Genomic DNA, 55850 nt, shown 5'->3' on the forward strand with positions numbered 1-55850 from the left:
CTAGCCAGGCGGAGATGGCGTTGCCGAGGTTGAAGGCGCCGATGTTGACGGCGGAGGCCAAAGTTGGTGCGCCTGAGGCCTGATCGAGCACGCGCTTCTGGAGCGGCGGCACGGTGGCGAAGCCGAGCGCGCCGATCAGCACGACGGTGATGGCGGCGGCGATCTTGTTGTGCGCGGTGAGGGTGAACAGCGCGAGCACCACGGCCAGACCGCCGAGGGACAGGTAGAGCATCGGCATCAGGTGCCGATCGGCGAACTTGCCGCCGATCAGGTTGCCCGCGAAGAAGCCGACGCCGAACAGCACGAGCAGCCAGGTGACCGAGCTGTCCGCGAAGCCGGTGACCTCGGTCATCATCGGCGCGAGATAGGTGATCGCCGCGAACACGCCGCCGAAGCCGAGCACGGTCATGGCCATCGCGAGCAGCACCTGCGGGTTGCGGAACACGGCGAGCTCGGTGCGCAGCCGCGCGTCCTGCGGGGCGGGCTGCTCCGGGACCAGCAGGGCGATGCCGACCAGGCCGATCAGGCCGACCAGCGCGACGATCAAAAACGTGAGCCGCCAGCCGAATTGCTGGCCGAGCAGGGTGCCGAACGGGACGCCGACCATGGTGGCGACGGTCAGTCCGGTGAACATGATCGCGATCGCGCCGGCGCGTTTGTCCGGGCGAACCACGGCGCCCGCGACGACCGCGCCGATGCCGAAGAACGCGCCGTGCGCCAGCGAGGCGACGATCCGTCCGGTCAGCATCAGGCCGAAAGTCGGTGCGACAGCGGACAATACGTTGCCCGCGACCAGGAGCAGCAGCATGCCGAGCAGCATGCGCTTGCGCGAGACCCGCGTGCCGAGCCCGGTCATCAGCGGTGCGCCGACCACCACACCGAGCGCGTACCCGGTGACCAGCAGTCCCGCGGTGGGGATGGACACCGCGTAGGTACTGGCGATGTCGGGGAGTAACCCGACGACGACGAATTCGGTGGTGCCGATTCCGAATGCCCCGAGCGTCAGGGCGAGGAGTGCGAGCGGCATGAGCGAGAGCCTCCACGATAAGTTGCGCCTGATCCTTACAGGCGTAAACAATAATTGCAGGCGCGTGATAATTGCAAGCGCGGGCTATTGCGAAGCTCATCTATCCTGGAGGGACACCCTCTACGCGGAAGGAACGCGATGACCGCGGATGCCGCCCTGACCGGCCTGGCCGATGGCTGGTACGCACTGTCGCTGCTGCACGATCGGATCGAGGCGCACATCGAACGGGCGCTACAGACCGGGCACGACCTGAGCGTCCGCGAGTACTCGCTGCTGGTCGTGCTCAGCCGTCAGCACGACGGACCGGGCGGGCATCTGCGGATGAACCAGGTGGCCGAGGCGGTGGTGTTGAGCCAGAGCGCGACGACCCGGCTGGTCACCCGGCTGGAGGACCGCGGCCTGCTTCAGCGCTACCTGTGCCCCGACGATCGTCGTGGCATCTACACCGACGTCACCCCGCCGGGCTTGGCCCTGCTGGCCCAGGCCCGCCCCACCCACGACGACGCCCTGTCCAGCGCGCTCGGCCAAGCAGCTGCCGACCCCGAACTGGCCCCGCTCGTGGCGGCCGTGGAAGCCCTCAACACCAGCTCCGCCCGCAGTCCTCGAGCCCGCCAGTACCGTCCGGTCTGACCAACGGCGTCATCGAACGGGACCTGATGCCGCGCCTCCTCGTCTGTTGGCACGGCCATGTCCCGTTCGGTGCGTGAATGGGTCTGCTCGCCGTGGCCGGCGGGACGTGGCGGAGGCACCTCGCGACATATGGTGCTGTGATGTCCCGGTTGCGGCGACTACTGCACGGTGATGGTGCCGCGCATTTCCGGGTGCAGGGAGCAGAGGTAGCGGTAGGTGCCGGGGACGGTGAAGGTGTAGCTCCAGTCGCCCTTGTCGATGATCGGGCTGTTGAGGCCCATGGCCTTGTCGCCGATGCCCTGCACGGTGTGCGGGGCCTTGTCCTTGAAGTGCCAGGTGACGGTGTCGCCGGCCTTGACCGTGAGCTCGGCCGGGGCGAACTTCATGTTGCTCACCTCGACGGTGGCGTCGGCGGGTTTCGCGTCGCCGGTGGGCTGGGCCGTCGTGGTGGTCGGGTGCGGCCGCTTCGTGCTGGTCGCGGCGGCGCCGGAGTCGCTGCCCCCGCACCCGGCGACCAGCAGCGCCGCTGCCACCGCGAACCCGGTGACAACCTGCGTGGACCTTGCACGGGGCTTGACCATTGACATGATGGCCAAGCGTAGTCTGCGAACGAGTAGTGCCGAAGTGGAGGATTCATTCATGTCCACGCAGCGGGGTTATTACACCGCCGACGAAGTACGCGCGGCCGAGGCCGAGCTGTTCACCCGGGTCCCGGACGGCGTTCCCATGCAGCGCGCGGCCTACGGTCTGGCCACCGTCGTCGCGGGTGAGCTGCGGGCGCGCACCGGCGGGGTCGCCGGACGTTCGGTGACCTTGCTGGTCGGTTCGGGCGACAACGGCGGTGACGCGCTGTGGGCCGGATCGATGCTGCGGCGGCGGGGCGTCGCCGTGACCGCGGTGCTGTTGAATCCGGCGCGCGCCCATGCGAAAGGTCTTGCGGCGCTGGGCAAGGCGGGCGGTCGATTATCCACGGAGGTCGGCGACCCCGACCTGGTCATCGACGGCATCGTGGGCATTTCCGGGCGTGGCGCGCTGCGGCCGGATGCCGCGGAACTCGTTGCGTCGCTGCGGGTCCCGATCATTGCCGCGGATTTGCCGAGCGGCGTGGATCCGGATACCGGCGCGATCGCCGGGCCCGCCGTGCAGGCCGATGTCACGGTCGCGTTCGGCGCGTACAAGCCGGTGCACGTGCTCGCCGCGCCGCACTGCGGGCGAATCGAACTGGTGCCCATCGGGTTACGCCTGCCGGAGCCGAATCTGGCGGCGCTGGAACCCGCTTCGATCGGCGCGAGCTGGCCGGTGCCGAATGCCACCGACGACAAGTACTCCCAGGGTGTCACCGGTGTGTGCGCGGGCAGCGCGGAATACCCGGGCGCGGCGGTGTTGTGCACCGGCGCTGCCGTCGCGGCGACGTCGGGCCTGGTCCGGTACGCCGGAACCGGCGCCGACGAGGTCCTCGCGCATTTCCCCGAAGTCATTGCCACCGAGCAGGTCTCGGCGGTCGGGCGGGTCCAGGCCTGGGTGTTCGGTCCCGGTGCGGGCACCGACGCGGACGCGCACAAGCGGCTCGTCGAGATCCTCGCCACCGACCTGCCCGTCGTGGTGGACGCCGACGGCCTCACCTTGCTTGCCGCCGAACCCGAGCTGGTTCGTGGCCGCACCGCACCGACCGTATTGACCCCGCACGCAGGCGAATTCGCGCGACTCACCGGGGCAGAGGTCGGCGATGACCGAGTGGCCGCGGTTCGCGCGCTCGCCGACGACTGGCAACTCACCGTCCTGCTGAAGGGCCGCGCCACCCTCGTCGCGGCACCTGGTGCACCGGTCCTGGTCAACGAGGCGGGCGCGTCCTGGGCCGCCACCGCCGGCGCGGGCGACGTCCTCTCCGGCATCATCGGCGCGCTGCTCGCCGCGGGCCACACCCCCGCCTGGTCCGCCGCGGCCGCCGCCAGGGCGCACTCCCTCGCCGCCAATCTCGCCGCGCATGCCGGGCAGCCCGAAGCCGCGCCGATTTCGGCGACCCCGCTGCTCGAGCACCTCCGTCCGGCCATCCGAACCCTGCGTGCAGTCGGATTCAGTCATAGGCACGCCCTATGATCTGTGCCGCAGGACACGGCCGCGGCAACTCACTTCGATCAGACCTGGCCGCCCCAATAGACTTCAGCAGAACGTGACGACTTACTCCGACGGCACGTGGGTAACTCGTCGGGTACGGGCTGAGCACAGCCCGCCGCGTCACCGCCAGCCGCCGAGGCCACTGCCGTGGCGTCGGCAGCTGGCCTGATTCCCGGAGAGGCGGGCATGTACACGCAAGTGGAGACGGTCGTCGATCTGGATGCCATTGCCCAGAACGTGCGCATTCTGCGGGAATTCGCGGGCGATGCCGCGGTGATGGCGGTGGTCAAGGCCGACGGCTACAACCACGGCGCGGTCGAAGTCGCGAAGGCGGCGTTGGCCGCGGGTGCCGCGGAACTCGGCGTCACCGCGATCGCCGAAGGCGTGGAACTGCGCGCGGCGGGGATCACCGCGCCGATCCTGAGCTGGCTCAACGACTCCGGCGCGGACTATGCCGCCGCGATCGATGCCGACCTCGAGATCGGCGTCTCCTCGCTCAGTCAGCTGCGCGCGGTGGAAGCGGCGGCCAGGGAAACCGGCCGCACCGCGACGGTCACCTTCAAGGTGGACACCGGCCTCAACCGCAACGGCCTGTCGGCGGTCGAATATCCACAGGCGCTCACCGAACTGCGATCCCTGGTCGACGAGCAGGCGGTGCGCTTCCGGGCGATCTTCTCCCACCTCGCCCGCGGCGACGAGCCCGAGCATCCGACCAACAACCTGCAACGCGACCGCCTGCTGGACGCCATCGCCACCGCCAAAGAGCACGGCCTGGAACCGGAATTGGTGCACCTGGCCAACTCGCCCGCCACGCTGACCCGCCCCGACCTCGCCTTCGACCTGGTCCGCGCGGGCATCGCGATGTACGGCCTGTCCCCGGTTCCCGAACTCGGTGACTTCGGCCTGCGCCCGGCGATGACCTTTCAGGCCCGCGTCGTTCAGGTCAAACGGATCGCGGCCGGGGAGGGGGTCTCCTACGGGCACACCTGGGTCGCCCCGCGCGACACCACGATCGCGCTCATCCCCGCGGGCTACGCCGACGGCGTATTCCGGCCGCTGAGTGGACGTTTCGAGGTGTGGCTCGGCGGCGCACGGCAGCCGAGCGTCGGCCGGGTCTGTATGGACCAGTTCGTCGTCGACCTCGGCGACAACGCCGCGAACGTCCAGGAGGGCGATGTCGCGGTGCTGTTCGGCGGCGCGGACGGCGCGCCGCGCGCCGAGGACTGGGCGGCCCGGCTCGACACGATCAACTACGAGGTCGTCTGCTCGCCGCGCGGCCGCGCGACGCGCCGCTACGTGGGCGGTTCCCGGTGAGCCGCCGGATCACCATGCTGCGCGGCGGCCTCGCCACCGCGGGTGTGGTCGGTGCGCTGGCCGGGGTGCACGCGCTGCGCCGCGCGGGCGCCCGCGTGCTGTGGCCGGCCCGGCGCGACGAATACCGCGACGAGAACTTCGATCTCATCGATGAGGACCGCTCGGGCGCGGTACTGACCGAGGACGGCGTGCGCCTGGCCACCCGCGAATGCGGTCCCGCGGACGCGCCGGTCACCGTGATCTTCGTGCACGGCTTCTGCAACACCATGGAGTCCTTCCACTTTCAGCGCCGCGACCTCGAAAAGCGGTGGGGCGCAAGCGCGCGCCTCGTGCTGTTCGACCTGCGCGGGCACGGCCGCTCGGGCACGCCGGAGACGGAGAGCTGCACCGTCGCCCAGCTCGGCCGCGACCTCGCCGCGGTGATCACGGCGAGCGCGCCGACGGGTCAGGTGGTGCTGGTCGGGCATTCGCTGGGCGGGATGGCGGTGCTCGCGGCCGCGGCGCAGTTCCCGGAGCTGTTCGCGGCCAGGGTGATCGGGGTCGCGCTGCTGTCCACCGCGGCCGCCGAGGTCACCGCGGCGGGCATCACCCAGCTGCTGCGCAGCCCGGCGATCGACGGGTTCCGGATGGCGGTGCACACCGCGCCCGCGCTGGTGCAGGCCGGCCGGTCCACGGCCCGGCATGTGATCACGCCGATCCTGCACGTCAGCTCGTATCACGGCCCGGTGAGTCCCACCCTGTCCCGGTTCACCACCATGATGATCGATCGGACGCCGGTCGAGACCATAGTCAAATTCCTGAAAGCCATCGAGCTGCACGATGAATCGGCCGCGCTGCCGACCCTCGCGCACCTGCCGGTGCTGGTGCTCGGCGGCACCAACGATCTGGTGATCCCGTTCCGCAACTCTCGCGCGCTGTCGCACGAGCTGCCGAGCAGCGAACTGATCCGGCTCATCGGCGCCGCGCACATGGCGCACCTGCAATACCCGGATATCGTCAACGACGCGCTGGATCGATTGCTGGTCCGCGCCGGCGTGCGTGAACCGACCCAGGCCTCGGAGGTGACCAGTGGCTGACCGGCAGCAGCGGACTCTGCCCACCGTCGCCGACACCGAGGCGCTCGGCCGGGAACTCGCGGCGGGGCTCGGCGCGGGCGACCTGGTGGTGCTCGACGGCCCGCTCGGCGCGGGCAAGACCGCGCTGACCCGGGGCATCGCGGCGGGGCTCGGCGTGCAGGGGCGGGTCAGCTCGCCGACGTTCATCATCGCCCGCCAGCACCGGGCCGGCACCGACGAGGGCGCGGTGCCGCTGGTGCACGTGGACGCCTATCGACTCGGCGGCGATCTGGACGAGCTGGATGCCCTGGACCTCGACACCGATCTGCATCAGGCGGTGGTCGTGGTGGAGTGGGGCCGCGGGGTCGTGGAACACCTCAGCGATCGGCACCTGCGGGTGCTGCTGTCACGCGAACCGGATTCCGACGTGCGCACCGCCGAATGGGAATGGGTGGATTAACTACTCGGTAGCTCCGCACCGACGGCAGCTACCAACCGGTATCGTTGGATCAATCATGCTGGTATTAAGTGTCGACACCGCGACACCCGCCGTGACAGCGGGATTGGTGGAACTGGAGCAGGCCGCACAGGGCGCGGACACGCGCACCCTCGCCTCCCGGGTTCGGGTCGATCCGCGCGCGCATGCCGAGGTGCTCACCCCGCAGATTCTCGAATGCCTCACGGAGGCGCGACGTTCCAGGGCCGACCTCGACGCGGTCGTGGTCGGCATCGGGCCGGGCCCGTTCACCGGGCTGCGCGTCGGCATGGCGACGGCCGCCGCCTTCGGTGACGCGCTGGGCATTCCGGTGTACGGCGTGTGCAGCCTGGACGCGATCGCCGCGGACACGGTGTCGGACCTCACACCCGGCAGCGAGCTGCTGGTGGTCACCGACGCGCGCCGCCGGGAGGTGTACTGGGCGCGCTACCGCGACGGCGCGCGCGTGGCCGGGCCGGACGTGGCCAAGCCGAGCGAGGTGGATATGGCGCAGGCCACGGTGATCGCCGGATCCGCCTCGCATGTCGACTTCTTCGACCTGCCGGTGCTGCCGGTGGAGACGCCGTCGCCGGCCGGGCTGGTGCGGGTGGCCGCGGCCGAGCTGCTTGCGCGTACCGTGCCGGACGCGTTGGTGCCGCTGTATCTGCGCAGGCCCGACGCCGTGGAGAAGAGCTATCGCGCGCTGGACCGGACAGGAGCGTGAGGCGGATGACGATCCGAATCGAGCCGATGGTCACCGCGGACATCGACCGCTGCGTCGAACTCGAGCAGCTGCTGTTCCCGGAGGATGATCCCTGGCACGCGGTGGCCTTCCAATCGGAGCTGGCCGCGCCGCACAATCGCTACATCACCGCCCGCGACGACGACGGGCGAATGGTCGGCTACGCCGGCGTCGCGCTGCTCGGTGATGACGAACACCCCGAGGCCGAGGTGCACACCATCGGTGTCGACCCGACCTGCCTGCGGGCGGGCATCGGCACGCTGCTGCTGGAGGCGCTGCTGGACGTGGCGGGCAACCGCGGCGGGCCGGTGTTCCTCGAGGTGCGCACCGACAACACGCCCGCGATCGCGCTGTACGCCAAGCACGGTTTCCACATCATCGGGTTGCGGAAGAACTACTACCACCCCAGCGGCGCCGACGCCTACACCATGCGCAGGCCCGCGCTGAGCGCGCTGCCCCTCCCGGACGAGGTTCTTTCGTGATCATCATGGGCATCGAAAGTTCCTGCGACGAAACCGGAGTCGGCATCGTGCGCAGGCACGACGACGGCAGCTGCGAGCTGCTCGCCGACGAGGTCGCCTCCAGCGTCGATCAGCACGCGCGGTTCGGCGGCGTGGTGCCGGAGATCGCGTCGCGCGCGCATCTGGAGGCGATCGTGCCCGCCATGCGGCGGGCGCTCGCCGCGGCGGGGATCGCGAAGCCGGACGCGCTGTGCGTGACCATCGGACCCGGCCTGGCCGGTGCGCTGCTGGTCGGCGCCGCGGCCGCGAAAGCCTATGCGGCGGCGTGGGATGTGCCGTTCTACGCGTTGAACCATCTCGGCGGGCATGTCGCGGTGGACACGCTGGAGCACGGACCGATGCCGCCGTGCGTCGCGCTGCTGGTCTCCGGCGGTCACACGCATCTGCTGCACGTCACCGATCTGGCCGAGCCGATCATCGAGCTCGGCAGCACCATCGATGACGCGGCGGGCGAGGCGTTCGACAAGGTGGCCCGGCTGCTCGGGCTCGGGTTTCCGGGCGGTCCGGCGCTGGATGCCGCTGCACGGCAGGGCGATCCGCGGGCGATCGCGTTCCCGCGCGGAATGACCGGGCCGCGGGACGCGCGCTACGACTTCTCGTTCTCCGGGTTGAAGACCTCGGTGGCGCGTTATGTCGAGTCGGCGCAGCGCAGTGGGCTGACCGCCGAGGATCTGCCGATCCCGGACATCGCGGCGTCGTTCCAGGAGGCGGTCGCGGACGTGCTCACCATGAAGGCGGTGCGGGCGGCCCAGGACGTCGGCGTGGACACGCTGGTGCTCGGCGGCGGCGCGACGGCCAACTCCCGGATCCGGTCGATGGCCGAAGAGCGTTGCACGGCGGCCGGATTGACGCTGCGGGTGCCGAAGCCGCGGCTGTGCACGGACAACGGGGTGATGATCGCGGCGCTCGGCGCGCATGTGATCGCGGGTGGCGCGAAGCCTTCGCCGTTGACGGTGGCGACCGATCCGGGGCTGCCGGTTTCGATCAGCCGGGTGGTCTGAGAGTCCTAGCCGACTCACGATCTCCGGGTAGTGGCCGCCCGGTCTCCGTACAGGTCAGTCGTTTTCGCCGAACTGCCAGGGGTTTCCCGCGCCCGGATTCGCCGAACCCGAATTCTGCCGAGGCGGCAGCGGCAGGTGTGACTGCGCGGGCGCCTGCGTCGGCGCGGATCGCTGATTCGGGGTGGTGGGCCGGTTCTTGTCCTGGCCGGACGAACCACCCTGCGGGCCCGCGGAATTGCCGAACAACGGACCGAGCAGCTCCGGGAACGGGATCACCGGCAGGTTCGGGTCGGGGCGCAGCGTCGGCTGGGTCGGCGGGGTGGCCGGGGTTGGGGTCGCGGTGCTCGACGGCTGGCCGCGGTCCTGGGTGATCGGCGGAATGTTGCCGGTCGGTGGACGATTGGTGCTTTCCTGATTCCGGCCGCTGGTCGAGGTGCCCGCGCCGGTCGGCGCGACGATGCTGCCCGGCGACGGCGGCAGCTGCGAGACGCTGCTGGTGGTGCCGGCGGGGGAGACCTCGTCGTCGGAGGTGGGCGCGAAGGTCTTCACGCCGTAGCCGATGATCAGGCCGACCACCACGATCGCGCCGGCCAGCGTGCCGACCACCTTGGTGAACGTGCCGACCGGCGCGTCGGCGCCGAGCGCGGCCACCGGGAACACCGACGGCTGCACCGAATCGGCCACCAGCGCGGCGCCTTTGGCGATCACGGCGTCGGGATCTTCGACGGTGAACACCGGGACGTCCAGCTTCGCGCCGAGCGTGTCGACCACGGCGGGAATGTTGGCTCCGCCGCCGATCACCGTCACCGCCTGCGGGAACTTGGGCGCCCGGGCGAACACCGCGGCGGCGAAGACGGCGGTCTCGCGCAGCAGGTCGGCGATGAGCTCCTCGAAGTCGGCGCGGGTCAGCTTGAGCGGCTGGCCGGCCACGTGGTCGATGGTGACGGCGGGCGCGATGGACAGATGTTCCTTGGCCGCGCGGCCGCGATTGGTCAGCATGCCGCGGTTGGGGCGGGTGCCGCGCCGGGCGTAGTGCAGGTCGACCAGGTGGTGGTAGATGAGATCGTCGATGGCGTTGCCGCTGACCGTGATCGTGCGCTCGGACCGGAGCACGGTGCCGTCGGCCTGGTCGGCCACGGTCACGGTGAGTCCGGTCGCGCCGAGGTCGACGATGGCGACGGTGTCGTAGCGGTCCAGCAGGCCGGTGTGCCGCAGGTAGGTGAGCGCCGCGGTGCCCTCCGGGACGAGCCGGAGGTCGCGCTGCTTGCCGGTGGCCGAGCGGATCGCCTGCGCCTGTTCCTTGCTGCGGTAGGCGACGGCGACGCTGGTCGGCGGGCGACTGGTCGGCGATTCCAGGTTGCGCGGCTGCGCGCCGGCGAAGCGCGCGCCGACCGGATAGCCGGCGTCGTGCAGCTGCGTGGTGGGTAGCTGGGTGGTCATCAGCTCGATCGAGGACGCGACGAGGTCACCGAGGTCGGAGTGGGCCGCGTCGGCGGAGACGACGCGGTAGTCGAAGCTCTGCGCGCCGTTCGACGCGGTGGCGACGAGCGCGGAGCACACGACCTCGGACCCGGCCGAGATACCGAGGGATGTTCGCATGTTCATTCACCTCCCTTCGAGCGGATGATCAAGTGCCGCTGACCATCTCGATTGGACTGCCGAACCGCCTGTGGTCGACGGACGATCCGGCTTCGAAACCCGTGCGGTCCCGTTATCCGGATGGGTCGCGGGGACCGGCGATGGATCACGTGTGGCTAGCTCTCTGATGCAGCTCGATTGGCGCTGGTTCTTCTCTGACGCTGGGTGTTCGATGACGCCGGAACTTCGGATCACGCTGAGGTATTCGGTGACGCCGAGCGGTGTAGCGACGTACGTTCTGTGACAACCCCTGGTCTCCGACGGCACTGGTTCGTGACGAACACAGCGGTCGGACAGCGACCGTCGTCAATACTGTCACAATCCGTTATCCGAACGTTACAGTTTTCCGGATCTCTTGAAAACCCCTCCGGGCGTGCGTTGGGCGTGTCGGCGACCACGGGCGTGCGCCGGAGCGCTCGGCAGCGCGACGGTCCGGGGGTCGCGCGATCCGAAATTGGCACATCCCGGCCTTGAGCGCTGGCACTCTCATGTATAGAGTGCTAGTCGGTACTGCTGATGTGCGCGGCCGGAGTTTTCTCCGTTCTACGCACTGGGCGTGTGCCAGGCATTTTGACTACTGAGCAGGGGTCCCGGCACCCGCGACGACGGGGCTATGCGACAGGGTCAGCATCAAAACCTGATACCGATGGTCCGGAACAACAGTTGCGGACGACATCCCCTGAAAGTGGAGGGCTCAACGTGGCGAGCGTGAACATCAAGCCGCTCGAGGACAAGATCCTCGTCCAGGCCAACGAGGCCGAGACGACGACGGCCTCCGGCCTGGTCATCCCCGACACGGCGAAGGAAAAGCCGCAGGAGGGCACCGTCATCGCCGTCGGCGAAGGACGCGTCACCGACAAGGGTGACCGCATCCCGGTCGACGTCAAGGAGGGTGACACCGTCATCTACAGCAAGTACGGCGGCACCGAGATCAAGTACCAGGGCGAGGAATACCTCATCCTGTCGGCGCGCGACGTGCTGGCCGTCGTCACCAAGTGACCCGCGCTCCGCGCGGTCGTTGCGGCGCGAGCCGCAATCGAGTGATGAACGCTCACCCGACCGCCGGGATCGAGTCGTCATGACACTGCCCCGGTTCCCCTGAGCGGGGACCGGGGCAGTCTCGTCTCAATCCAAGGAATAGGACTTATGCCAAAGCAGATCGAGTTCGACGAGAAGGCTCGCCGGGCTCTGGAACGCGGCGTCGACAAGCTCGCCGACGCCGTCAAGGTCACCCTCGGCCCGCGCGGCCGGCACGTGGTGCTCGCGAAGGCCTTCGGCGGGCCGACCGTGACCAACGACGGTGTCACCATCGCGCGCGAGATCGACCTGGAAGATCCGTTCGAGAACCTGGGCGCGCAGCTGGTCAAGAGCGTCGCCACCAAGACCAACGACGTCGCGGGCGACGGCACCACCACCGCCACCGTGCTGGCCCAGGCGCTGGTTCGGGCCGGCCTGAAGAACGTTGCGGCCGGCGCGAATCCGATCTCGCTCGGCCTCGGCATCGCCAAGGCCGCCGACGCGGTCGCCGCGGCGCTGCTCGCCGCGGCCACCCCGGTGTCCGGCGAGAAGGCGATCGCCCAGGTCGCCACCGTGTCCTCGCGGGACGAGGAAATCGGCGAGATGGTCGGCAAGGCCCTGACCGTGGTCGGCAAGGACGGCGTCGTGACGGTCGAGGAGTCCTCGACCACGCAGACCGAACTCGTCGTCACCGAGGGTGTTCAGTTCGACAAGGGCTACCTCTCGCCCTACTTCGTCACCGACACCGACAGCCAGCAGGCCGTGCTGGAGGATGCGCTCATCCTGCTGCACCGCGAGAAGATCAGCTCGCTGCCGGACTTCCTGCCGCTGCTGGAGAAGATCGCCGAATCCGGCAAGCCGGTGCTGATCATCGCCGAGGACGTCGAGGGCGAGGCGCTGTCCACCCTGGTGGTCAACTCGATCCGCAAGACGATCAAGGCCGTCGCGGTCAAGGCGCCGTTCTTCGGTGACCGGCGCAAGGCGTTCCTGGACGACCTGGCCGTGGTCACCGCGGGCACCGTGATCAACCCGGACCTCGGCATCAACCTGCGCGAGGCCGGCCTGGACGTGCTGGGCCAGGCGCGGCGCATCGTCGTCACCAAGGACGACACCACCATCGTCGACGGCGTCGGCATCAAGGAAGACATCGCGGCCCGCGGCGCGCAGCTGCGGCGCGAGATCGAGGCCACCGATTCCGACTGGGATCGGGAGAAGCTCGAGGAGCGCCTGGCGAAGCTGTCCGGCGGCGTCGCGGTGATCAAGGTCGGCGCGGCCACCGAGACCGCGCTCAAGGAGCGCAAGTACCGGGTCGAGGACGCGGTCAGCGCGGCCAAGGCCGCCGTCGAGGAGGGCATTGTGCCCGGTGGCGGCTCCGCGCTGGTGCAGGCGGCCGCGACGCTGATCGAGCTGCGCGACTCGCTGTCCGGCGACGAGGCGGTCGGCGTCGAGGTGGTGCGGTCCGCACTGTCGGCGCCGCTGTTCTGGATCGCCACCAACGCGGGCGTGGACGGCTCCGTGGTGGTCAGCAAGGTCGCCGACGGCAAGGATGGCTTCAACGCGGCCACCCTCACCTACGGAGACCTGCTGGCCGACGGTGTCGTCGACCCGGTGAAGGTGACCCGCTCGGCCGTCGTGAACGCGGCGTCGGTGGCGCGGATGATCCTGACCACCGAGAGCGCGATTGTGGAGAAGCCCGCCGAAGAGGCGCACGACCACAGCCACCACGGTCACAGCCACTGAGCTGGAAACCAGAGAAGGCCCTCGGACGACTGTCCGGGGGCCTTCGGTTTGCCTAGGTCAAGAAGCGACGGGCGGCTGTTCGGCGGCGATGGCCGCGAGCAATTGGCTGCGCAGCGTGGCTGGCGGCGGGGTCGCCGTCGCACTGGCGAGCGTGGCGAGTGCTTCTCTCGTCTGCCTTATCTCCCTCATGAACTCCGCACGTAGGGCGGGGTCTTCGGTATCGAGCAGGTCCTGCACCTCATGGTGATCTACGTCGTCGATCGATCCGAGCGCGACGGTGTGCGCGAGATCGACCTGGCGTTCGTTCATCTCACGTCACCCCCAAACTTCTTTTGAGTCGTGTCAATCCGTCCCGAATTCGGGACTTAACGGTCGGTAACCCTACTCCGAGGTACAGCGCGACCTCCGCGTAGGTTCGCCCGCCGTAGTAGGCGAGCGAGATGGCCTCACGCTGGGTCTCGGTCAAAGTGGCGAGCCCGTCGAGGACGGCCTGCTGTTCGAGCCTTCGCTCTACTTCTTCGGTCACTTCATCGAATTCGTTACCGAGAACCCGGATTCCGTATGCGACCTCGCGTTGGGTGTGCGCCTGCTCGGCACGAACCCGGTCGACCGCCCGCCGGTGCGCGAGCGTCATCAGCCAGGTCACGGCCGATCCCTTGTCGGCGTCGAAACTGGCTGCGGTACGCCAGATTTGCAGGTACACCTCCTGCGTTGTCTCCTCGGCGTAGCCGGGGTCGTGCAGGACGCGCAGCACCAGACCGAAGACGCGCGCGGACGTCCGGTCGTATAGCTCGGCAAAGGCTTCCTGGTCGGACTCGCCGCACCGATGTAGCAGGTCGGCGAGTTCGATGCTCTCGGCGGCGCGGGCCGTAACCGCAGAATCCACACCGGGTGGGAAGGCATCTCTTCGGAACGAGTCGCCCTCTGCGGCCGGCTGCCGCGTTGTCACAACGCTCCATTCTGTGTCATCGGTCACCACCGTAGCGGGTCGCTATGACCTCCCTTCGGCTGGGGTGTCGGCAAACCACCTGTGGCCCAGCGACTTTGCGGAAAACTTCGACACGCCAGGTGGCTCTAATCAGAGACACGCCGTGACACGCCGATAGCTAACCGCGAAACGCAGGGCTCGACAGGGTGTGCGGCTTCGGGTGGTCGCCGCTGCAGGCGTGGCGGAGGTGACCGCTTGTTGCCTGCCGGTTGTTTGCTAGGGATTCGGCGCGCCGCCCCCCGCGGATGGGAACAAATTTCAACTAAACCGCCATGCGCCGCCGATTGCGTCTGGCGTGCATCTCGCGCTCGGTCTCGGACATGCCGCCCCAGATGCCGTAAGGCTCGCTGACTTTGAGGGCGTGGCTGCGGCACTGCATCAGCACCGGGCAGGCCCGGCAGATCTCTTTGGCGCGCATCTCGCGCGCGGTACGGGCTCGGCCACGTTCGCCGTCGGGATGGAAGAACACGGCGGAGTCCTGCCCGCGGCAGGACCCTCGCATCTGCCAATCCCAGACATCGGCGTTCGGCCCGGGGAGGTGGGTCGGCATGGGCATTGTGTGAACTCCTCGTGGTGCGAGCTCGTCAGCGTTGTCGAGCAGTTGTTCTGCAAAGTGTGGTAGGCCACGGCGCTGTGTCGGCGGGTGCCCCTGTGTTCGCCCGTTGCGGTCGCTGCAATTTCGCGCGGCGCCGTCCGTGGCGATGAGCTACGTTAGGTCCAGCCGCGAAATTCCGTCAATAGTTCGACGCAGCAGTTTCCCAAATCTTAGGCCGCGAAATTTAACCTTTGAGCTGTTTACTTTTCGCATTGGTTCCAGGGATACTGATCGGTTGACCAGTGGCAGCTGGGTACTCGCTGCTCTGGATCAGGAAGCATTTCCGCTGGTAGACCCCATTTTTAGGGGCAGGGCCGCGATCAGAGCCCAACGGGGGTCGGGTGGGGGCGGTCACAGCGCCGCTCGGCGGCGGGTCCGGCGAGCAGATCCGAGATGGCGGAAACGGGGCATCGAGGTTAATTGCGCGAAACGCATGTGAATTCCGATCGCGGGCGCCCGGTGATTGCCGGTACGAGATTTACCTGATGGAAACATCGGATAGAGATCAGAAATGCTGAGTAGTTGCCGGTTGGTCGGGCCAGGTCTTTCTCCCGGCCATCTCGGACCGGGCCGGGATACAGTTTCGGCCGTGTTCGCACCTGCTCCGCTCGGAGATACCCGATTCGAGATACTCGCCGAGAGCGCCTTCGGCCCGCGCCCCGGCCGTGCCGCTGCCGAGTTGCCGACCGCGCCCGACGCGCTGGGTTCCTGGTATCGAGCGGTGATTCTGGGCGGTCAGGGCCGTTATGCCGCGGCCCGCGCCGAATTGCGAATTGTGCGGGCCCGCGGCACCGATCCGATTGTGCTTTCGCTGGCCGCGAGTGCCGAGGGTTCGCTGCTGCGCCAGCTCGGCTGGCATGCCCGGGCCGCCGTCCTCGACGGCCGGGCGGTCGCCCTGGTCTCTACGAAATCCATAGGCGATCGCGCGGTCGATCCCGGCCTGGCGCCGGAGTCGACCGGCTACCCGTTCGATCGCAGCGACGCGATCTGTGACGCGCTGACCGGTCTCGCCGCCGACGCGCTCGGCCTCGGCCGGGTGGCGCTGGCCTGGCGACTGCTGCACCGCTGCGCCGACCTGGTGCCGGACGAGCGGCTCGGCTGGCGGCCGGCCATTCGCAGGCAGTGGGTCAGCGCCGAAACCTCGCTTGCCGCAGGCACTGTCGAGCCCGCGCTGACCCACGCGGCGGCCGCGCTCGACCTCGCCGAGCGCGGGCCGTCGGTGCGGCATCTGGTCAAATCCCGGCTGCTGGCCGCCGCTGCCGCCGCGGTGGCGGGGGAGCACGATCGGTCGCGCGCGCTTGCCGATCAGGTCGCCGAGGAGTGTCGCGAACACGGGCTGCTCCCGTTGGGCTGGGCCAGTGCGATGCTGCGGTCGGGCTTGGCGGTCGAGGGCGCCGCGGCGGAGGCCGCGGACTGTGCCGCGACCATCGCCCGACGTGGCGGTCGGTTTCGTCCGCCGGCGGTGGCCTAGCCGTTAAGCGGGACTACATCTGGTTGCGTTGGGTCAAAGCGGGTAAGAGCGACCGTGTTGGCTTGTTCTGCGCGCTGTATCGCTATTGTTAGTTCCGTTCCGCCCCTTCGGCGGAAGCACTGGTCATCACCGACCGTGCCACTTGTAACGCCGGGAATCTCTCTGACGATGACGAACATGGGCGAAGAGTTGGACCTCGCCGTCTCTGCGGCTGCGCAGGGCGACAGATCCGCTTTAGCTCAGGTACTGGAGATGATCCGCCCGCTCGTGGTGCGTTATTGCCGCGCGCGGATCGGAGCCGCGGAGCGTGGGCAGCTCTCCGCGGATGATGTTGCGCAGGAGGTCTGTTTGGCCGTGATGACCGCCTTGCCCAGGTATCAAGACCAGGGCAGGCCCTTCATGGCCTTCGTTTACGGAATCGCTTCGCACAAGGTCGCCGACGCCCATCGCAACGCCGCCCGTAACAAGGCGGAGGCAATGGCCGAAGTACCAGATGTCATATCCACCGACCATGGTCCGGAACAACGAGCTCTCGAATCGGAGACGAGCAGGCAGATGAACCGTCTGCTCGCGACACTCCCCGAGAAACATCGAGAGATCCTGATCCTGCGATTGGTCATGGGTTTGTCAGCCGAAGAAACCGCAGTCGCCGTGGGCAGTACGGCGGGGGCGATACGAGTGGCCCAGCACAGGGCACTCGCGAAACTGAAGTCTCAAGTGGCGAGGGCAGGTGAAATGTATGGCTAGGGATGGCGAGCGCGGTCGGGGTGACTGGAAAGCGCGGCTTGGATCGCGAAACAGCGGTCCCTACGCCGACGCGTCCGGAGACACGGGGCCGGTCGACATCGCCGCGGTACGCCGCGACGACGCGTTGATCGACGCGATCGCAAGCGATGGCCCGGTACGGACCGACAGCGCGGAGGAATATCAGCTCGCGACCATGCTCGCGGACTGGCGAGCGGAGCTCATCGCTCCGCCGATGACCGCGGGACCGGATCTGGATGAGATCGTCGCGGCGGTCAATCAGGAGATCGGTGCGGCGCGTCAGGCGCGGACCGGCATGGGCAGCACCCGACTGAAGTTGGTTCGCCCGTTGCTCGGAACCGCGGCGGCACTCGCCCTGGTCTTCGGCGGCATGACGGCGTTCTCGTATCAGTCCGAACCCGGCGATCCGCTGTGGAAGGTCAAGGAAGTCGTCTTCAATCAGGCGGCACAGAGCACCGTGGCGCAACGGGCTGACACCGATCTGGATGAAGCGGGGAAGCTCATCACCCAGAACCCGGTGCAAGCCAAGGAACGCCTGGAGCAGGCCAAGGTGAACGCCGACCAGGTCGACAGCCCGGAACGGCACGACAAGCTGATGGCTCAGTGGAGGCGACTCGTCGCTGAGCTGCGGGACAGGGGCTACGGCGATCTGGCCGATCAGCTGGATCAGGGCACCTCGACGAAGCCGACCGACCCGTCGACGGATGTCAGCGTGACGCCGAAGCCGAAGCCGCCGGTCGACCCGACGATCATGCAGACGAAGCCGACTCAGCCGAGCGACAAGCCCACTGAGCCGACCGACCCGACCACACCGCCGACCGATGACAAGCCGACTCCGCCGACGGTGACGACTCCGCCGCCGACGGTGGAGCCGACCACCCAACCGCCGGCGACGCCGACCACGATCTCCAAGCCGACGGTGGTCGAGCCGACCGCGGACAACGGCGGCTCGCCGCCGGTGGTGCCGACTCGAGCACCGACACAGAACAATCCGGGCACCACGTTCGTGATCCCGCCCGGCGCAGGTGGTTCGGCGACTCCGAGCTAGTCGGCGTCAGCAACCCCCGAGAAACTCGAACCAGACAAGAACCGATTGCCGAATGGCGGTCGGTTTTCTGTCGTTCGGGGTGTCGCGCCCCAGTGGTGATGCGGTGAAGATCACAGCGCTATATGCCGCGGTACGCGAACTCCCGGAAGGGGCGCGTCATCGGTTCGGCGGGCCGAACCTCAGTTGTCGAATCCGTCGAATCCGTCGCCGTGGAAGGCCTCGTTCATCGAGGCGTCCGCGTATCCCCGGCAGTAATCCCAGGTGACATACGCTTCCGGGGTCGGATCATAGGCGGGCTCGTGCGGGCGCACGGTGCCGTCCACCAACAGCTGAAGTAGGTTGGCGCGCAACATGTCCCAGTCGTGGTAGTGATCCTGCCGACAGTCTTCGCAGCTCACCACGAGTCCGCGGATTCCGCGGTGCGCTAGTAGCGCCTCGTAGACGGCCAGATCGGCGAGATCTTCCTCGACCGCAAGGCGCTCGTGGGGATCCAGCGGCTCACCGGGCTCGATGGCGTCGAGCGCGGCGGACGGGTCGGAGGGGTCTCCGGCGAACGGATCCGGCGGCAAGCCAGGTGGTAGATGGTCACGCACATCCCCACGGTACGCAGAACAGGGTGGTCTGCGCCAGCTATGTCGGCCGCAAGTTTCGTCGGCGCGTACCCGCCCCCGCTCCCTGCCATCCCCCGATGCGCACCGCCCCCGGTCCCCGCCCGTCCCCGGTGGGCTCACTTCGCCGACGAGTTTGCGGGACAGATACCATGGTGTCAGGCCCCGGCGAGCACCCGACACGATTCCCGGAGCCACCAGTCCATCCCATCAGCTGCGCGCGGCGCCGGTAATCCCGGCGCCGGTCGCTGTCGACGTCCAGGAGGGGTCGATCCGAATGAGTAATCCCGTATCGGGCGAACGCACCGCTGTCCGCCCATCTACGGGTGGTGACGATCCGAACAAGATCGCCATGCTCGGCCTCACATTCGACGATGTGCTGTTGCTGCCCGCCGCCTCGGATCTCATCCCCAGCTCTGTGGAGACCTCCAGCCAATTGACCAGGGACATCCGCCTGCGGACCCCGCTGGTCAGTTCGGCGATGGACACGGTGACCGAGGCGCGGATGGCCATCTCGATGGCCAGGGCCGGCGGCATGGGCGTGCTGCACCGCAACCTGTCCGGCGCCGATCAGGCCGCCCAGGTGGAGACCGTGAAGCGGTCCGAGGCAGGCATGGTCACCGATCCGGTCACCTGCCGTCCGTCCGACACCCTGGCCGAGGTCGACGCCATGTGCGCCCGCTTCCGCATCTCCGGCCTGCCGGTGGTGGACGAGGTCGGCAGCCTTGTGGGCATCATCACCAACCGCGACATGCGCTTCGAGGTCGATCAGAACCGCCGGGTCGAAGAGGTGATGACCAAGGCGCCGCTGATCACCGCGCAGGAGGGCGTCACCGCGGAGGCCGCGCTCGGCCTGCTGCGCCGGCACAAGATCGAGAAGCTGCCCATCGTCGACGGCAACGGCAAGCTGCGCGGGCTCATCACGGTCAAGGACTTCGTCAAGACCGATCAGTACCCGAACGCCACCAAGGACCGCGACGGCCGCCTGCTGGTCGGCGCCGCGGTCGGCGTCGGCGACGACGCCTGGTCGCGCGCCATGACGCTGTCCGACGCGGGCGTCGACGTGCTCATCGTGGACACCGCGCACGGCCATCAGGCCCAGGTGCTGCAGATGGTCACCAAGATCAAGGCCGAGGTCGGCGACCGGATCCAGATCGTCGGCGGCAACGTCGCGACCAGGGCCGGCGCGCTCGCGCTGGTCGAGGCGGGCGCGGACGCGGTGAAGGTCGGCGTCGGTCCCGGCTCCATCTGCACCACCCGCGTGGTCGCCGGTGTCGGCGCGCCGCAGATCACCGCGATCCTGGAGGCCGTCGCCGCGTGCAAGCCGCACGGTGTTCCGGTGATCGCCGATGGCGGCATCCAGTTCTCCGGCGACATCGCCAAGGCGATCGCCGCGGGGGCGTCCACCGTGATGCTCGGCTCGTTGCTGGCCGGCACCGCCGAATCGCCCGGAGAGCTGATCTTGGTGGGCGGCAAGCAGTTCAAGAGCTACCGCGGCATGGGTTCGCTCGGCGCGATGCAGGGACGCGGCCAGGCCAAGTCCTTCTCCAAGGACCGCTACTTCCAGGACGACGTGCTCGCCGAGGACAAGCTGGTGCCCGAGGGCATCGAGGGCCGGGTGCCGTTCCGTGGACCGGTCAACCAGGTCATCCACCAGCTCGTCGGCGGCCTGCGCGCGGCCATGGGCTACACCGGCTCGCAGTCCATCGCGCACCTGCAGGACGCGCAGTTCGTGCAGATCACCGCGGCCGGACTCAAGGAGAGCCACCCGCACGACATCACGATGACCGTCGAGGCCCCTAACTACACTGGTCGCGGCTAGCCGCTCGATGATCGTGTACGAGACCGCTTGGTCCGTGCATGATTGAGCGTGCCAACAGCTGACCTGGGTACGCACCGATGGTCTAGCGGAGTGGCGGACCCCTACGGTCCGGCTTCTGCTGCCCATAGGCAAACCACCGGAAGCGCGAGTTCTGCGAGCGCCGTTCGTGGCCCGTCTCGCGTCCGAGCTGTCGAAGCGCATGCGCCGCAGGCGCGAGTCTCGACAGCTCGGACGCGAGACACCCAGGGGCCACGAACACGCCGCGCCCGCGCGGCCAATAGATAGGAGAAGACACGTGCGCGACATGGTCGAGATCGGCATGGGCCGGACCGCCCGGCGTACCTATGAGCTGGACGATATCGACATCGTTCCCTCGCGCCGGACCCGCTCGTCGAAGCAGGTGTCGCTGTCCTGGCAGCTCGACGCCTACCGCTTCGAGATCCCGTTCCTCACGCACCCCACCGACGCCCTGGTGTCGCCGGAGTTCGCCATCGAGCTCGGCCGGCTCGGCGGCCTCGGGGTGATCAACGGTGAGGGGCTGTGGGCCAGGCACGCCGATGTCGCCGCGAAGATCGACCAGCTGCTCGAGCTCGTCGGTAAGGGCGGTTACGAGCGGGCCGTCTCGATGCTCCAGGAGCTGCACGCCGCGCCGATGCAGCCGGAGCTGCTCGCCGCCGCCGTCGCGCAGGTCAAGGCGGCCGGGGTGACCGTCGCGGTGCGGGTCAGCCCGCAGAACGCCCGCGCGCTCACGCCCGCGCTGGTGCAGGCCGGCGTCGACCTGCTGGTCGTGCACGGCACCATCATCTCCGCCGAACACGTCGGCGACGGTGAGCCGCTGAACCTCAAGACCTTCATCGCCGAACTCGACGTGCCCGTGGTGGCAGGCGGGGTCAGCGACCACCGCACCGCGCTGCATCTGATGCGCACCGGCGCGGCCGGCGTCATCGTCGGCTACGGCTCGTTCCAGGGCGCGACCACCACCCGCGAGGTGCTCGGCATCGGCGTGCCGATGGCCACCGCGATCGCCGACGCCGCGGCCGCGCGCCGCGACTACCTCGACGAGACCGGCGGGCGCTACGTGCACGTCATCGCCGACGGCGACGTGGAGACCTCCGGCCAGCTGGCCAAGACCATCGCCTGCGGCGCGGACGCCGCGATGCTCGGCGTGCCGCTCGCGGTGGCCGCCGAGGCTCCCGGCCGCGGCTGGTACTGGCCGTCCGCCGCCGCGCACCCCTCGGTGCCGCGTGGCTCGCTGCTCGGCGTCGAGTGGGAACTGGACGAGGGCAACGGCGATGTCGTGCGCCCCAGCCTCGAACAGGTCCTCTACGGCCCCTCCGACGACCCGTTCGGCTCGCTGAATCTGGTTGGCGGCCTCCGCCGTTCGATGGCAAAGGCCGGCTACTCCGACCTCAAGGAGTTCCAGAAGGTCGGCCTCAGCGTCCGCGGCTGATCCCTACCGCGCGTGTGAGGGCGTGATCCGCTCGCGCAGGAACTGACGCATGGCGATGTTCACCGGTTCGGGGTGGGTCATGGTGACCGCGAGGCGCGCGCCCGCGATCTCCACATAGCTCGCGCCGGTGATGCCCTGCGTCAGTTGCCGCGCCCGGTCGGGCGGGATGCCGCTGTCGGTGGCGTGGATCACCAAGGCGGGGCAGGTGATTTCGGACAACCGCTCCAGCACCGAGTCCCGGCTGAGCAGGCAGCCCGCGGCGACCTCGATGCCGCGGCAGTCGCGCAGCAACCAGCGGGTGGTCCAGACCGTGCGATACCAGTTATCGTCGCCGATCAGCCAGGACGCCAGCTGATTGGCCGCCTGCTGGCGCGAGCCGTCGTCGTACCACTGCGCCAGGAACTGCTGGGTGGCATCGGATTGCTCGGCGGTCGGGCCGTTGGCCTCGGTGCTGATCAGGATGAGCGCCGACACCCGTTCCGGTGCGATGAGCGCGGTGCGTAGCGCGGTGAAGCCGCCCTGCGCGGTGCCGCCGACCACCGCGCGCTCGGCGCCGAGGTGATCCAGCACGGTCAAGGCGTCGCGGGCGGCGGTCCAGTAGGTGAACGGCAGACCCTCGTCCCTGGTGCGGCCGTGACCGCGCGCGTCCCATGAGACGATCCGGAATTCCGGTGCCAGCGCGGCCATCTGCGCCGCGAACATCGTCCGGTCCATGAAGAATTCGTGTGCTAGCAGCACCACCGGGCCGCTCCCGCCGCTGTCCTCGTAGTGGATGTCGGCGTCGATCGCGCGGGCGAATGGCACGAGCACGAGGATAGCCAGCGGTGCGGGGGCGGGTGGGGCGATTTGCTGGCTCGCCTTTTTGCTTGCTGGAGCTGGGCTCGGCGAAGGTGCTGTGCCGATGGTTCGCCCGTGTTGCCGCGTCACTAAACTGTGCTGGTGGCAGATACACAGAGACCGGTCCTCGTCGTCGACTTCGGCGCGCAATACGCACAGCTGATCGCCCGGCGGGTTCGTGAGTCGAGTGTGTTCTCGGAGGTGATCCCGCATACCACCACGGTCGAGGAGATCGCCGAGAAGCAGCCGCTCGCGGTGATCCTGTCCGGCGGCCCGTCCAGCGTGTATGCCGACGGCGCACCGCAATTGGACGCGCGGCTGTTCGATCTCGACATCCCCGTCTTCGGCATCTGCTACGGCTTCCAGGCAATGGCCCAGGCGCTCGGCGGCACGGTCACGCACACCGGCACCCGCGAATACGGCCGCACCGAGCTCAACGTCGACGGTGGCGTGCTGCACGGCGGCCTGCCGACCATCCAGCCGGTCTGGATGAGTCACGGCGACGCGGTCACCGACGCGCCCGAGGGCTTCGAGGTCACCGGCACGTCCGCGGGCGCTCCGGTCGCCGCGTTCGAGCATCGGGCCCGCCGCCTGGCCGGCGTGCAGTACCACCCGGAGGTGCTGCATTCGCCGCACGGGCAGCAGGTGCTCAGCCGCTTCCTGCACGAGATCGCGGGCATCCGCGCCACCTGGACCCCCGCCAATATCGCCGAATCGCTGATCACCGCGGTGCGCGAGCAGATCGGTGACGGGCACGCGATCTGCGGGCTGTCCGGCGGGGTCGACTCCGCGGTCGCCGCCGCGCTAGTGCAGCGCGCCATCGGCGACCGGCTGACCTGTGTGTTCGTCGACCACGGCCTGTTGCGGGCGGGGGAGCGCGAGCAGGTGCAGCAGGACTTCGTCGCCGCGACCGGCGCCAAGCTGGTCACCGTCGACGCGGTGGACAAGTTCCTCGGCGAGCTGAAGGGCGTCACCGACCCGGAGGAGAAGCGCAAGATCATCGGCCGGGAGTTCATCCGGTCCTTCGAGGACGCGGTCTCCGAGGTGGTGATCGAGCAGAGCGGTGGCGAGACGCCGAAGGTCGAGTTCCTGGTGCAGGGCACCCTCTACCCGGACGTCGTCGAGTCCGGCGGCGGCAGCGGCACCGCGAACATCAAGAGCCACCACAACGTCGGCGGCCTGCCGGACGACCTGGAATTCGATCTGGTCGAGCCGCTGCGCCTGCTGTTCAAGGACGAGGTGCGCGCCGTCGGCCGCGAACTCGGGCTGCCGGAGGAGATCGTCGGCCGCCAACCGTTCCCCGGCCCCGGCCTGGCCATCCGCATCGTCGGCGAGGTCACCGAGGACCGGCTGGTCACGCTGCGGCAGGCGGACGCCATCGCGCGCGAGGAGCTCACCGCGGCCGGGCTGGACAAGCAGATCTGGCAGTGCCCCGTGGTGCTGCTCGCCGATGTGCGCAGCGTCGGCGTGCAGGGCGACGGCCGCACCTACGGCCACCCGATCGTGCTGCGCCCGGTCTCCAGCGAGGACGCGATGACCGCGGACTGGACCCGGCTGCCCTACGAGGTGCTCGAGCGGATCTCTACCCGGATCACCAACGAGGTGGCGGAGGTCAACCGGGTCGTCCTCGACGTGACCAGCAAGCCGCCGGGCACCATCGAGTGGGAGTGAATCCCCGATAGGCGCAACGAGAATGGCCCCGTCCGCGTGGACGGGGCCATTTCTTGTCCGGAAGGGTCAGCGTCGCCGGCGCGGGGAGACCACCAGCACGATGCCGATGATGATCGCGGCGAGCACCACGATCCAGCCGATCGGGACCGCGCTGGTCGAGGGCCACGATTCCGGGCCGACGAAGGCCCACGCGCTCACGCCGAGGGCGAGCAGTCCGATGATCAGCAGCGAGGCGGACGGGCCGCGCCGGGTCTCGGTGGTTTCGCTGGACTTGTCAGCCACGGTGCACCTCCGCGTTTCCGGCTCGGACGTCGATGTTCAGGTCGAGCACCGGAGCACCCGGTGTGTTCGGTCCGGTGATGCCCTTGTCGCACTTGGCTTCACCCATGGTCGCAGTGCAGTTGGCGCGCACCGTGAGGCCCGGCGGCACCCACACCTGGAAGTCGCCCATCTGCACGTCGACGTCGACGGTGCGATTCGCGGTCAGGTTCAGCTGCCGCAGGTCCAATGTGCCCGAACCCATCGACACCCGATAGGTCGGCGCGAGCTCGCTGGCCGAGGTGGGCTTCCAGTTGTGCTCGCCCATCGCGCCGCGGTTGAAGTCGACCGGGCCGATCGCCGAGGCCAGCAGGACGAACCCGGCCAGCGGCGCGGTCAGCACCAGCAGGCCGTAGCCGCGCCGCAGGAACGCGCCGAGCACCAGGCCGAGCCCGATCACCGCCAGCGCTACCGCCGCGATCCGGCCGGGCGTCATCCACTCGACGCCGGAGGCGGCCAGCGCGCCCGCACCGGCGGCGGCGAGGATGGCCAGGCCGATCACCACCGGGGTCAGCCGGGAGCGCGGGCGCTTCGGCGGCGGCGCGACGACGGTGCGGACCGGGGTCGGTTCGGGCAGGCCCCAGGCCAGCGGCGCGACGCCGAGCGGATCCCAGGACGGCGGGGTCGGGCGGCCGATGGTGGCCGGGGTCGGCGGCTTCAGCGCGGAGGTACTGCGCGGTGCCGGGTCTTTGCCGAGCGAGGGGGCGGCGGCCGCCGGGCGCGGGTCGAGTACCTCGGTGGTCTGGTCGAGCGGGACGGATTCGCCTGGCGCGTCGTCCTTTTCGTCCTTGCGCAGCTGCACGGTCGCCGCGTCGACCTGCGGTGCCTGATCGACCGGTCCGGAATCCCGTTGCGGCGGTACCGGTTCGGCACTCGGTGTTTCCGGTGTGTAGGTCTCCGGCAGTTTCGTGTACGGGGTGTACACGCTGGTCGGCGGCATATACATGTCGCCGGCGGGTCGCTGTGCGCCCTGCGGGAAGACCGCGCCGGGGTAACCGGTCGCCATGATCCCGCTGTCCGCGACGAGCCCGCTGAACTCGCTCGTGGTGCCCGGCGGCGGTTCCGGATTGCGCAGGTGCAGCATCCACCAGCCCGCCAGCATCAGGACCATGCTGATCAGCCCCGAGCCGCCGAGACCGACGCCGACCGGACCCATCGTGCTCACCGCGATGGCGAGCGCGACGATCAACACGATCGTTTTGGTCTGTGATTGGGAGCTGTGTCCCTTGCCGACCAGCGACTCGGCCGCCGACGACTCGTCACCGGCGGCGCTGAACAGCAGCCAGGCCAGCAGGTAGAGCACGACCCCGGATCCGCCGAAGATGGCCGAGACCACGAAGGCCACCCGCACCAGCACCGGATCGACGTTGTATCGCTGCGCGAACCCGGCCGCCACGCCAGCGATCGGCCCCTGCCGAGGCAACCGCACCGGCCGTGTCCGCCAGATCTGCTGGAGCTGATCCCCGAAGCTCGTTTTCGTCATGGTTCCCATCCTGTGCCTGACCAGCACATCCGCACATCGGGGAGAACCCTGAAGATTCTCCTGATCCTTTTGGAGCCGCCTGGTCAGACCATCATCCGCTGATTGGCCGAAGATCAGGGAGATTCCTGATGGCTAGCTGTCGCCGGGTCGTGCCACTATCGAGAGCATGTACCCGTCTGCGCCCTCGTTCGACACCCGAGGGTTCGATGCCACGCGGGGGTTCGACGCCGCGCGCGGCTTCGGCCCCGCGCCGGTGTTGGACCAGGGACGGCCGCCGTATGCGCGGATGGCCCGGCGTTCGGGCGGGCGGATCGTCGGCGGGGTGGCGGGCGGGCTCGCCGATCACCTCGGGGTCGACGTATTCAAGGTGCGGATGGCGTTCGTGCTGCTGTCCGCGTTCGGGGCGGGCATCGTCACCTACGGGTTGCTGTGGATCTTCACCCCGGGCGGCACGGATGTGGCCAAGGCGTCCGGCTCCGAACGGCGGCAGGCGATCGGGCTCGCGTTGCTCGGCATCGGCCTGGCCGTCGGGGTGTCGTGGCTGTTCAGCGGCACCGCGGCGAGCGTGATCGCGCCCATCATCGTGGTCGCCATCGGCGCGGCGCTGGTGTGGCGGGAGTACGACGCGGACGGCCCGCGGTCGCTGCTCGGCCTGCCCGCGCGGCCGTCGGTGGTGACCTGGGCGCGCATCGTGGCCGGCGGCACGCTGATCGTGGCCGGGCTCGGCGTGGTGGTGCTGGCCAGGATCGATCTGAGTTCGCTCGGGTCGGCGTTGATCGCGGTGGCGGTCACGCTGGTCGGCGCGGGGCTGCTGACGGTTCCGCTGTGGCTGCGCATGATGCGGGCGCTGAACGCGGAACGCTCCGCGCGTATCCGTAATGAGGAGCGCGAGGAGATCGCCTCGCACCTGCACGATTCGGTGCTGCAAACGCTGGCCCTGATCCAGCGCCAGGCCGAGGACCCGCAGGAGGTGCTGCGGCTGGCCCGCAGCCAGGAGCGCGAACTGCGCAAGTGGCTGTTCGAGGATTCCGGTCCGGCCCAGTCGAGTCTGGCCGCCGCGCTGCGCACCATCGCGGGCGAGGTGGAGGATCAGCACGGCGTGAAGGTGACCCCGGTGACCGTCGGCGACGTATCGATGGACATCGGCGAGACCGGGGCCGGCCTGCCGAAGGAACACTTCACCGCGCTGCTCGGGGCCAGCCGGGAGGCACTGGTCAATGCCGCCAAGCACGCGGGCGTCCCGGAGATCGACCTGTTCGCCGAGACCGAGTCGCACCAGGTGAGCATCTTCGTGCGCGACCGCGGCGCCGGCTTCGACACCACCGCGGTGCCGCAGGACCGGCAGGGCCTGGCGAAGTCCATCCGCGGCCGGATCGAACGTCGCGGCGGCCAGGTGGAGATCCTGTCCACCACAGGCCGCGGCACCGAGGTGCGAATCATCATGCCGCGCACGGATTCCGGTGGTCAGGACGGGGCGGAGCCAGCGGATTCCGCTGCGCCCCATGCCGCGCGGGTGCCGAGCGGCGACGAGGTTCCGGCAACATGACACCCTTCCGGCAGCGCGGGACAGCTTGTGCCGGCAGTTGATAGAGCAAGCCGGACAGCTGATTTCGTGCGGACATGGGTAACTTGTGGGGTACGGGCTAACCTAGCCACTACATCACCGCCAGCCGCCAACGTTACCAACGCGGCACCTAGGTCTGGCCTGAATACGCGGAGAGGCGGATGAGTGTGGCCGTGCGGGTCTTTCTGGTTGACGATCACGCAGTGTTCCGGTCGGGTGTGCGGGCGGAGTTGAGCCGGGAGACCGACATGGAGGTCGTCGGCGAGGCCGGTGGCGTGGCCGAGGCGATCGCGGGAATCAAGGCGACGAACCCCGATGTCGTGCTGCTCGATGTGCACATGCCCGACGGTGGCGGCGTCGCGGTGCTGGCCGGCATCGAAGAGGGACCGGTGTGCCTGGCGCTGAGCGTGTCCGATGCCGCCGAGGACGTGATCGCGGTGATCCGGGCGGGCGCCAGAGGCTATGTGACCAAGACGATTTCGGGCGCCGAGCTGGCCGACGGCATCCGCCGGGTGTCCGGCGGCGACGCGGTGTTCAGCCCGCGGCTGGCGGGTTTCGTGCTCGATTCGTTCACCGGCAAGTCGCAGGTGCCCGAGCCGCCGCTCGATCCGGAACTGGACTCGCTGACCCCGCGCGAACTCGAGGTGCTGCGCCTGCTCGCCCGCGGCTACACCTACCGCGAAATCGCCGAAAACCTGTTCATCTCGGTGAAAACCGTGGAGACCCACGCCTCCAACGTGCTCCGCAAGACCCAGCAGTCCAACCGCAACGCGCTCACCCGGTGGGCGCACCGCCGCCGAATCGACTGACGCGGTTCACATCACCGCGATGATGATCGCGATGATGATGATCAGGCCGATCAGCAGGCCGACGGCGATCGCCAGCGGCGCGTTGCTCGCCTGCGGCGGCTTGCTCCGCTGCGGCGCGGGCGCTGCGGTGGCGCCCGCGGGCGCGCGCTGCGGTCGTCGAGGCAGCGGGGTCGAGTGCGGACTGCGCAGGCCGGAGGCCGAATTGCGGGCCGCCCAGGCCGGAATCGTGCCGTCCTCGGTGCGCACCGGCGCGCCGAGGATGTACGGCCCGGTCCCGGGACCGAATGCCGCGGTGAGGATTTCGTCCCTGGCCTCGGCCATGGTCGGCCGCCGCTGCGGTGCGGGCTCGAGCATGTGCAGCAGCGCCTCGGTCAGCATGCCGCTGCGGGTCGGCGGAATGATCTGCGCCATCGCCGCGCGGTGCACCAGCACATCGCTGTCCTCGTCGAGACCGAACGGCGGCTGCCCCTCGATCGCGGTGTACAGCGTGGCGCCGAGGGAGAACACGTCGCTCGCCTTGGTCGGCTGCGCGCCGCGCGCCACCTCCGGCGGTAAGTAGGCGGGGGTGCCGGTGATCACGCCGTCGGGTTCGTCGGAGTGCTCGCCCGCGCCGCGCGAGATGCCGAAGTCGCTGAGCTTGGCCATGCCGACGATCGGACCGCGGTCGGCCACCAGGATGTTGCCCGGCTTGATGTCGCGGTGGGTGATGCCCGCGGCGTGCGCGGCGGCCAGCGCGTCGGCGACCTGCGCGCCGATCTGGGCCACCTCGATCGGCGGCAGCGTGTCCACCAGCGCGAGCGCCTTGGCCACATTGCGCGAGGGCAGATGCTCCATCACCAGCCAGGGCTCGCCGGCCTCCAGTACCACGTCGTAGACGGCGATCGCGTGCTCGTGCGAGAGCTTGGCCGCGACCCGGCCCTCGTGCATGATCTGGCTGCGGATCTCGTTGGCCTCGGCCTCGTCCAGCCCGGCCGTCGAGATGACCTGCTTGATCGCGACATCGCGGTCCAGCAGGCGGTCGTGCGCGAGCCACACCGCGCCCATGCCACCGCCACCCAGCTTCGACTGCAGCCGGTAGCGGCCGGCAACCAGATAGTCGGGGCCGACAATGGGACGAGCGCGTTCGGTCACGGTGCGAGGGTAGCGGAAAACAGGGTGGCCTACGGGGTTTGCTGACACGAACGGTTGCCGTTTCGGCGCGGCTGCGCGCTGTCGCTCCGCCCGCTGAGCCCGCCGCACAGATACGACGGGGCGGTGTCTCGGTCGGCTGTGTTCGTCACTGTGACACCGGTTTTCTTTCTTACCTGCCGGGATAACGACTGCGCACAGACCGGGCGTCGGTTTACAACGGCATCGTTTCGAAATCGCGGTGGCGGGAGTGGGCACTTGACGGAACCCGGGGGTCGGTTTCTACTGAGCAGGTATCGAACGTATATTCGATACGGATCGATAGCTGAACCGGTGCTCGCCTCGGGTCCATCGTGGGAAGTAGGTGGTAGGGATGGGTTCGGATGTGAAACCACAGGAGGGGGCACAACCGCATGCGAGTCCGCCCGAGGTAGGCCGGCAGAGTCCGCCGACGGTGGCTGAGCTGCGCAGAAGAATGGCGGCCATCCCCGGTCGCGGCGAGGCGGCGGCCGAGCGCATTCCGCTCGACGCCGGGCTGCGGCGGGAGTCGCTCGCGGTGCCCGCCGCGCTCGCTGGACTGTTGCCCGGCGGCGGCCTGGCCAAGGGTTCCGTCGTGTCCTACACGGGTGCGCGTTCGCTGCTGGCCGGCCTGCTCGCCGCGGTGACCGAGGACGGCGGGCATGCCGCGGTGGTCGGCGTGCCCCGGCTGGGCCTGCTCGCCGCGGTGGAGATGGGCGCTCAGTTGGAGCGGTTGGCGGTGATTCCCGATCCCGGCCCGGACCCGGTGGAGGTGGCCGCCGTGTTGCTCGACGGGCTCGACCTGGTCGTGCTCGGCCTCGGCGGCGGCGCCGTCGCGCCCGCCCGCACCCGGGTGATCGCCGCCCGCGCCCGCAACAAGGGCGCCACCCTCGTGGTCACCGACGGCCGCTGGCCCGGCGCCGCCCTGCACCTCGACGCCCGGATCGCCGGTTACTCGGGCCTCGGTCACGGCCGCGGCCGGCTGCGTTCGCTCGGGCTCGAGGTCGAGGTGCGCGGCAAGGCTGGCCCGCCGCGTCGTGGGCGGCTGGACCTGCGCTCGAACGCCGGCCGAGTCGAATGGGCGCGACACGAACCGGTTTCGCGCGCCGCCGCGCCGGTCGAGGCCAGGGAGACCGCGTCATGATGGGCCGCGCGGCATCGTGATCGCGCCCAGCCGAGAGAACGGCGCGGCCCGGGTATTGGCGCTGTGGTGTCCGGATTGGCCTGCCGTGGCGGCCGCCGCGGTGGCGCGGTTGCCCGCGACGCAGCCGGTGGCGGTGCTCTTCGGCAATCGGGTGATCGCGTGTTCGGCGATCGCGCGAGGCGACGGGGTGCGGCGTGGGCTGAAGCGGCGGGAGGCGCAGGCACGGTGCCCGGATCTGTTTCTCGCGCAGGCGGATCCGGACCGGGACGCGCGGCTGTTCGAGCCGGTGGTCGCGGCCGTCGACGCGACGGTGCCCGGGGTCGAGGTGCTGCGGCCGGGACTGCTGGTGCTCGGGGCGCGCGGCGCCGCAAGGTTTTTCGGTTCCGAAGAAGAGGCGGCCGAGCGGCTGGTCGACGCGGCGGCCGCCACCGGGGTGGAGGCGCAGATCGGCATCGCCGACGAGCTGTCCACGGCGGTGATCGCCGCCCGGCGCGGCGCGATCGTGCCCGCCGGGGCGGGCGCGAAGTTTCTCGCGCCGATGCCGGTGCGCGAGCTCGCGGTCGAGCCGAGCCTGGCCGCGCCGGAGCGCGCCGACCTGGTGGATCTGTTGCACCGCTTGGGTTTACGCCGGATCGGCGATTTCGCCGCGCTGACCCCGGGTGAGGTCGCCTCCCGGTTCGGTGCCGATGCCGTGCTCGCGCATCGCTGCGCGCAGGCGCAACCCGAGCGCCCGCCCTCCGCGCAGCCGCCGCCCAAAGACCTGACCGTGGAGTACCGCTGTGACCCGCCGATCGAGCGGGTCGATGCCGCCGCCTTCGCCGGCCGCATGCTCGCCACCAAGCTGCATGCCGAGCTGTCGGACGCCGGACTGGCCTGCACTCGATTATCGATCTTCGCGGAAACCGATGCGGGGGAGGAGCTTTCCCGCATCTGGCGGTGCGCGGAACCGCTGACCCCGGACGGCACCGCGGACCGGGTGCGCTGGCAGTTGGACGGCTGGCTCACCCGGCGCGACCGCCCCACCGCGCCGGTCACCCTGCTGCGCCTGGAACCCGTGGAGGTGGTGGCGGCCGGCGCGCTCCAGCTCGGACTGTGGGGCGGCGTCGGCGAGCAGGACGAGCGGGCCCGGCGCGCGCTGGTCCGGGTGCAGGGCCTGCTCGGCGGCGAAGCGGTGCGGGTCGGCGTGCTCAGCGGCGGGCGCGGGCCCGCCGAGCGGATCACCCTGGTCGCGCTGGGCGACGAACCCGTCCCCGCCGCCGACCCGGCCTTGCCGTGGCCGGGCCGGCTGCCCGAACCCGCGCCCGCGCTGCTGCTGCTCAGCCTTCCGCTGGTCCATCTGGAAGCGGTGGACGGCGCGCCGATCCAGGTCACCGAGCGTTCCCTGTTCAACGCCGACCCGTCGCGGCTGCGCTGGGGCAGCAGGCAGTGGCGGCTGACCGGCTGGGCGGGTCCGTGGCCGGTGGACGAACGCTGGTGGATGCCGGAACCGGCCGAGAACAGTGACGCCCCAATCACTTTCACCGCACGCGCGCAGGTTCAGCTCGACGGCGAATCGTCCGACGTCCGGGTGCTGCTGCTTGTCTATCACGACGCGATCTGGCGCGCGGAAGGGCTTTACGATTGAGGCCGCGACCACACCGTCGCCATCGTGAACGGTTGCCCGCGTAGCTCTTTCCACTTCGGCTTGGCGGTGAGCCAGGTGTCGTCGATGAGCGTCTCGGTGAGTTCGCTGAGCACCCAGCCCGCGTCCAGCGCCGCCGTCACGTGCTCGCTGAGCAGGTGCAGGTTCGTGCTGATCGCCACCGGCTCGCCGCCCTGTGGCGTGTAGTGCGTCGGCATCCCGGTCGTCATCATGAACTGCGGGTGGAAGCTGACCAGGACGCAGCGCGCGCCGGGCGCGGCCAGCCGCCAGGCCTCGGCGTAGAACGACGCCAGCTCGGGCAGATGCTCGTCGATCAATGACGCGATCACCAAGTCGTAAGCGCCGCCATCGAGTCCGGTGTCGCGTACGTCCGCCTGGATGAGCGTGGTGTGCGCGCCGCGCGCCTCGGCCCTGGCCAGCATGCCCGCGCTCATATCGACCCCGTCGATATGCGAAACCCCTTGCGCGCGTAGCCAAGTCCCGGTCCGGCCGGTCCCGCAGCCGAGGTCGGCGGCCCGCCGCACCCGCGCCCACTCCGGTCGCCGCAGCCGGGCCAGCAGCGCGAGATCCATCTCGTCCATGACGGTCTGCTCGTAGGTCGGCGCCCATCCGTCGTATCCGGTGGCGACATCGACGGTGGGATAGTTTCGGCGGTCGTAGTCCGCGAATGACGGCATGCGCGGAGTATTTCGCGGCGCGATCGGAATCGCCAGCGGATTTCTTCCGGGACAGGCGGTTGACCTGCGCTGTGGCGCTCGGCTCAGGTGATCCCTGCAACAAGTTCCAGGCCGTTGGCCAATATCCCCAGTATTCTCGAAGATCGTGGATCTCACGGTGACCAGACTCGACTTCGGTGACGTGCGGATCGCCTACCGGGATTCCGGGGCGACCGCGGGTTCCGGCGTGCCCGTGGTCCTCGTGCACGGCATGGGCGGGGACGGCCACACCTGGGACCGATTCGCCCGCGAACTGGTCCAGGCCGGTCGCCGCGTCATCATCCCCGACCTGCGCGGACACGGCCGCAGCTCACACACCGATTCGTATCGGTTCGACGAATTCGGCGCCGACGTGCGGAAGCTGTGCGAAAGCCTGGAGCTGTCCACGGTGGATCTGGTCGGCCATTCGCTCGGCGGCTACGCGGTGTCCTGCGTCGCGCAGGAGCGCCCGGAGCTGGTCCGTCGGCTGGTCATCGAGGAGTGCCCGCTGCCGTTGCAGTCCGGCGCCGAGGAACTGCGGCTGACCCGCCGCTTCCCGAGCGTGCCGGAACTCTGGCACGCCACCAGCAGCCTGGCCCGGCATCCGCGCGCGGTGCTCGCCTTCGACCGATCCATGACCAGGACCGCGCTGGAACAGTTCCGCAAGCCGAACCCGGAGTGGTGGGACCGGCTGCCCGACATCACCGCGCGCACGCTGGTGCTGCGCGGCGGCCCGGGCGGCATGGTCGACCCGGCCAAACTCGCGCTCATGCGCGCCGCCATCCCCGACTGCGCGGTCACCGCCTTCTCCTCCGGGCACAGCATCCACCGCGACCGCTATCGCGCGTTCGCGGCCGTCGTACACCCGTTCCTCGCGGCGTGAGCGACGTCCTGCGCGCGGCCGGGCCGAGCGCGCACCAGGCTGCGGGTGCTTTCGCGGGAATGCCCTGTTCGGCTGCCGCGGCGGAGATTCCGTTGCCCGGCACCGCCACCCGAGTGACCGGCTGGCTGTGCGTCGAACACCCCGGCGCGTGGGGTCGCGACGTGATCGGCGACGAGGTGCTCGGCCCGGAACTCACCCCCGAGCTGGCCGCCCGCACCGCCGCCGCCCGTGTCCGACCGACTCTGATCCGTCGCCCCGGCCGCAACGAATTCACCGGCACCCGAACGGTTTTGCTCGCCAGCTCGCGCCCCGAGGGCTCCTGGTGTGAACGCTTCGAGATCACCGACCTGAACCAGCTGCTCGACTTCGACCTGCGCCTGCTGAACGGCCCGCCACCGGGAATCGGTGTGCCCGTACATGATCCGCTGGTGCTGGTGTGCGCACATGGAAAACGCGACCAGTGCTGCGCCCTGCTCGGCCGCCCCGTCGCCGCCGAGCTGGCCACGAAATACCCAGGGCAAGTGTGGGAGTGCTCGCACACCGGCGGCCACCGCTTCGCCCCCGCCCTGGTCCTCCTGCCCTCCGGCCTGACCTACGGCCGCCTCGACGCCACCACCGCCGAAGAGATGGTCGAAGCCGCCCGCCGCGGCGCAGTATCGCTGACCGGCCTCCGCGGCCGCAGCTGCTACGCGCCCCACGAGCAGATCGCAGAAGTCGCTGTGCGCGAACAGATTTCCGCCGCCACCACCGACCTCGTAGTCACCCCCGACCCCGGCCACCCCACCTCGACCGCCGCCGCCCTCGTCACCCACCGCGACGGCCGCCGCTGGCGAGTAACCACCCGCACCATCGCCTTCCCACCCCGCCAAGCCAGCTGCGGCGCCACCCCCAAACCCGTAACCGCCCTAGCCGTCGACACCATCTACCAGCTACCCGCCGACTGAGCAGACACGAGCGGGGTGTGGTTATGCCCGGCTTACCAATGAGTTCCCGGGACCCAGCGGGCGGCGCGGCGGAGGGCGGTGCCGGTGGCTCGGCGCGCGGCCGAGCGGGGGCGTGGTTCGCGTTCGGGCACAACGGGTTCCGCGGTGTCCTCGGCTTCTTCGACCCGTTCGCCCTTGGCGGCGGGGGAGTCCGGCAGCGCGCGGTAGTAGCGGTGCAGGATGCGGTCGCGGAACTTCGGGGTGAGCAGGGCGCCGTATTCGGCGAAGGTGCCGATCGGCACGTCGATGCGTTTGGGGCGTTCGGTCAGGGCGCGCACGATCGTGGCCGCGGCCCATTCGGGGGATTCGGCAGGCTGGCCCTGATCGCCGCTGGGGGTGATCATCGGGGTGCGCACCAGCGGCATGTGGATGGTGGTGAAGGTGACGCCGTCGGCCATGGTCTCGACCGAGGCCACCTCGGCGAACTTGTCCAGGGCCGCCTTGCTGGCCAGGTAGGCGGCGAAACGCGGGGTCGCCACCTGCACGCCCGCGCTACTGATGTTGACGATGTGGCCGAACTTGCGTTCGCGCATCTGCGGGAGCAGGGCCAGCGTCATGCGCAGCGCGCCGAAGTAGTTGACCGCCATGGTGCGTTCGAAGTCGTGCAGCCGGTCGGTGGAGCGGTGGATGGCGCGGCGGATGGACCGGCCCGCGTTGTTCACCAGCATGTCGACGTGGCCGTGCTCGTCCAGGATGGTCTTCACCGCGTGGTCGACCGAGTCGGAATCGGTGACGTCACACTGGTATCCGTACGCGCTGCCGCCCGCCGCCTTGATCTCCTCGACCACGGACGCGAGCTCGTCGGCCCGGCGCGCGAGCAGGAACACGGTGGCGCCCTTGCCTGCGACGGCGATCGCCGCCGCCTTGCCGATGCCGGAGGAAGCGCCGGTGATCAGGACATGCCGCCCGGAGATGTCCCGGTTGCGGCGGCCGCGCCGGGCCTCGGGCAGGCCGGCGTCAGCGGATGCTGCACTCATCGCTGCTCCTTTGCAGGGTTGGTGGGCATGAACTTACTCCGAAGTAAGTTTACTCGCCAAGTGGAACGCGTCACTTTTCGGGGCCGAGGTCGAGGTGGTGAACACGGGCCGAACAACCTCTCGAAATCCATCGAACATATGTGCGATACTCTGCGCATGGCGGACGATCGGATGGCGGAAATCTTTGCCGCGGTGCGGCTCGGTGGCGGGGACCAAGCGGCGGCGCGACAGGCGCTGGAGAAGTTGTGGGACGAGATCGGTGAGGGCGGTGATCCCTTGCACCGCTGCGTGATTGCGCATCACCTCGCCGACCTACAGGACACGCCGGCCGCCGCGCTGCTCTGGGATCGCCGCGCGCTCGCCGCGGTGTTCGGCCCCGGCATCCCGCTGGACGAGGGCCTGCGCAGCTTCCTGCCGTCGCTGTATCTCAACCTGGCCGACAGCCACCGCCGAGTCGGCGACTTCGAGGCCGCCCGCATGCAGCTGGCCATCGCCCGCGGCCACCTCGACGTCCTCGCCAACGACGCCTACGGCGCCCTGATCCGCGCCGGGCTCGACCAGGTCGACGCGGCGCTCGCCGAGGGCTCCACGGCCCCGCTACCGACCAACTGACCCGTCCGGAGGAGGTGAGCCGCGGTGGGCTGGAGCAACGGGCCGCCTACCTGGTCGGAACTGGAGCGGGTGCTGTCCGGCCGGTCCGGCCGGACCGGCCGGACCGACCCCGAAGCCATGTACCCCGGCGACGGCGGCGACAGCCCGGCCTGGTCCCGCAAGCGCGGTGACTACCTGGCCGAGCCCGCGCCGCCCGCCGACGGGCCGACGGTGCCGTACGCGGAACTGCACGCGCACTCGGCCTACAGCTTCCTCGACGGCGCGAGCCAGCCCGAGGAACTGGTGGAGGAGGCCGTACGGCTCGGCCTGGAGGCGATCGCGCTCACCGATCACGACGGCTTCTACGGAACCGTGCGCTTCGCGGAGGCGGCCCGAGAGCTGGGCATGCCGACGGTCTTCGGGTCCGAGCTGTCGCTGGGCACCGGGCACGCAGATGCGCCGGATTCCATGCCGCGCACCGGATCTCCCGATCCCGCCGGACCGCACCTGCTGGTGCTGGCCCGCGGGCAGGAGGGCTACCGCAGGCTGTCGCGGGAGATCGCGGCCGCCCACATGGCGGCGGGGGAGAAGGGCATCCTGCGCTACGACCTCGACGTGCTCACCGCGGCCGCCGAGGGACAGTGGCAGATCCTGACCGGCTGCCGGAAAGGCCATCTGCGGCAAGCGCTTGCGGACGATCTCCATGCGGGCAGTACCCGTCTCGTGCGCGCCGAGGCCGCGCTGCGCGACCTGACCGAACGGTTCGGCGCCGACCGGGTGAGCGTGGAGCTGACCCACCATGGCATCCCGGAGGACGACGAGCGCAACACCTACCTCATCGCCCTGGCCGACCGCCTCGGCCTGCCCGTAATCGCCACCACCGGAGCGCATTTCGCCGCACCGCGGCAGCGCCGCCGGGCCATGGCGCTCGCCGCGATCCGGGCCAGGCAGAGCCTGGACGAGATCGCCGGCTGGCTGGCCCCGGCCGGTGGCGCGCACCTGCGTTCCGGCGCGGAGATGGCGCGGCTGTTCGCCGACTGCCCGCAGGCGGTGCGCAACGCGGCCGCGCTGGCCCGCGAATGCGCGTTCGACCTGAAGCTGATCGCGCCGAAACTGCCGCCGTTCGAGGTGCCCGCCGGATACGACGAGAAGTCCTGGCTGCGTGAGCTCACCCGCCGCGGCGCCGCCGCCCGCTACGGCCCGCCGGAGCGAAACCCGCAGGCGTACCGGCAGATCGAGCACGAGCTCGCGGTGATCGACGAGCTGGACTTCCCCGGCTACTTCCTGGTGGTGCACGACATCATCACCTTCTGCAAGGACCACGACATCCTCTGCCAGGGCCGGGGTTCGGCGGCCAACTCGGCGGTCTGCTACGCGATCGGCATCACCAACGTCGACCCGGTCACCAACAACCTGCTGTTCGAACGCTTCCTCTCGCCGGAACGCGACGGCCCGCCCGATATCGACGTCGACATCGAATCCGACCGCCGCGAAGAGGCCATCCAGCACGTCTACGCCAAGTACGGCCGCGCGTACGCCGCCCAGGTCGCCAATGTGATCACCTATCGCGGCAAGTCCGCCGTCCGCGATGCCGCACGCGCACTGGGCTTTTCGCCGGGGCAGCAGGACGCGTGGAGCAAGCAGGTGAGCCGGTGGAACGGCGTCGGCGGCGAGACCGGCACCGACATCCCCACCGAGGTGCTGGAGCTGGCCGCCGAAATCGAAGGACTACCAAGACATCTCGGCATCCACTCCGGCGGCATGGTGATCTGCGACCGCCCGATCGCCGACGTCTGCCCGGTGGAATGGGCGCGCATGCCCGGCCGCAGCGTGTTGCAGTGGGACAAGGACGATTGCGCCGCCATCGATTTGGTGAAGTTCGACCTGCTCGGCCTCGGCATGCTCTCCGCGCTGCACTACATGATCGACCTGGTGCGCGAGCACACCGGCGAGATTGTCGAACTGCACAAGCTCGACCTGCGCGAAGCCGCCGTCTACGACATGCTCTGCCGCGCCGACTCGGTGGGCGTCTTCCAGGTGGAGTCGCGCGCGCAGATGGCCACGCTGCCCCGGCTGCGGCCGCGCGAATTCTACGACCTGGTGGTGGAGGTGGCGCTGATCCGGCCCGGCCCGATCCAGGGCGGTTCGGTGCACCCCTACATCCGGCGGCGCAATGGGAGCGAGGAGGTGACCTACGACCATCCGGCGCTGGAGAATTCGCTGTCCCGCACGCTCGGCGTCCCGCTGTTCCAGGAACAGCTCATGCAGATGGCTGTCGACATCGCCGGTTTCACCGCCACCGAGGCCGACCAGTTGCGCCGCGCGATGGGCTCCAAACGTTCCCCGGAACGCATGGAGGGGCTGAAAGAACGTCTCTACCAAGGCATGCGCGACCTGCACGGCATCACCGGCGAGATCGCCGACCGCATCTACGAGAAGCTCTACGCCTTCGCCAATTTCGGCTTCCCGGAAAGCCATTCGCAGAGCTTCGCCTCGATCGTGTTCTACTCGTCGTGGTTCAAGCTGCATCACCCCGCGGCCTTCTGCGCCGGTCTGCTGCGCGCGCAACCGATGGGCTTCTACTCCCCGCAGTCCCTGGTCGCCGACGCGCGCAGGCACGGCGTCCTGGTGCACGGCCCCGACATCAACGCCAGCCGCGCCGAACCCACCCTTGAACACGCGGGCACCCAGGTGCGTCTCGGCCTGGCCGCGATCCGGCACATCGGCGACGATCTCGCCGAAAAGATCATCGTCGCACGGGATCAGGGCCCGTACACCTCCTTCCTCGACCTGACCGGACGCGTGGAACTCACGGTCGTCCAAGCGGAATCGCTCGCCACCGCGGGCGCGCTCGGCGGTCTGGGCAGCACCCGCAGGGAAGCGCTGTGGGCGGCCGGCGCCGCCGCGGGCGAACGCCCGGATCGATTGCCCGGCACCGGAGCCGCCACCACCGCCCCCGTGCTGCCCGGCATGAGCGATCTCGAGCTGGCCGCCGCCGACGTCTGGGCCACCGGCGTCTCCCCGGGCAGCTATCCCACCGAATTCCTGCGCCCGCAGCTCGACGCGCTCGGCGTGATCCCCGCCGCCGGGTTGCTCGCCGTGCGCGACGGGTCGCGAGTTCTGGTGGGCGGCGCGGTGACTCACCGTCAACGTCCGGCCACGGCCGCGGGCGTCACCTTCATCAATCTGGAGGACGAGACCGGCATGGTGAACGTCGTCTGCTCGGTCGGCCTGTGGGCGCGCTTCCGCCGCCTGGCGCAGAGCGCTCCCGCCCTGCTCATCCGCGGTCGCGTGCAGAACGCCGAGGGGGCGGTCAGTGTCGTCGCCGAACATCTGCAACGGATGGATCTGCGCGTCGATTCGAAGTCGCGCGACTTCCGCTGAGCGCTGAACAAACTCGGTTTTCACCGGATCGTTGGCGTCGTACGATCAGGAGTTCTGCCCAGCGCGGGCCCGTTCGACACAATCGGGGAGCTGCCATGCCTGCGCCGTCAACCGCCGACTCGCCACAGCGCGCCACCACCCGCTCGACCGACTACCTGGCGGTGGGGTTGACGCTGATGCTGGCGCTGCCCACGGTATTGCTCAGTGTCGCAATCATTCTCACCCTCGGGGCATGGGCGGGAATCTGGTTGGCGATCACCGCCGCGGTGGTATGGGTGTTCTTCGGGATCATGCTCTTCGACCTGGCCTGGTTCACCCCCAACCGCGCGCGATTCGCCAAGACCTTCAAGTTCCGGCGCCCGATCCCACCCGAAGACGAACGCCTTGCCGCCGCCTGGGCGAAGGTCACCAGCGCGCCCGGCGTGGACGGGTGGCCGTACTCGCTGTGGGTGGAGCAATCCGACGAGCCGAATGCCTATGCCGTGCCGAGTCGCATTGTCGCGGTGACGAGTTCGGCACTCGCCGGGCTCAAACCCCGGCACCTCGAAGCCGTTCTCGCGCACGAACTCGGACACCACATCAACGTCGACCCCCGGGTGCGCCTGTTCGACACCTGGCTTGCGGTGCCTGGCCGCGCCATGTGGGCGTTGTGCCGAATGGTCGGTCGGATAGCGGGCATCTTCGGTTCGCTGGCGCTGTACGTCCGCATGGTCGCGGCAGTCGGGTCGCTGCCCGTCGTCGCCCTCGTGCTGACGCCGATCGTGGGACTCCCCGCCGCGCTCCTGATCGTTGTCCTGCTGGTGGTGGAACCGCTGACCAGGAGCGCGCAGCAGCGGCGGGACGAATTCGCCGCCGACCGGGTCTCGGTCGACCTCGGTTACGGCCGCGCACTGGCCGCCGCCCTGCGACGCTGGGACGACCAGCCGCTACCCCCGCCGGTCGCGCTGCGACTCAGCCTCTACGGGACGCATCCGTCCCTGGCCGCACGGATCCGGAAGATCAAGCTCAGGCTCCGCGAATGACCTGGCCGCCCACACTTTTAGAGAAGTGTTAGAAGCCCTCTAGAGAACGGTTATGTCGGGCTGTTCGCGCAGTTCGAGCGGCTACTGTGCGAATCATGCGGAAGCTTGCTGTGCTGTGCATCGGTCTGCTCGGTCTGACGTTGCTCGTCGGCTGTGGCAGCAACAACGACAATGCCAAGCGGGTCCCGCCGCCACCGGGACGGCCCGAGACCTACGCCACCGTGGAGCCCGCCCCCGCGGCGACGCCACCGGGGCTGCGTGACCAGGGGCCGGCGCGCAAGGAGAACAACACCGGCGGTGAAACCGTCACCACGCGTAAGGAAGTCGTCACCGGCAGCGTCGAGATGACGGCAGGCAAGCCGATCGACGTGGCGGGCCAGATCGCCGACCGGGTGCGCGAGGCCGGCGGCCGGGTGGACAGCCGCACCGAACAGCCCGGCACCGACGACAACGATCCCAGCGCCACGCTCACCGTCCGGGTACCCGCGGACAAGACCGACGCGTTCATCGACGGGCTCGGCGGCCTCGGCCGGATCACCCGGGTGCACACCAACCGCGACGACGTGACCATGCAGTGGGAAGACCTGGACGCCAGGATCAAGGCGCTGCAGGCCTCCGTCGACCGGCTGCGCGGGCTGATCGCCGGCGCGACCAATACCGCCGACCTGCTCAATGCCGAGCAGGCGCTGTCCAGCCGCCAGGGCGAACTCGACAGCCTGACCGCGCAGAAGAAGCACCTCGACGACGAGGTCTCGCTGTCCACGCTCAATATCGACATCACCACCACGACCACCAAGGCCCAGGAGGATCGCGCCGACAACTTCTGGGAGGGCATCGTCACCGGCTGGAACTCGCTGGTGGATTGGCTGAAGGACGCGGTCGTGTTCACCGGCAAGGCGCTGCCGTGGCTCGGCTTCCTGGTGGTGCTGGCCGCCGTGATCTGGGGCATCGTGCGCGCGGTGCTGCGGCGCGGCAAGCGCGATCGGGCAGAATCGACGCCGGTGGGTCCGCGGCCCGCGCCCGCGGAAAGCGCAGGGGCCGCGCCGGTTACGGCACCCGCGGGCAGCGCGGCGACAGGAGAGCAGAGTGCCGGAAACGGTCCGGGCGATCATAAAACCGAACAGCCGTAAGGGCCCGCTCGTCGAAACCCTCGACGACGGCACCCTCCAGCTGTACGTGCGCGCCCCGGCCGTCGAAGGCAAGGCCAACCGGGCCGCCATCGAACTGCTCGCCGAGCACTACGGAGTACCGAAGAGCGCCGTCCGCCTGTCGGCCGGCGCTACTTCGCGCTTCAAACGCTTCGATATCGATCACTGAACGGCCTGCGTGGCAAGCCTTCTCACACTCCGCCGGGAAAGCCGAGCTGCCGCCAGGCTTCATAGGTCGCGACCGCCGCGGCGTTCGAGAGATTCATCGAACGGCGGCCCGGCAGCATCGGAATGCGCAGCTGAGCGGTGACATGCGGGTCCTCGAGCACCGTCGCGGGCAGCCCCGTCGGCTCGGTGCCGAACAGCAGCACGTCACCCTCGCGGTACGCCACCTCCGCGTAACTCGTCGTCGCCTGCGTGGTGAACGCGAACACCCGCTCCGGCTGAATCGACGCCCACGCCGCCGCGAGATCCCGGTGCACCGTCACCGACGCCAGATCGTGGTAATCCAACCCGGCCCGCCGCAACTTCGCCTCCGAGAGATCGAACCCCAACGGCTCGACCAGGTGCAGCTCACACCCCGTCCCCGCAACCAGCCGAATCGCATTACCGGTATTCCCGGGGATCGCGGGCTCATGAAACATCAGTCTTAGCACAACAGATGGGTTACCTTTCGATGGTGTCAGTACCGGGCGTACCCCTCCGGGTGCTTGGACGGCTACAGCTGTCCCGGGCAACGGACGAGTCAACATCTATAGAACGGCAGAGAGAGACTATCCAGCAATGGGCCGACAGCCACGGGCATGTGGTCATTGGCTGGGCCGAGGACGTAGATGTGTCCGGCTCGATAGATCCATTCGAAACCCCCGAACCTCGGGCCATGGCTGAACAATCGACTTCCCGAGTGGGACATCATCGCGGCCTGGAAGTTGGACCGGCTCGGCCGAAATGCTATCCAGCTGAACAAGCTATTCGGCTGGTGCATCGACCACGAGAAGACGTTGGTCTCCTGCTCCGAGTCCATCGACCTCGGTACCTGGGCGGGGCGGATGCTGGCCAGCGTCATCGCAGGACTCGCAGAGGGTGAACTGAAGCAATCAAGGAGCGTCAGCGCGGGTCGCGCCAGAGGCTTCGTACCGAGGCGCGTTGGCCCGGTGGCAAGGCTCCATTCGGCTACGTCGCGTCGAAGCAGCCAGATGGAGCGGGCTGGCGATTGGAGATCGACCCAATCGCCGCACAGCTGGGGCGGCGCATGGTGGATGGGATCGTTTCTGGTGGGTCGCTCACGCAGCCGGCCCGAGAGTTCAACGACGAAGGTGTCGTCACTCCGGCGGAGTACCACCGAGCGTTGAAAGCTGGTGTGCCAACGTTGCTCCGGGAGGATTTGCCCACGGAGTTGTTGACGCCTCCGGAGACATCCAGACAGCGGAAGCAGCGGCCTCCCCGGTGGACTCAGACACCAATCAGGAACATGCTCCAGAGCCCTGCCATTCGTGGGTTTGTACACCACAACGGAGACGTGGTCCGGGGTGGCGATGGAATGGCGCTCCAGTTCGCGGAACCGAGTCTTCGTTACTTAGTCCGCGAAGCCACATCGGGGGTAACGAATCGATAGCCGGCTCAAGGTCAGCTGCGGCATCGCAGCAGCTCAGTTCGCCCTGCTGGAAGTAACTGGGCAGCACGTCTATTGGTTCTGGTCTTTGTCCGGTACTGCCGCCCACGGGTTTCGTGACACTCCCATCCGGAATCGTCTCTGGTCCGAATACGTGGGGATACCGTGAACCGGATTGGCTGGTCCACCTTCAACAGACGGGAACTACATGCGTATTGATCGCGCTCGAACCACAGCCCTGCTCGCTGCTGCTGTTCTGACGGCAGGGGCCTGGGTAGCTGCCGCTCCAGTGGCCTCAGCCGATCGCATAGACCACGTAGACAGCTGCATCGCGCAGTCGAAGACGTTTGAAGCCTTCAAGAGTTGCTACCAAGACGCGAAGGACTATGACCAGGCCGCCAGAGACGCCGATAAGAAGCGCTGTGAGGAGGATGGCGGCAAGTACCGGGGCCGCGATTGCGAATTTTGATTGCCGTGTAGGGCAGCAGCCAGTCAGGCGCGCCTGCCGCCGCCGCGCGGGCCTGCCGTTGCCTGTCGGCCAGAGGGTGGGGATCCGTCGCGATCGCCGAGTGAGGCCGTCGGGGGCGCGCAATACGGGGAGTCTGTAAGAATCGGGGGGTGACCGAAGCCGACACGTCCACCGCGGACCAGCGGGCAGGCAGCAACCTGGGCTCCCAGTTCCTGCGCAGCCACCTGCCGATGGTGGTCGTGACGCTGGTCATCGCGGTGGCGATCGTGTTCGTGGCGCAGGATCGGTGGCGGCGCGGGGCGCTGTTCTTCGGCGGGGCCACGCTGCTGGCCGCCGCGTTCCGGCTGTGCCTGCCGACCGCGCGGGTCGGCCTCCTCGCCGTGCGCAGCAAACCCTTCGACGTCGGCGCCCTCACCCTGCTCGGCTCCGCCATCGTCTTCATCGCCGCGACCATCAACACCCTCGGCGTCGGCTAGCCGCACACCTTCCGACTTCCCGCACACCGAATCGCATGCGATTCCGTGTGCGGGAAATCAAGAGGTGTGCGGCGGAGCCGTTGACGCGCAGGGGGTTCAGCGGGTTACCGCGTACTGCTCGGTGAAGACCGTCTGTTTGCGAGGGCGGCGGCCGGGGTGGGGCGGGGTGGTGTTGCTGTAGCCGACGGCGACCAGGACCGCGATGGCCAGGTCGGCGCGGTCGCCGATGCCGATGGCCTGTTTGACCAGGTCGGGGTCCCAGCCGTTCATCGGGGCCGAGGACAGGCCGAGGCTGGTGGCGGCGAGCATCACGTAGGTGGCCGCGATCATCGCGTTCTTGACCGCGTTCTCCCGGAGCAGCCCGCGTTCCCGCAGCGCGCGGAACTCGTTGCGCGAGTTGAACATCGCGGTGAACTCCGCGTTCCACGCGCCGTTGCGCCCGGCCAGTTCGGCGATGTCGGCATTGCTGTCCTGCCAGGCCGTCGGATCGGCGACGAAGACCAAGACGACTGGTGCCTCCAACGGCTGCGGCTGGCCGAATGCGGCCTTCGACAACGCCTCCCGCCCGGATTCGCTGGTGACCACGACGATCGACCGGTCCTGCATGTTCCATGCACTCGGTGCCTGTACCGCCAGGTCGAGCAGTTCATCGATCAGCTCCGGTGGAACGGTTTCGGGCTGGAAGTGGCGGGTGGTCCGGCGGGCGCGGATCGCGGCGGGAACCGAAAGTGTCTGTGTTTCCATAATTCTTACTATCGGAGAGTGGCGCTCTGATAGGAAGAGGGCACTAAATAGTGCGTTACACTCGGACAGGTGCGCACGCTGATCGAAGGCACCGACCTGCCCGCCGACATCTACTCGGCCAAATGTCCCACCCGCCAGGTGCTCGACCACATCGCGGGCAAGTGGACGGTGCTGATCGTCGACGCCCTGGCCGAGGGCACCATGCGCTACACCGATCTGCACAAGCGCATCGACGGCATCTCGCAGAAGATGTTGACCCAGACCCTCCGCGAACTGGAGGCGGACGGATTCCTCACGCGCACGGTGCATCCCACCGTGCCGCCGCGGGTCGACTACGCGCTCACCGAACTCGGGCACAGCCTGCGCACACCCATTGCGGCCCTGCGCGATTGGATCGAAACCAACATCAACCTGATCGAACAGGCCCGCCGCGCGGCCGCAGGCAATCGCTGACTCCGCCGTGGATTCCGCTGTGGCGTAAACCAATTCGGTGAATCACCCGCCGCACCCCTCGATGCGGCGGGCGAATCCCGAAACTCAGGCCGGCTCGGCGACCAGTGCCGCGCGCCCGGATCGACTGCCGTACAGGGCGCGCGCCTCGCTCGGGCTGACCGTCTCCGGCCGGGCCGGCGGCGCCGCGTTGATGTGTTCCTTCAGGATCTGCCCCGCCATCGGCGCGATGAACGGCGCGGCGACCAGCAGCCCGAACGAGTTGAACCGGCTGAAGCCCCAGACCAGCACCTTGGCGGGCAGCTTCATCGCGAGATCGACGATGCCCCAGCGATCGAAGCGCCCGAGCTTGCGCATCCACTTCGGCAGCGTCGCCACCGAGGCCAGCGAAAGCAGCCTGCTGCCAACGAAATACGAGAGGCCGGCACCGTTGCGCGGCGAGGTCCACAGCAGATGGTGCATGCCCTCCTCGGCGCGTTCGGAGGTGCACAGCCGCGGTCGCACCCGCTCGTAGTACGCGCGCACCTCCGCGCGCGAACGCGGCACGTCCTCCGGCTTGCAGGTCTGCAACTCGGCGGCGATCGCGCACTCCTGCCAGAACCGCGTTTCTTCTTCCGGCGTCAGCCCCGGGCCGAACATCTCGTAGGCCTTGAGCACCGAGTGCCAGCCGGTGATGTGGATCCACAGCTGGGTGTCCGGGCTGTTCGCGCTGTAGCGGTTGCCGCTGATCGGTTCGATGCCGGTCATCGGCGCGTGGATCTGCATCAGGTGCTCGGCCGCCTGGATGGCGGTGCGGCCGTCGGCGATCGCGGCGATCAGGAAGTAGGAGAAGGTGTGGTCGAGGCGCTTGCGCGGGTCACTGTAGATGCCGCGCGAGTCGGCCACGGCCGCGGTGAGGAACGGGTCGAAGTGCTCGAGCACGACGGCGCGCTGGAAGCCGATGACCGCGGTCGGCGCGGTCCAGACCTTCCAGCTCGGCGAATCGGGGCCGAAGAACCCGTAGTCGTCCCGGCGCAGAGTGGTCGGATCGAAGTGCATCACGTGCTCCTTTGCGGTGATCGCCCCGGCACCGGGGGTGAATACAACGCAACCGTAGCAATTGCCTGCAATGAATACAACGGTTGCGTAGCATTTGTGTCCGGAAGGATTCGGGATCGAGCCGGGATGCTGTCAGGATGGACCGCATGGAGGTGGAACGGCAGTGACCACATCGCGCGCCGCGGCGGACCGGCCGCGCCGGCGCTATGCGCCACGCCTGCCGCCGGAGCAGCGCCGGGCCCAGCTGCTCGACGCCGCCTTCGCAGTGCTGAGCCGGGTGGAGCTGCACGAGCTGAGCATGGAGGCGGTCGCGCAGGAAGCGGGCGTCGGCAAGCCGGTGCTCTACACCGTGTTCAAGACCCGCGCGGAACTCGTTGCGGCGCTGCTGGAACGCGAGCGCGAGCGCGGCCTCGAACAGGTCGCCGAGACCCTGCCGACCGACCTGATGGGCGCCGACCCCGTGGTCGCGGCCTCGGCCACGGTCGAGGCGTTCGTCGGTGTGGCACTGGAGAATCCGACCCGCTGGCGACTGATCCTGGCCGGGCCGGGCAACGCGCCCGACGAATACCGTGAGGCCCTGCGCAATTCGCGCGCGGGCATCTTCGATCAGGCCGAAGCGCTGGTCCGCATCGGCACCGCGCTCGAACCCCGGTGGGCCGGAGTGGATTCCGCGCTGCTGACCAACTCGCTGCTCCAGGTCGCCGAGATGCTCGGCCGGCTGGCGGTCAGCGAGCCCGACGAATACCCGCGCGAACGGCTCCAGGGTTTCGTGCACGCCATCGTCGGCCTATTGGTCGGCGCACCACCGAAAGACGTTGGCGCGTAGCGCTTCCGACCAGATATCAGCTGGTGGGCTGACGGCTCTGCTGAGCTAGCCGCATCGTCTCGGTCAGCAGCTTGGACACCGCGGCCGCCTCGGTGAGGAACCCGTCGTGCCCGTCGCGCGAGTGCACGACCTCGAGCCCGTCGCATCCCGGCAGTCCCTCGGCGAGTTCCTGCTGCGTGCGCAGCGGGTACAGCCGATCGGAGTCGACGCCGCCGACCACGCACGGCACCGGCGTAGCGGCCAGCGCCGCGCGCACTCCGCCGCGTCCACGCCCGATGTCGTGCCGGTTCATCGCCTCGGTCAGCAGCACGTAGGTGCCGGGATCGAAACGCCCGCACAGCTTGTCGGCCTGATGGTCCAGGTAGCTCTGCACCGCGTACCGGCCACCGCGCCACGGATCCTCGGCGCCCTGCGCGCCGTTCTCGAACCGGTGATCCAGCTCGTCCTCGGTGCGGTAGGTCAGGTGCGCGATGCGCCGGGCGATGCCCATGCCGGTCATCGGCGCGCGGTCGGTGTCGTGATAGTCGCCGCCCTGCCAGTCCGGATCGGCCTTGATCGCCGCGATCTGGGTGGTCTGGGTGCCGATCTGATCGGCGGTGGCGCGCGCGCCGACGGCCAGCACCAGCGCGGAGCCGACCCGGTCCGGCGCGCCGACCATCCACTCCAGCACCCGCATGCCGCCCATCGACCCGCCGACCACGGCGGCCAGCCGCTCGATGCCGAGCAGGTCAACCAGCGCCTCTTCCGCAGCCACCTGGTCGCGGATGGAGATCTCCGGGAACCTTGCGCCCCAAGGCTTTCCGTCCGGCGCCAGGGTCGACGGCCCGGTGCTGCCCTGGCAGCCGCCGAGCACGTTCGTCGCGATCACACACCACTCGTCGGTGTCCAGCGGACAGCCAGGTCCGACCATCCCGTCCCACCAGCCGGGCAGCTGGTGGATGTCGTCGGGGTGACCGACCACGTGCGAGTCACCGGTCAGCGCGTGCTCGACCAGCACCACGTTGTCCAGCGTGGGGGAGAGCTCGCCCCAGCGCTGCACCGCGAGATGGACCTGCGGAATGACCGCGCCGCTCTCCAGCTTGACGTCCCCGACGGCGATGATGCCGAGCCGCCCGTCCGGGGGTGGCAGGGCCACCCCGGACGAACGGGCGAAACTCGGTTCGGTACTCAAGGTCACGTCGCCGCCGCCGCGAAACCGGCCCGCAGGTCGCTCAGGATGTCCTCGATTCCCTCGATGCCCACCGCCAACCGGACCAGACCCGGAGTGACGCCGGCGAGCAGTTGCTCTTCGGGCGTCAGCTGCGAATGTGTGGTCGACGCGGGGTGAATCACGAGGGAGCGCACATCTCCGATGTTAGCCACATGGCTGTGCAGGGCTAATCCGTCCACGAACTTCTTGCCCGCATCGACACCGCCGCGCAGCTCGAAGGCGACGATCGCGCCGGGACCCTTCGGCGCCAGCTGCTGCGCGCGCTCGTACCACGGCGAGTCCGGCAGACCCGCGTAGATCACCTTGGTGACCTCCGGCTGCTCGGTCAGGAATGCGGCGACCGCCTTGGCGTTGGCCACGTGCCGCTCGACCCGCAGGCTCAGCGTCTCGATGCCCTGGCTGATCAGGAACGCGTTGAACGGCGAGATGGCCGAGCCGAGGTCGCGCAGCAACTGCACGCGGGCCTTGAGCGCGAAGGCGGGCGCGCCGAGATCGGCGAACACCGCACCGTGGTAGCTCGGGTCCGGGGTGGTGAAGCCGGGGAAGCGCGGCTGTCCTTGCGCGTCGGTCACCGTCCAGTCGAAGTTGCCGCCGTCGACGATCACGCCGGCCACCGCCGAGCCGTGCCCGCCGAGGTACTTGGTCGCCGAGTGCACGACGATGTCGGCGCCGTGCGCCAGCGGCTGGATCAGATACGGGGTGGCCACCGTGTTGTCCACGATGAGCGGCAGCCCGGCCTCGTGCGCGATCGCGGAGATGCCGGGGATGTCGAAGATGGCGCTGCTCGGGTTGGCGATGGTCTCGCCGTAGAACGCCTTGGTGTTCGGGCGAATCGCGGCCCGCCACTGGTCCAGGTCGTCGGGATCGTCGACGAAGGACACCTCGATGCCGAGCTTGGGCAGCGAGTAGTGGAAGAGGTTGTAGGTGCCGCCGTAGAGATGCGGGCTGGACACGATGTGATCGCCGGCGGACGCCAGGTTCAGGATCGCGAACGTCTCCGCGGCCTGCCCGGAGGCCAGCAGCAGGGCCGCGACGCCGCCTTCGAGCGCGGCGACGCGCTGCTCGACCACGTCCTGGGTGGGGTTCATGATCCGGGTGTAGATGTTGCCCGGCTCGGCGAGCCCGAACAGCGCCGCGGCGTGATCGGTGTCGCGGAAGGCGTACGAGGTGGTCTGGTAGATGGGCAGGGCCCGGGCGCCGGTGGTGCTGTCGGGGGCCTGGCCCGCGTGCACCTGCTTGGTCTCGAAGGACCACTGCGCGGTGGGATCGATATCGGCCGCGGGCACGGTGGAATCACTCATGAGCTTTGCTCCAAAGAAAAGGGTTGTTCGCCAGAACTACAAGGGTTATCGGGATGTGGGCGAAGGACAACAACACATTTCGGGAACCTCCTGAAAGCGCGCTTGCTCTCGACCTTCGAGAGCCCGGTCATCACCCGGAGCACCCCACCGCTGCTGGAGGGTTGCCGTCCAGCAAGCCGGGGCTTCGCGCTGGCACTCATGACCTGAGGGCATCATAACCGGCCGTCCCGCGACGGCCGAAACCTATCCGCGAACTCAGCCGGAAGTGCTGGTCCGCGCGCCGCCGCAGACCCGGACGAACTCGTCGAACGCCGCACAGAACGAGTTGCGGCCCGCGGTCGCGGCGTCGTGCAGATCGTCGTAGTCGAACATGCTCTCGCCGCATTCCATCGCGAGATGACCGATGAGCTGCCAGGAGCCGAGGATCAGCCGCACCGGCAGCGCGCAGGGCGTGGTGCCGAGTCGTTCGGCGACCACCGCGGCGATGGCGATGTTCTTGTTGTCCGCGTGCTCGATGCTGCGCGCGCTGACCGCGGGACTGCTGCGCACGATCCGCTGCATCTGCTGGAACTGCCGGAAGGAGACCGGCCCGCCGCCGGGTTCGTGCACGGCTCGGTCGATCACCTGCAAGAACGCGGTACGCAGCGATTCCAGTTCGTTGTCACTGGCCGGCAGTTCGCGCAGCGTCTGCGCCACGGCCTGGCCGAAGTCCTGCACCGGCCCGAGGACGATGTCCTCTTTACTGTCGAAATACCGGTTGATCGTGCGCGGCGAGACGTCCGCGGCGTTGGCGATCTGCTCGACCGTCGTCGCGTCGAAACCCTGTGTGTCGCACAGGTTCAGGCCGATCTCGATGATCCGCAGCCGGGTCTGCTGCTTCTTGCGTTCGCGCAGGCCGGTATGGGCGTGCGGCGCGGCGCTCGCAGGGGTCTGCGCTGCGGCACTCGCGCCCGTCGGCGTCGGTGACTCGAGCATGCTCCCACCCTAACGCAACCTAGTGTTTTCGTGTCCGTAACCGCCAAATGTCGCATCACGACATTTTTCGCTTGACGCCAAATGTCGTCTACTGACAGGATAGCCACCGAGTTCCGAAGACGAGGAGATGACCGTGACCGACACTGCGCAAGCGGTAGAAGTTCCCCAGAAACAAGGCAGTTCGGCACGCTGGTTCGCCCTCGGCGTGATCGCATTGGCCCAGCTCATGGTGGTCTTGGACGCCACCATCGTGACCATTTCGCTGCCCTTTGCCCAGCAGGATCTCGGCATCAGCGACGGCAACAAGCAGTGGATGCTGACCGCTTACACGCTGATCTTCGGCGGCCTGCTGCTGCTCGGCGGCCGGCTGGCCGACTACCTCGGCCGGCGCCGGATGTTCATCGTCGGCCTGGTCGGTTTCGCCGCCGCGTCGGCACTTGCCGGTCTCGCGCAGAACGGCGCGGAGATGTTCGCCGGACGTGCGCTGCAGGGTGCGTTCGCGGCGTTGCTCGCGCCCGCGGCGTTGTCGCTGTTGTCGGTGACCTTCACCGAGGCGCGCGAGCGGGCCACCGCGTTCGGCGTGTTCGCCGGCATCTCTGCCGGTGGCGCCGCGCTCGGCCTGATCGCCGGCGGCGCGCTCACCGAGTACGCCTCGTGGCGCTGGTGCCTGCTGGTGAATACCCCGATCGCGCTGCTCGCCCTGGTCGGCGCGCTGGCCTGGGTGGTCAAGGACGTGCCTGCGCCGCGGACCGGTGGCTACGACGTGCCCGGCGCGGTCACCGTGACGCTCGGCCTGATCTCGATCGTCTACGGCTTCAGCCGCGCGGCCGAGGACGGCTGGCTCTCCGGCAGCACCCTCGGCCTGCTCATCGCCGGCGCCGCGCTGCTGATCGCCTTCGTCGTGATCGAACGGCGCTCGGCGAATCCGCTGTTGCCGCTGCACATTCCGGGGGAGATCAACCGTGGCGGCGCGTTCCTCGCGGCGTTGCTGGTGCCGATCGCCATGTTCGCGATGTTCCTGTTCCTGAGCTACTACTTCCAGATCACCCTGGGCTACTCCTCGCTCAAGGCCGGCTTCGCGTTCCTGCCCTTCCCGGCCGGCATCGCGATCTCCGCGGGTGTCACCAGTGCGCTGCTGCCGAAGCTCGGCCCGCGGCCGCTGATGGTGGCCGGCGCCGTGCTCGGCGTGCTCGGCCTGCTGTGGCTGGCCCAGCTCGGCTTCGGCGACAGCTACGCCGCCAGCGTGCTGCCCGCGCAGGTGCTGATCGCGCTCGGCATGGGTCCGCTGTTCGTCGGCATGCAGACCGTCGCGCTGCACCAGGTCGAGGAGGCGGACTCCGGTGTGGCCAGTGCGCTGCTGAACGCGGCGCAGCAGGTCGGCGGCGCGGTCGGCACGGCCCTGCTGACCACCATCTCGGTGCAGACCGCCAAGTCCTACGCGGAGAGCCACGCGACGATCGACAACTTGATCGCTCGCGCCTCGATCCACAGTTACGACGTGGCGTTCTACGTCGGCGCCGGATTCTTCCTCGCCGCCGTTCCGGTGATCGCGTTCATGATCCGGGACCGGCCGGAGAACCTCATCGAAGGTTCCGAGGACGGGGCGCGCCCGGTCCACGTCGGCGTCTGAAATTTTCCTGCTTCACCCCTCGGTCCGCGTATCGCCAGCTCGGCGCTGCGCGGACCGAGGTCGTTGCGTGGGTGACCTGCGAATTGCAGAATGACCTACCAGCCAGTAAGTTCGTGGGGTTTCTCACTCGGGGGGCTGCCCGCACACCACGATCATCGGCAGCAGTACGCTTGTCTTGTTTGCACCACACGTCTCGCGGACAACGCGGGGCATATACGTTGTCTGTTGGAACAGCTGGGGTCCGCTCACAAGCGTGTTCACCTGGCCGTGCAATGAGGGCACCATCCTAGGAGGACACGAAGATCCATGTCCAAAATCAAGGTTGAAGGTACCGTCGTCGAACTCGACGGCGACGAGATGACCCGGATCATCTGGCAGTTCATCAAGGACAAGCTGATCCACCCGTATCTCGATGTGAATCTCGAGTACTACGACCTGGGCATCGAGTACCGGGATAAGACGGACGACCAGGTCACCGTCGACGCGGCCGAGGCGATCAAGCGCCACGGCGTCGGCGTCAAGTGCGCCACCATCACGCCGGATGAGGCACGCGTCGAGGAATTCGGCCTGAAGAAGATGTGGCGGTCGCCCAACGGCACCATCCGCAACATCCTCGGCGGCACCATTTTCCGTGCGCCGATCATCATCTCCAATGTCCCGCGCCTGGTGCCGGGCTGGACCAAGCCGATCATCATCGGCCGTCACGCCTTCGGCGACCAGTACCGCGCCACCGACTTCAAGGTGTATCAGGCCGGTTCGGTCACGATCACCTTCACGCCGGAGGACGGCAGCGAGCCGATCCAGCACGAAGTCGTGAAGATGCCGGAAGACGGCGGCGTCGTCATGGGCATGTACAACTTCAAGGCTTCGATCATCGATTTCGCGCGGGCCTCGTTCAACTACGGCCTGCAGCAGAACTACCCGGTGTATCTCTCCACGAAGAACACCATCCTCAAGGCCTACGACGGCATGTTCAAGGACACCTTCCAGGAGGTGTTCGATGCCGAGTTCAAGACCCAGTTCGACGCGGCGGGCCTGACCTACGAGCACCGCCTGATCGACGACATGGTCGCCTCCTCCATGAAATGGGAGGGCGGCTACGTCTGGGCCTGTAAGAACTACGACGGTGACGTGCAGTCCGACACCGTGGCGCAGGGCTTCGGCTCGCTCGGCCTGATGACGTCGGTGCTGCTGACCCCGGACGGCAAGACCTGTGAGGCGGAGGCCGCGCACGGCACCGTCACCCGGCACTACCGCCAGCATCAGCAGGGCAAGCCGACCTCCACCAACCCGATCGCGTCGATCTTCGCCTGGACGCGCGGGCTCGAGCACCGCGGCAAGCTGGACAACACCCCCGAGGTCATCGGCTTCGCGCAGACCCTCGAGGATGTCGTCATCAAGACCGTCGAAGGCGGCCAGATGACCAAGGACCTCGCCTCGCTCGTCGGTGGCGATCAGGGCTACCTGAGCACCGAGGAATTCCTCGGCGCCCTGGACGCCAACCTGGCCCGCGCCCTGCGCTGACCAGCGAACAACCCGGCGCTGGAACAGAATCCGGCGCCGGGGGATGACCTTACGGGCACCCGCACCACTTGGTGGTACGGGTGCCCGGACTGTTTTTCCGGTCAGGCCGGAACCGTGTGGTCGCGGACCACTCGCACTGCGCGGGTGAAGTTGTCCGCACCGAGTCCGTGCTGCACGCCGGCCGCCAGCAGTCGCTGCATCGGATCGAGCAGGTCGGTGGGGACGCCTTGCTCGCGGCTCACGCCGCGGATCGTCTCCAGCACCGCACCCATCTCCGCGATGCTCGCGAACGTCGGCGCGAACTCGTCCGCGTCGAGTTCGGCGGCCAGGGTGGGCAGGACGTCGAGCAGTGCGCGCAGCCACGGCACCAGGAACTCGGCGGTGAGCCGGTGCGCGGTGGTCGGCTCGCCGCCGAGCATTGCCGTCGCCTGGAAGAAGCCGCCGAACATGCCGTACATGCCGGCCAGCACCGCCATGTCGTGCAGAGCCGCCAGTCCGGCGTCGGTGCCGAGGTAGGTCGCGGCGCCCAGCTCCGCGATCGCCGCGCGGTGCTCGGCCGCCGCCTCCACCGACCCGCTGTACGGAATCAGCGCGTCGGGTGTGCCCAGGGTCGCGGGCATGCCGAGGATCGCGCCGTCCAGGAATCGCCCGCCGCGCGCGGCTATCCAGGTTGCGAGGGCGCGTGCGTCGTCGGGGCGACCGGTCGAGACGTTCAGTACCGTGCGTCCGGTCATCGCGTCGGGGACGGTTTCGAGCAGGGCCGCCACGCCCGCGGTGTCGATGTGCGAGAGGACGATCAGGTCACCCGCCGTGATTGCGCCGGCGAGGGATTCGGCGCGTCCGGCACCGAGCTCGTCCAGGTGCGCCGCCCGGCCCGGCGTCCGATTCCACACCGTCGTCGGGTAGCCGGCGCGCAGGTAGCGCTCGGTGATCGCCGAACCCATCCGCCCGAGCCCGAGCACCGTCACGCGCGTGTCGGCCGTGTGATCGCTGGTCATGCGTTCCTCCGTAGATCCGTGAGTTCGTCGGGTGGGCGCCCGCTGCTCAGTTTTCGCCGGCGAAGCGGACCGCGCGAGTGGCAGGACCGACCAGCGGCGAACGGTTCCCGCCATATCCTGGCGGGCATGACCGGCCATACCGTCGCCATCGCCGTCACCCCCGGCGCGCTGCATCCCTGGGACCTCTACGAACTCGGCGTGGTCGGCGCGATCTTCGGCACGCCCCAGCCCGACATCGCCGACCCCTGGTACGACCTGCGGATCTGCTCGGTGCGGCC

56 protein-coding genes and 1 riboswitch (1 of these 57 running past the window's edge) are annotated in these 55850 nt (G+C 69.0%); of the genes, 36 read left to right on the forward strand and 20 right to left on the reverse strand.

Translation table 11 applies throughout. The features are described from left to right. On the reverse strand, positions 1 to 1027 hold a 1027-nt coding region (locus AB0M22_RS39610; RefSeq protein ID WP_364737903.1), incomplete at its 3' end, for an MFS transporter. A 138-nt stretch (positions 1028 to 1165) separates the two neighbouring features. On the opposite strand from AB0M22_RS39610, the gene AB0M22_RS39615 reads away from it, so the two are divergent. Then, positions 1166 to 1657, forward strand: coding sequence for a MarR family transcriptional regulator (locus tag AB0M22_RS39615; RefSeq protein ID WP_364737905.1), 492 nt, complete (start codon positions 1166 to 1168; stop codon positions 1655 to 1657). Positions 1658 to 1815: 158 nt separating this feature from the next. Here the strand turns inward: AB0M22_RS39615 and AB0M22_RS39620 are convergent, their stop codons facing one another. Continuing rightward, positions 1816 to 2244 carry a cupredoxin family copper-binding protein gene (locus AB0M22_RS39620; RefSeq protein ID WP_364737907.1) on the reverse strand — a complete coding sequence of 143 codons (429 nt, stop codon included), beginning with the start codon at positions 2242 to 2244 and terminating at the stop codon, positions 1816 to 1818. Between the two features lie 52 nt (positions 2245 to 2296). Between AB0M22_RS39620 and AB0M22_RS39625 the strand changes: the two genes are divergently transcribed. The 7 genes from AB0M22_RS39625 to tsaD all read left to right on the forward strand — a co-directional run bounded on the left by AB0M22_RS39625 (position 2297) and on the right by tsaD (position 8880). After that, complete coding sequence (locus AB0M22_RS39625) at positions 2297 to 3754, forward strand: NAD(P)H-hydrate dehydratase (protein WP_364737910.1); 1458 nt, start codon at positions 2297 to 2299, stop codon at positions 3752 to 3754. 204 nt (positions 3755 to 3958) lie between these two features. Further along, entirely contained in the window at positions 3959 to 5086 is a 1128-nt protein-coding gene (gene alr / locus AB0M22_RS39630; RefSeq protein WP_364737912.1) for an alanine racemase, read from the forward strand. Positions 5087 to 5100: 14 nt separating this feature from the next. Then, complete coding sequence (locus AB0M22_RS39635; protein ID WP_364738240.1) at positions 5101 to 6162, forward strand: alpha/beta hydrolase; 1062 nt, start codon at positions 5101 to 5103, stop codon at positions 6160 to 6162. Next, positions 6155 to 6601, forward strand: a complete 447-nt coding sequence (gene tsaE / locus AB0M22_RS39640) for a tRNA (adenosine(37)-N6)-threonylcarbamoyltransferase complex ATPase subunit type 1 TsaE (RefSeq protein ID WP_364737914.1) — start codon at positions 6155 to 6157, stop codon at positions 6599 to 6601. Before AB0M22_RS39635 ends, tsaE begins: the two co-directional genes overlap by 8 nt. A gap of 55 nt (positions 6602 to 6656) precedes the next feature. Continuing rightward, positions 6657 to 7340: a tRNA (adenosine(37)-N6)-threonylcarbamoyltransferase complex dimerization subunit type 1 TsaB gene (tsaB, locus tag AB0M22_RS39645; RefSeq protein WP_364737917.1), complete on the forward strand. Its 684-nt coding sequence runs from the start codon at positions 6657 to 6659 to the stop codon at positions 7338 to 7340. 5 nt (positions 7341 to 7345) lie between these two features. After that, positions 7346 to 7840, forward strand: coding sequence for a ribosomal protein S18-alanine N-acetyltransferase (gene rimI, locus AB0M22_RS39650; protein ID WP_150404210.1), 495 nt, complete (start codon positions 7346 to 7348; stop codon positions 7838 to 7840). Then, positions 7837 to 8880: a tRNA (adenosine(37)-N6)-threonylcarbamoyltransferase complex transferase subunit TsaD gene (gene tsaD / locus AB0M22_RS39655; protein WP_364737921.1), complete on the forward strand. Its 1044-nt coding sequence runs from the start codon at positions 7837 to 7839 to the stop codon at positions 8878 to 8880. Before rimI ends, tsaD begins: the two co-directional genes overlap by 4 nt. A 54-nt stretch (positions 8881 to 8934) precedes the next feature. Here tsaD and AB0M22_RS39660 read toward each other — a convergent pair whose 3' ends face one another. Beyond that, positions 8935 to 10479 carry an Hsp70 family protein gene (locus tag AB0M22_RS39660; protein WP_364737924.1) on the reverse strand — a complete coding sequence of 515 codons (1545 nt, stop codon included), beginning with the start codon at positions 10477 to 10479 and terminating at the stop codon, positions 8935 to 8937. A gap of 738 nt (positions 10480 to 11217) precedes the next feature. Here AB0M22_RS39660 and groES point away from each other — a divergent pair. Both groES and groL read left to right on the forward strand, forming a co-directional pair. After that, positions 11218 to 11517, forward strand: a complete 300-nt coding sequence (gene groES / locus AB0M22_RS39665; protein WP_014981824.1) for a co-chaperone GroES — start codon at positions 11218 to 11220, stop codon at positions 11515 to 11517. Between the two features lie 147 nt (positions 11518 to 11664). Continuing rightward, on the forward strand, positions 11665 to 13275 hold the full coding sequence (gene groL, locus AB0M22_RS39670) for a chaperonin GroEL (protein WP_364737926.1): 1611 nt from the start codon (positions 11665 to 11667) through the stop codon (positions 13273 to 13275). Between the two features lie 57 nt (positions 13276 to 13332). Here groL and AB0M22_RS39675 read toward each other — a convergent pair whose 3' ends face one another. The 3 genes from AB0M22_RS39675 to AB0M22_RS39685 all read right to left on the reverse strand — a co-directional run bounded on the left by AB0M22_RS39675 (position 13333) and on the right by AB0M22_RS39685 (position 14819). Beyond that, a complete protein-coding gene (locus tag AB0M22_RS39675) occupies positions 13333 to 13584 on the reverse strand; it encodes a hypothetical protein (RefSeq protein ID WP_364737928.1) in 252 nt (83 codons plus the stop codon). A 1-nt stretch (position 13585) separates the two neighbouring features. Further along, positions 13586 to 14161, reverse strand: a complete 576-nt coding sequence (locus tag AB0M22_RS39680) for a sigma-70 family RNA polymerase sigma factor (RefSeq protein WP_150404215.1) — start codon at positions 14159 to 14161, stop codon at positions 13586 to 13588. A gap of 364 nt (positions 14162 to 14525) precedes the next feature. Continuing rightward, positions 14526 to 14819, reverse strand: coding sequence for a WhiB family transcriptional regulator (locus AB0M22_RS39685; protein ID WP_014981828.1), 294 nt, complete (start codon positions 14817 to 14819; stop codon positions 14526 to 14528). A gap of 628 nt (positions 14820 to 15447) precedes the next feature. Here AB0M22_RS39685 and AB0M22_RS39690 point away from each other — a divergent pair. From AB0M22_RS39690 to AB0M22_RS39700, 3 genes are all read left to right on the forward strand, one after another. Next, the gene (locus AB0M22_RS39690) at positions 15448 to 16329 is read left to right on the forward strand and encodes a hypothetical protein (RefSeq protein ID WP_364737931.1); all 882 of its coding nucleotides are present in this window, start codon (positions 15448 to 15450) and stop codon (positions 16327 to 16329) included. A 168-nt stretch (positions 16330 to 16497) separates the two neighbouring features. Continuing rightward, complete coding sequence (locus AB0M22_RS39695) at positions 16498 to 17076, forward strand: sigma-70 family RNA polymerase sigma factor (protein WP_364737934.1); 579 nt, start codon at positions 16498 to 16500, stop codon at positions 17074 to 17076. Continuing rightward, the gene (locus tag AB0M22_RS39700) at positions 17069 to 18142 is read left to right on the forward strand and encodes an anti-sigma-D factor RsdA (protein ID WP_364737936.1); all 1074 of its coding nucleotides are present in this window, start codon (positions 17069 to 17071) and stop codon (positions 18140 to 18142) included. Before AB0M22_RS39695 ends, AB0M22_RS39700 begins: the two co-directional genes overlap by 8 nt. A 179-nt stretch (positions 18143 to 18321) precedes the next feature. Here AB0M22_RS39700 and AB0M22_RS39705 read toward each other — a convergent pair whose 3' ends face one another. Further along, positions 18322 to 18735, reverse strand: a complete 414-nt coding sequence (locus tag AB0M22_RS39705; protein WP_022567296.1) for a DUF5319 domain-containing protein — start codon at positions 18733 to 18735, stop codon at positions 18322 to 18324. A gap of 292 nt (positions 18736 to 19027) precedes the next feature. Here AB0M22_RS39705 and guaB point away from each other — a divergent pair, with 292 nt between their 5' ends. Together guaB and AB0M22_RS39715 are read left to right on the forward strand one after the other, a co-directional pair. Beyond that, positions 19028 to 20572, forward strand: coding sequence for an IMP dehydrogenase (gene guaB, locus AB0M22_RS39710; RefSeq protein WP_150404218.1), 1545 nt, complete (start codon positions 19028 to 19030; stop codon positions 20570 to 20572). A 295-nt stretch (positions 20573 to 20867) separates the two neighbouring features. Continuing rightward, positions 20868 to 22022 carry a GuaB3 family IMP dehydrogenase-related protein gene (locus AB0M22_RS39715; protein WP_364737938.1) on the forward strand — a complete coding sequence of 385 codons (1155 nt, stop codon included), beginning with the start codon at positions 20868 to 20870 and terminating at the stop codon, positions 22020 to 22022. Positions 22023 to 22025: 3 nt separating this feature from the next. Here the strand turns inward: AB0M22_RS39715 and AB0M22_RS39720 are convergent, their stop codons facing one another. Next, positions 22026 to 22826 carry an alpha/beta fold hydrolase gene (locus tag AB0M22_RS39720; RefSeq protein ID WP_364737939.1) on the reverse strand — a complete coding sequence of 267 codons (801 nt, stop codon included), beginning with the start codon at positions 22824 to 22826 and terminating at the stop codon, positions 22026 to 22028. Between the two features lie 135 nt (positions 22827 to 22961). Here AB0M22_RS39720 and guaA point away from each other — a divergent pair, with 135 nt between their 5' ends. Further along, entirely contained in the window at positions 22962 to 24530 is a 1569-nt protein-coding gene (guaA, locus tag AB0M22_RS39725) for a glutamine-hydrolyzing GMP synthase (protein WP_364737941.1), read from the forward strand. A gap of 66 nt (positions 24531 to 24596) precedes the next feature. Here the strand turns inward: guaA and AB0M22_RS39730 are convergent, their stop codons facing one another. Both AB0M22_RS39730 and AB0M22_RS39735 read right to left on the reverse strand, forming a co-directional pair. After that, positions 24597 to 24812 carry a hypothetical protein gene (locus tag AB0M22_RS39730; protein ID WP_364737943.1) on the reverse strand — a complete coding sequence of 72 codons (216 nt, stop codon included), beginning with the start codon at positions 24810 to 24812 and terminating at the stop codon, positions 24597 to 24599. Further along, positions 24805 to 26340, reverse strand: coding sequence for a PspC domain-containing protein (locus AB0M22_RS39735; RefSeq protein WP_364737946.1), 1536 nt, complete (start codon positions 26338 to 26340; stop codon positions 24805 to 24807). Before AB0M22_RS39735 ends, AB0M22_RS39730 begins: the two co-directional genes overlap by 8 nt. A 277-nt stretch (positions 26341 to 26617) precedes the next feature. On the opposite strand from AB0M22_RS39735, the gene AB0M22_RS39740 reads away from it, so the two are divergent. After that, positions 26618 to 27877, forward strand: a complete 1260-nt coding sequence (locus AB0M22_RS39740) for a PspC domain-containing protein (protein WP_364738242.1) — start codon at positions 26618 to 26620, stop codon at positions 27875 to 27877. Between the two features lie 179 nt (positions 27878 to 28056). Further along, positions 28057 to 28704, forward strand: coding sequence for a response regulator transcription factor (locus AB0M22_RS39745; protein ID WP_364737948.1), 648 nt, complete (start codon positions 28057 to 28059; stop codon positions 28702 to 28704). A gap of 6 nt (positions 28705 to 28710) precedes the next feature. On the opposite strand, the gene AB0M22_RS39750 is transcribed toward AB0M22_RS39745, so the two are convergent. Further along, on the reverse strand, positions 28711 to 29835 hold the full coding sequence (locus AB0M22_RS39750; protein WP_364737951.1) for a serine/threonine-protein kinase: 1125 nt from the start codon (positions 29833 to 29835) through the stop codon (positions 28711 to 28713). A 472-nt stretch (positions 29836 to 30307) separates the two neighbouring features. On the opposite strand from AB0M22_RS39750, the gene AB0M22_RS39755 reads away from it, so the two are divergent. After that, positions 30308 to 30994, forward strand: a complete 687-nt coding sequence (locus tag AB0M22_RS39755) for a hypothetical protein (RefSeq protein ID WP_364738244.1) — start codon at positions 30308 to 30310, stop codon at positions 30992 to 30994. 16 nt (positions 30995 to 31010) lie between these two features. Beyond that, positions 31011 to 32618, forward strand: a complete 1608-nt coding sequence (locus AB0M22_RS39760; protein ID WP_364737953.1) for a DNA polymerase Y family protein — start codon at positions 31011 to 31013, stop codon at positions 32616 to 32618. On the opposite strand, the gene AB0M22_RS39765 is transcribed toward AB0M22_RS39760, so the two are convergent. Further along, positions 32609 to 33313: a class I SAM-dependent methyltransferase gene (locus AB0M22_RS39765; RefSeq protein WP_364737955.1), complete on the reverse strand. Its 705-nt coding sequence runs from the start codon at positions 33311 to 33313 to the stop codon at positions 32609 to 32611. The two genes, AB0M22_RS39760 and AB0M22_RS39765, sit on opposite strands and share 10 nt — an antisense overlap. A gap of 145 nt (positions 33314 to 33458) precedes the next feature. Between AB0M22_RS39765 and AB0M22_RS39770 the strand changes: the two genes are divergently transcribed. Both AB0M22_RS39770 and AB0M22_RS39775 read left to right on the forward strand, forming a co-directional pair. Then, a complete protein-coding gene (locus AB0M22_RS39770; protein WP_364737958.1) occupies positions 33459 to 34214 on the forward strand; it encodes an alpha/beta hydrolase in 756 nt (251 codons plus the stop codon). A gap of 59 nt (positions 34215 to 34273) precedes the next feature. Further along, positions 34274 to 35158, forward strand: coding sequence for a sucrase ferredoxin (locus tag AB0M22_RS39775; RefSeq protein WP_364738246.1), 885 nt, complete (start codon positions 34274 to 34276; stop codon positions 35156 to 35158). A 32-nt stretch (positions 35159 to 35190) separates the two neighbouring features. On the opposite strand, the gene AB0M22_RS39780 is transcribed toward AB0M22_RS39775, so the two are convergent. Continuing rightward, positions 35191 to 36174: an SDR family NAD(P)-dependent oxidoreductase gene (locus AB0M22_RS39780; RefSeq protein WP_364737961.1), complete on the reverse strand. Its 984-nt coding sequence runs from the start codon at positions 36172 to 36174 to the stop codon at positions 35191 to 35193. Positions 36175 to 36330: 156 nt separating this feature from the next. Between AB0M22_RS39780 and AB0M22_RS39785 the strand changes: the two genes are divergently transcribed. From AB0M22_RS39785 to AB0M22_RS39805, 5 genes are all read left to right on the forward strand, one after another. Further along, entirely contained in the window at positions 36331 to 36786 is a 456-nt protein-coding gene (locus AB0M22_RS39785) for a hypothetical protein (RefSeq protein WP_364737963.1), read from the forward strand. 24 nt (positions 36787 to 36810) lie between these two features. Continuing rightward, a complete protein-coding gene (locus AB0M22_RS39790) occupies positions 36811 to 40149 on the forward strand; it encodes an error-prone DNA polymerase (RefSeq protein WP_364737966.1) in 3339 nt (1112 codons plus the stop codon). Between the two features lie 95 nt (positions 40150 to 40244). Further along, positions 40245 to 41171 carry a M48 family metalloprotease gene (locus tag AB0M22_RS39795; protein ID WP_364737969.1) on the forward strand — a complete coding sequence of 309 codons (927 nt, stop codon included), beginning with the start codon at positions 40245 to 40247 and terminating at the stop codon, positions 41169 to 41171. Between the two features lie 95 nt (positions 41172 to 41266). Next, positions 41267 to 42301 carry a DUF4349 domain-containing protein gene (locus AB0M22_RS39800; RefSeq protein WP_364737972.1) on the forward strand — a complete coding sequence of 345 codons (1035 nt, stop codon included), beginning with the start codon at positions 41267 to 41269 and terminating at the stop codon, positions 42299 to 42301. After that, positions 42258 to 42488: a DUF167 domain-containing protein gene (locus AB0M22_RS39805; protein WP_364737974.1), complete on the forward strand. Its 231-nt coding sequence runs from the start codon at positions 42258 to 42260 to the stop codon at positions 42486 to 42488. The genes AB0M22_RS39800 and AB0M22_RS39805 overlap by 44 nt, the downstream gene beginning before the upstream one ends. A 22-nt stretch (positions 42489 to 42510) precedes the next feature. Here the strand turns inward: AB0M22_RS39805 and AB0M22_RS39810 are convergent, their stop codons facing one another. Then, the gene (locus tag AB0M22_RS39810) at positions 42511 to 42975 is read right to left on the reverse strand and encodes a tRNA (cytidine(34)-2'-O)-methyltransferase (RefSeq protein WP_364737977.1); all 465 of its coding nucleotides are present in this window, start codon (positions 42973 to 42975) and stop codon (positions 42511 to 42513) included. Positions 42976 to 43248: 273 nt separating this feature from the next. Between AB0M22_RS39810 and AB0M22_RS39815 the strand changes: the two genes are divergently transcribed. The 4 genes from AB0M22_RS39815 (at position 43249) to AB0M22_RS39830 (ending at position 44876) form a co-directional block, all read left to right on the forward strand. After that, positions 43249 to 43671 carry a recombinase family protein gene (locus AB0M22_RS39815; protein WP_364737979.1) on the forward strand — a complete coding sequence of 141 codons (423 nt, stop codon included), beginning with the start codon at positions 43249 to 43251 and terminating at the stop codon, positions 43669 to 43671. Then, positions 43560 to 43934 (forward strand): recombinase family protein, encoded by a 375-nt coding sequence (locus AB0M22_RS39820; protein ID WP_364738248.1) that lies wholly within the window; start codon positions 43560 to 43562, stop codon positions 43932 to 43934. Before AB0M22_RS39815 ends, AB0M22_RS39820 begins: the two co-directional genes overlap by 112 nt. A 205-nt stretch (positions 43935 to 44139) precedes the next feature. Next, positions 44140 to 44400 carry a hypothetical protein gene (locus tag AB0M22_RS39825; protein ID WP_364737981.1) on the forward strand — a complete coding sequence of 87 codons (261 nt, stop codon included), beginning with the start codon at positions 44140 to 44142 and terminating at the stop codon, positions 44398 to 44400. 230 nt (positions 44401 to 44630) lie between these two features. Further along, entirely contained in the window at positions 44631 to 44876 is a 246-nt protein-coding gene (locus AB0M22_RS39830; RefSeq protein WP_223885296.1) for a DUF3017 domain-containing protein, read from the forward strand. Between the two features lie 96 nt (positions 44877 to 44972). Here AB0M22_RS39830 and AB0M22_RS39835 read toward each other — a convergent pair whose 3' ends face one another. After that, positions 44973 to 45620, reverse strand: coding sequence for a nitroreductase family protein (locus AB0M22_RS39835; protein WP_364737984.1), 648 nt, complete (start codon positions 45618 to 45620; stop codon positions 44973 to 44975). Between the two features lie 69 nt (positions 45621 to 45689). On the opposite strand from AB0M22_RS39835, the gene AB0M22_RS39840 reads away from it, so the two are divergent. Continuing rightward, positions 45690 to 46073, forward strand: a complete 384-nt coding sequence (locus tag AB0M22_RS39840) for a helix-turn-helix domain-containing protein (RefSeq protein WP_364737987.1) — start codon at positions 45690 to 45692, stop codon at positions 46071 to 46073. A gap of 84 nt (positions 46074 to 46157) precedes the next feature. On the opposite strand, the gene AB0M22_RS39845 is transcribed toward AB0M22_RS39840, so the two are convergent. Beyond that, positions 46158 to 47108: an oxygenase MpaB family protein gene (locus AB0M22_RS39845; protein ID WP_364737989.1), complete on the reverse strand. Its 951-nt coding sequence runs from the start codon at positions 47106 to 47108 to the stop codon at positions 46158 to 46160. Between the two features lie 163 nt (positions 47109 to 47271). Here AB0M22_RS39845 and AB0M22_RS39850 point away from each other — a divergent pair, with 163 nt between their 5' ends. Continuing rightward, positions 47272 to 47934 carry a TetR/AcrR family transcriptional regulator gene (locus AB0M22_RS39850; RefSeq protein WP_364737991.1) on the forward strand — a complete coding sequence of 221 codons (663 nt, stop codon included), beginning with the start codon at positions 47272 to 47274 and terminating at the stop codon, positions 47932 to 47934. Between the two features lie 16 nt (positions 47935 to 47950). Here AB0M22_RS39850 and AB0M22_RS39855 read toward each other — a convergent pair whose 3' ends face one another. From AB0M22_RS39855 to AB0M22_RS39865, 3 genes are all read right to left on the reverse strand, one after another. After that, complete coding sequence (locus AB0M22_RS39855; RefSeq protein WP_364738251.1) at positions 47951 to 49069, reverse strand: homoserine O-acetyltransferase; 1119 nt, start codon at positions 49067 to 49069, stop codon at positions 47951 to 47953. Between the two features lie 38 nt (positions 49070 to 49107). Next, complete coding sequence (locus AB0M22_RS39860) at positions 49108 to 50445, reverse strand: bifunctional o-acetylhomoserine/o-acetylserine sulfhydrylase (protein WP_364737993.1); 1338 nt, start codon at positions 50443 to 50445, stop codon at positions 49108 to 49110. A 93-nt stretch (positions 50446 to 50538) separates the two neighbouring features. Next, a riboswitch (SAM riboswitch) is annotated at positions 50539 to 50649 on the reverse strand. Between the two features lie 51 nt (positions 50650 to 50700). Then, positions 50701 to 51420, reverse strand: a complete 720-nt coding sequence (locus AB0M22_RS39865; RefSeq protein WP_364737995.1) for a TetR family transcriptional regulator — start codon at positions 51418 to 51420, stop codon at positions 50701 to 50703. A gap of 127 nt (positions 51421 to 51547) precedes the next feature. Here AB0M22_RS39865 and AB0M22_RS39870 point away from each other — a divergent pair, with 127 nt between their 5' ends. Beyond that, the gene (locus AB0M22_RS39870; RefSeq protein ID WP_364737997.1) at positions 51548 to 53050 is read left to right on the forward strand and encodes an MFS transporter; all 1503 of its coding nucleotides are present in this window, start codon (positions 51548 to 51550) and stop codon (positions 53048 to 53050) included. Positions 53051 to 53356: 306 nt separating this feature from the next. Then, on the forward strand, positions 53357 to 54574 hold the full coding sequence (locus AB0M22_RS39875) for an NADP-dependent isocitrate dehydrogenase (protein ID WP_357386468.1): 1218 nt from the start codon (positions 53357 to 53359) through the stop codon (positions 54572 to 54574). A gap of 101 nt (positions 54575 to 54675) precedes the next feature. Here the strand turns inward: AB0M22_RS39875 and AB0M22_RS39880 are convergent, their stop codons facing one another. Next, a complete protein-coding gene (locus AB0M22_RS39880; protein ID WP_364737999.1) occupies positions 54676 to 55746 on the reverse strand; it encodes an NAD(P)-binding domain-containing protein in 1071 nt (356 codons plus the stop codon). Between AB0M22_RS39880 and AB0M22_RS39885 the strand changes: the two genes are divergently transcribed. Next, positions 55699 to 55850: the start of a helix-turn-helix domain-containing protein gene (locus AB0M22_RS39885; RefSeq protein ID WP_364738002.1), read on the forward strand. It continues 838 nt past the right edge of the window; 152 of the gene's 990 nt are visible here — the first part of the coding sequence; its start codon is at positions 55699 to 55701; its stop codon lies beyond the right edge, outside the window. The two genes, AB0M22_RS39880 and AB0M22_RS39885, sit on opposite strands and share 48 nt — an antisense overlap.

The organism is Nocardia sp. NPDC051756, from assembly GCF_040681495.1.
Lineage (GTDB): Bacteria > Actinomycetota > Actinomycetes > Mycobacteriales > Mycobacteriaceae > Nocardia.

Excerpts from the sequence above, each read along its gene's own strand:
- AB0M22_RS39615 (WP_364737905.1), top strand. The coding sequence starts at position 1,166 with ATGACCGCGGATGCCGCCCTGACCGGCCTGGCCGATGGCTGGTACGCA.
- AB0M22_RS39620 (WP_364737907.1), bottom strand. The coding sequence starts at position 2,244 with ATGTCAATGGTCAAGCCCCGTGCAAGGTCCACGCAGGTTGTCACCGGG.
- AB0M22_RS39625 (WP_364737910.1), top strand. The coding sequence starts at position 2,297 with ATGTCCACGCAGCGGGGTTATTACACCGCCGACGAAGTACGCGCGGCC.
- alr (WP_364737912.1), top strand. The coding sequence starts at position 3,959 with ATGTACACGCAAGTGGAGACGGTCGTCGATCTGGATGCCATTGCCCAG.
- AB0M22_RS39635 (WP_364738240.1), top strand. The coding sequence starts at position 5,101 with ATGCTGCGCGGCGGCCTCGCCACCGCGGGTGTGGTCGGTGCGCTGGCC.
- tsaB (WP_364737917.1), top strand. The coding sequence starts at position 6,657 with ATGCTGGTATTAAGTGTCGACACCGCGACACCCGCCGTGACAGCGGGA.
- rimI (WP_150404210.1), top strand. The coding sequence starts at position 7,346 with ATGACGATCCGAATCGAGCCGATGGTCACCGCGGACATCGACCGCTGC.
- AB0M22_RS39660 (WP_364737924.1), bottom strand. The coding sequence starts at position 10,479 with ATGCGAACATCCCTCGGTATCTCGGCCGGGTCCGAGGTCGTGTGCTCC.
- groL (WP_364737926.1), top strand. The coding sequence starts at position 11,665 with ATGCCAAAGCAGATCGAGTTCGACGAGAAGGCTCGCCGGGCTCTGGAA.
- AB0M22_RS39675 (WP_364737928.1), bottom strand. The coding sequence starts at position 13,584 with ATGAACGAACGCCAGGTCGATCTCGCGCACACCGTCGCGCTCGGATCG.
- AB0M22_RS39685 (WP_014981828.1), bottom strand. The coding sequence starts at position 14,819 with ATGCCCATGCCGACCCACCTCCCCGGGCCGAACGCCGATGTCTGGGAT.
- AB0M22_RS39695 (WP_364737934.1), top strand. The coding sequence starts at position 16,498 with ATGACGAACATGGGCGAAGAGTTGGACCTCGCCGTCTCTGCGGCTGCG.
- AB0M22_RS39700 (WP_364737936.1), top strand. The coding sequence starts at position 17,069 with ATGGCTAGGGATGGCGAGCGCGGTCGGGGTGACTGGAAAGCGCGGCTT.
- guaB (WP_150404218.1), top strand. The coding sequence starts at position 19,028 with ATGAGTAATCCCGTATCGGGCGAACGCACCGCTGTCCGCCCATCTACG.
- AB0M22_RS39735 (WP_364737946.1), bottom strand. The coding sequence starts at position 26,340 with ATGGGAACCATGACGAAAACGAGCTTCGGGGATCAGCTCCAGCAGATC.
- AB0M22_RS39740 (WP_364738242.1), top strand. The coding sequence starts at position 26,618 with ATGGCCCGGCGTTCGGGCGGGCGGATCGTCGGCGGGGTGGCGGGCGGG.
- AB0M22_RS39745 (WP_364737948.1), top strand. The coding sequence starts at position 28,057 with ATGAGTGTGGCCGTGCGGGTCTTTCTGGTTGACGATCACGCAGTGTTC.
- AB0M22_RS39755 (WP_364738244.1), top strand. The coding sequence starts at position 30,308 with ATGGCGGCCATCCCCGGTCGCGGCGAGGCGGCGGCCGAGCGCATTCCG.
- AB0M22_RS39765 (WP_364737955.1), bottom strand. The coding sequence starts at position 33,313 with ATGCCGTCATTCGCGGACTACGACCGCCGAAACTATCCCACCGTCGAT.
- AB0M22_RS39775 (WP_364738246.1), top strand. The coding sequence starts at position 34,274 with ATGCCCTGTTCGGCTGCCGCGGCGGAGATTCCGTTGCCCGGCACCGCC.
- AB0M22_RS39780 (WP_364737961.1), bottom strand. The coding sequence starts at position 36,174 with ATGAGTGCAGCATCCGCTGACGCCGGCCTGCCCGAGGCCCGGCGCGGC.
- AB0M22_RS39785 (WP_364737963.1), top strand. The coding sequence starts at position 36,331 with ATGGCGGACGATCGGATGGCGGAAATCTTTGCCGCGGTGCGGCTCGGT.
- AB0M22_RS39795 (WP_364737969.1), top strand. The coding sequence starts at position 40,245 with ATGCCTGCGCCGTCAACCGCCGACTCGCCACAGCGCGCCACCACCCGC.
- AB0M22_RS39800 (WP_364737972.1), top strand. The coding sequence starts at position 41,267 with ATGCGGAAGCTTGCTGTGCTGTGCATCGGTCTGCTCGGTCTGACGTTG.
- AB0M22_RS39825 (WP_364737981.1), top strand. The coding sequence starts at position 44,140 with ATGCGTATTGATCGCGCTCGAACCACAGCCCTGCTCGCTGCTGCTGTT.
- AB0M22_RS39830 (WP_223885296.1), top strand. The coding sequence starts at position 44,631 with ATGGTGGTCGTGACGCTGGTCATCGCGGTGGCGATCGTGTTCGTGGCG.
- AB0M22_RS39835 (WP_364737984.1), bottom strand. The coding sequence starts at position 45,620 with ATGGAAACACAGACACTTTCGGTTCCCGCCGCGATCCGCGCCCGCCGG.
- AB0M22_RS39845 (WP_364737989.1), bottom strand. The coding sequence starts at position 47,108 with ATGCACTTCGATCCGACCACTCTGCGCCGGGACGACTACGGGTTCTTC.
- AB0M22_RS39860 (WP_364737993.1), bottom strand. The coding sequence starts at position 50,445 with ATGAGTGATTCCACCGTGCCCGCGGCCGATATCGATCCCACCGCGCAG.
- AB0M22_RS39865 (WP_364737995.1), bottom strand. The coding sequence starts at position 51,420 with ATGCTCGAGTCACCGACGCCGACGGGCGCGAGTGCCGCAGCGCAGACC.
- AB0M22_RS39870 (WP_364737997.1), top strand. The coding sequence starts at position 51,548 with ATGACCGTGACCGACACTGCGCAAGCGGTAGAAGTTCCCCAGAAACAA.
- AB0M22_RS39875 (WP_357386468.1), top strand. The coding sequence starts at position 53,357 with ATGTCCAAAATCAAGGTTGAAGGTACCGTCGTCGAACTCGACGGCGAC.
- AB0M22_RS39880 (WP_364737999.1), bottom strand. The coding sequence starts at position 55,746 with ATGCAGCGCGCCGGGGGTGACGGCGATGGCGACGGTATGGCCGGTCAT.